Annotated in this window: 56 protein-coding genes (2 of these 56 cut by a window edge); 23 read left to right on the top strand and 33 right to left on the bottom strand. The window is 66.6% G+C overall.

The window, feature by feature from the left end:
- Positions 1 to 472 carry the 3' portion of a TM0106 family RecB-like putative nuclease gene (locus tag AB4Z42_RS12430; protein WP_442009451.1) on the top strand. 2,945 nt of this gene lie to the left of the window's left edge, so 472 of the gene's 3,417 nt are visible here — the last part of the coding sequence; its start codon lies beyond the left edge, outside the window; its stop codon occupies positions 470 to 472.
- 14 nt (positions 473 to 486) lie between these two features.
- On the top strand, positions 487 to 1,821 hold the full coding sequence (locus AB4Z42_RS12435) for an FAD-binding oxidoreductase (RefSeq protein ID WP_442009583.1): 1,335 nt from the start codon (positions 487 to 489) through the stop codon (positions 1,819 to 1,821).
- On the opposite strand, the gene AB4Z42_RS12440 is transcribed toward AB4Z42_RS12435, so the two are convergent.
- Entirely contained in the window at positions 1,818 to 3,656 is a 1,839-nt protein-coding gene (locus AB4Z42_RS12440; protein ID WP_442009584.1) for an MFS transporter, read from the bottom strand. The two genes, AB4Z42_RS12435 and AB4Z42_RS12440, sit on opposite strands and share 4 nt — an antisense overlap.
- 127 nt (positions 3,657 to 3,783) lie before the next feature.
- Positions 3,784 to 5,109, bottom strand: coding sequence for a multidrug effflux MFS transporter (locus AB4Z42_RS12445; RefSeq protein WP_442009452.1), 1,326 nt, complete (start codon positions 5,107 to 5,109; stop codon positions 3,784 to 3,786).
- A 145-nt stretch (positions 5,110 to 5,254) separates the two neighbouring features.
- Here AB4Z42_RS12445 and AB4Z42_RS12450 point away from each other — a divergent pair, with 145 nt between their 5' ends.
- Together AB4Z42_RS12450 and AB4Z42_RS12455 are read left to right on the top strand one after the other, a co-directional pair.
- The gene (locus tag AB4Z42_RS12450; protein ID WP_442009453.1) at positions 5,255 to 6,007 is read left to right on the top strand and encodes a hypothetical protein; all 753 of its coding nucleotides are present in this window, start codon (positions 5,255 to 5,257) and stop codon (positions 6,005 to 6,007) included.
- A 225-nt stretch (positions 6,008 to 6,232) separates the two neighbouring features.
- Complete coding sequence (locus AB4Z42_RS12455; RefSeq protein ID WP_442009585.1) at positions 6,233 to 9,961, top strand: multifunctional oxoglutarate decarboxylase/oxoglutarate dehydrogenase thiamine pyrophosphate-binding subunit/dihydrolipoyllysine-residue succinyltransferase subunit; 3,729 nt, start codon at positions 6,233 to 6,235, stop codon at positions 9,959 to 9,961.
- Here the strand turns inward: AB4Z42_RS12455 and AB4Z42_RS12460 are convergent.
- Together AB4Z42_RS12460 and AB4Z42_RS12465 are read right to left on the bottom strand one after the other, a co-directional pair.
- Positions 9,958 to 10,407 carry a DUF417 family protein gene (locus tag AB4Z42_RS12460; RefSeq protein ID WP_442009454.1) on the bottom strand — a complete coding sequence of 150 codons (450 nt, stop codon included), beginning with the start codon at positions 10,405 to 10,407 and terminating at the stop codon, positions 9,958 to 9,960. The two genes, AB4Z42_RS12455 and AB4Z42_RS12460, sit on opposite strands and share 4 nt — an antisense overlap.
- Before the next feature lie 90 nt (positions 10,408 to 10,497).
- Positions 10,498 to 10,968, bottom strand: a complete 471-nt coding sequence (locus AB4Z42_RS12465) for a ferritin (RefSeq protein WP_442009455.1) — start codon at positions 10,966 to 10,968, stop codon at positions 10,498 to 10,500.
- A 90-nt stretch (positions 10,969 to 11,058) separates the two neighbouring features.
- Here AB4Z42_RS12465 and AB4Z42_RS12470 point away from each other — a divergent pair, with 90 nt between their 5' ends.
- Complete coding sequence (locus tag AB4Z42_RS12470; protein WP_442009456.1) at positions 11,059 to 11,889, top strand: SDR family NAD(P)-dependent oxidoreductase; 831 nt, start codon at positions 11,059 to 11,061, stop codon at positions 11,887 to 11,889.
- A gap of 21 nt (positions 11,890 to 11,910) precedes the next feature.
- The gene (locus AB4Z42_RS12475; RefSeq protein WP_442009457.1) at positions 11,911 to 12,738 is read left to right on the top strand and encodes an SDR family NAD(P)-dependent oxidoreductase; all 828 of its coding nucleotides are present in this window, start codon (positions 11,911 to 11,913) and stop codon (positions 12,736 to 12,738) included.
- Positions 12,739 to 12,740: 2 nt separating this feature from the next.
- On the opposite strand, the gene AB4Z42_RS12480 is transcribed toward AB4Z42_RS12475, so the two are convergent.
- From AB4Z42_RS12480 to AB4Z42_RS12490, 3 genes are read right to left on the bottom strand one after another with little or no spacing between them, the layout of a single operon-like run.
- The gene (locus tag AB4Z42_RS12480) at positions 12,741 to 13,580 is read right to left on the bottom strand and encodes a glycine betaine ABC transporter substrate-binding protein (protein WP_442009458.1); all 840 of its coding nucleotides are present in this window, start codon (positions 13,578 to 13,580) and stop codon (positions 12,741 to 12,743) included.
- Positions 13,581 to 13,589: 9 nt separating this feature from the next.
- The gene (locus tag AB4Z42_RS12485; protein ID WP_442009459.1) at positions 13,590 to 14,774 is read right to left on the bottom strand and encodes an NAD(P)-dependent malic enzyme; all 1,185 of its coding nucleotides are present in this window, start codon (positions 14,772 to 14,774) and stop codon (positions 13,590 to 13,592) included.
- Between the two features lie 48 nt (positions 14,775 to 14,822).
- Positions 14,823 to 15,812, bottom strand: coding sequence for a malate dehydrogenase (locus tag AB4Z42_RS12490; protein ID WP_442009460.1), 990 nt, complete (start codon positions 15,810 to 15,812; stop codon positions 14,823 to 14,825).
- A 154-nt stretch (positions 15,813 to 15,966) separates the two neighbouring features.
- On the opposite strand from AB4Z42_RS12490, the gene corA reads away from it, so the two are divergent.
- Positions 15,967 to 17,070 (top strand): magnesium/cobalt transporter CorA, encoded by a 1,104-nt coding sequence (corA, locus tag AB4Z42_RS12495; RefSeq protein WP_442009461.1) that lies wholly within the window; start codon positions 15,967 to 15,969, stop codon positions 17,068 to 17,070.
- Here corA and AB4Z42_RS12500 read toward each other — a convergent pair.
- The 6 genes from AB4Z42_RS12500 to AB4Z42_RS12525 form a co-directional block, all read right to left on the bottom strand.
- Positions 17,067 to 17,672, bottom strand: a complete 606-nt coding sequence (locus tag AB4Z42_RS12500; RefSeq protein WP_442009462.1) for a suppressor of fused domain protein — start codon at positions 17,670 to 17,672, stop codon at positions 17,067 to 17,069. The genes corA and AB4Z42_RS12500 overlap by 4 nt on opposite strands.
- Positions 17,669 to 18,865, bottom strand: a complete 1,197-nt coding sequence (locus tag AB4Z42_RS12505; RefSeq protein WP_442009463.1) for an ABC transporter ATP-binding protein — start codon at positions 18,863 to 18,865, stop codon at positions 17,669 to 17,671. The genes AB4Z42_RS12500 and AB4Z42_RS12505 overlap by 4 nt, the downstream gene beginning before the upstream one ends.
- 4 nt (positions 18,866 to 18,869) lie before the next feature.
- Positions 18,870 to 19,706 (bottom strand): carbohydrate ABC transporter permease, encoded by an 837-nt coding sequence (locus AB4Z42_RS12510; protein WP_442009464.1) that lies wholly within the window; start codon positions 19,704 to 19,706, stop codon positions 18,870 to 18,872.
- Complete coding sequence (locus AB4Z42_RS12515; protein ID WP_442009465.1) at positions 19,706 to 20,614, bottom strand: carbohydrate ABC transporter permease; 909 nt, start codon at positions 20,612 to 20,614, stop codon at positions 19,706 to 19,708. The genes AB4Z42_RS12510 and AB4Z42_RS12515 overlap by 1 nt, the downstream gene beginning before the upstream one ends.
- A complete protein-coding gene (locus AB4Z42_RS12520) occupies positions 20,611 to 22,008 on the bottom strand; it encodes an ABC transporter substrate-binding protein (protein ID WP_442009586.1) in 1,398 nt (465 codons plus the stop codon). Before AB4Z42_RS12520 ends, AB4Z42_RS12515 begins: the two co-directional genes overlap by 4 nt.
- A 169-nt stretch (positions 22,009 to 22,177) precedes the next feature.
- Entirely contained in the window at positions 22,178 to 22,702 is a 525-nt protein-coding gene (locus AB4Z42_RS12525; RefSeq protein WP_442009466.1) for a general stress protein, read from the bottom strand.
- Positions 22,703 to 22,822: 120 nt separating this feature from the next.
- Here AB4Z42_RS12525 and AB4Z42_RS12530 point away from each other — a divergent pair, with 120 nt between their 5' ends.
- From AB4Z42_RS12530 to AB4Z42_RS12540, 3 genes are read left to right on the top strand one after another with little or no spacing between them, the layout of a single operon-like run.
- Entirely contained in the window at positions 22,823 to 23,563 is a 741-nt protein-coding gene (locus AB4Z42_RS12530) for a DUF4190 domain-containing protein (protein ID WP_442009467.1), read from the top strand.
- A gap of 15 nt (positions 23,564 to 23,578) precedes the next feature.
- A complete protein-coding gene (locus tag AB4Z42_RS12535; protein ID WP_442009468.1) occupies positions 23,579 to 23,962 on the top strand; it encodes a DUF4190 domain-containing protein in 384 nt (127 codons plus the stop codon).
- A gap of 60 nt (positions 23,963 to 24,022) precedes the next feature.
- Positions 24,023 to 24,349 carry a DUF4190 domain-containing protein gene (locus tag AB4Z42_RS12540; protein WP_442009469.1) on the top strand — a complete coding sequence of 109 codons (327 nt, stop codon included), beginning with the start codon at positions 24,023 to 24,025 and terminating at the stop codon, positions 24,347 to 24,349.
- A 35-nt stretch (positions 24,350 to 24,384) separates the two neighbouring features.
- On the opposite strand, the gene AB4Z42_RS12545 is transcribed toward AB4Z42_RS12540, so the two are convergent.
- The gene (locus tag AB4Z42_RS12545) at positions 24,385 to 25,341 is read right to left on the bottom strand and encodes an HpcH/HpaI aldolase/citrate lyase family protein (RefSeq protein ID WP_442009470.1); all 957 of its coding nucleotides are present in this window, start codon (positions 25,339 to 25,341) and stop codon (positions 24,385 to 24,387) included.
- Between the two features lie 25 nt (positions 25,342 to 25,366).
- On the opposite strand from AB4Z42_RS12545, the gene AB4Z42_RS12550 reads away from it, so the two are divergent.
- The 4 genes from AB4Z42_RS12550 (at position 25,367) to AB4Z42_RS12565 (ending at position 29,949) form a co-directional block, all read left to right on the top strand.
- Positions 25,367 to 26,662, top strand: a complete 1,296-nt coding sequence (locus AB4Z42_RS12550; protein ID WP_442009471.1) for a magnesium transporter MgtE N-terminal domain-containing protein — start codon at positions 25,367 to 25,369, stop codon at positions 26,660 to 26,662.
- A complete protein-coding gene (locus AB4Z42_RS12555) occupies positions 26,659 to 27,210 on the top strand; it encodes a DUF1003 domain-containing protein (RefSeq protein ID WP_442009472.1) in 552 nt (183 codons plus the stop codon). The genes AB4Z42_RS12550 and AB4Z42_RS12555 overlap by 4 nt, the downstream gene beginning before the upstream one ends.
- Positions 27,211 to 27,297: 87 nt before the next feature.
- Positions 27,298 to 28,773 carry a lytic transglycosylase domain-containing protein gene (locus tag AB4Z42_RS12560; RefSeq protein WP_442009473.1) on the top strand — a complete coding sequence of 492 codons (1,476 nt, stop codon included), beginning with the start codon at positions 27,298 to 27,300 and terminating at the stop codon, positions 28,771 to 28,773.
- A 33-nt stretch (positions 28,774 to 28,806) separates the two neighbouring features.
- Positions 28,807 to 29,949: an Mrp/NBP35 family ATP-binding protein gene (locus AB4Z42_RS12565; protein WP_442009474.1), complete on the top strand. Its 1,143-nt coding sequence runs from the start codon at positions 28,807 to 28,809 to the stop codon at positions 29,947 to 29,949.
- Here AB4Z42_RS12565 and tatB read toward each other — a convergent pair.
- The 4 genes from tatB to sigE all read right to left on the bottom strand — a co-directional run bounded on the left by tatB (position 29,946) and on the right by sigE (position 33,211).
- Complete coding sequence (gene tatB, locus AB4Z42_RS12570) at positions 29,946 to 30,365, bottom strand: Sec-independent protein translocase protein TatB (protein ID WP_442009475.1); 420 nt, start codon at positions 30,363 to 30,365, stop codon at positions 29,946 to 29,948. The two genes, AB4Z42_RS12565 and tatB, sit on opposite strands and share 4 nt — an antisense overlap.
- Before the next feature lie 3 nt (positions 30,366 to 30,368).
- Complete coding sequence (gene htrA, locus AB4Z42_RS12575) at positions 30,369 to 31,859, bottom strand: serine protease HtrA (protein WP_442009476.1); 1,491 nt, start codon at positions 31,857 to 31,859, stop codon at positions 30,369 to 30,371.
- Positions 31,860 to 31,929: 70 nt separating this feature from the next.
- A complete protein-coding gene (rseA, locus tag AB4Z42_RS12580; protein ID WP_442009477.1) occupies positions 31,930 to 32,343 on the bottom strand; it encodes an anti-sigma E factor RseA in 414 nt (137 codons plus the stop codon).
- An 88-nt stretch (positions 32,344 to 32,431) separates the two neighbouring features.
- Positions 32,432 to 33,211, bottom strand: a complete 780-nt coding sequence (gene sigE, locus AB4Z42_RS12585; RefSeq protein ID WP_442009478.1) for an RNA polymerase sigma factor SigE — start codon at positions 33,209 to 33,211, stop codon at positions 32,432 to 32,434.
- Positions 33,212 to 33,388: 177 nt separating this feature from the next.
- Between sigE and AB4Z42_RS12590 the strand changes: the two genes are divergently transcribed.
- From AB4Z42_RS12590 to AB4Z42_RS12610, 5 genes are all read left to right on the top strand, one after another.
- Positions 33,389 to 34,054 carry an O-methyltransferase gene (locus AB4Z42_RS12590; protein ID WP_442009479.1) on the top strand — a complete coding sequence of 222 codons (666 nt, stop codon included), beginning with the start codon at positions 33,389 to 33,391 and terminating at the stop codon, positions 34,052 to 34,054.
- Between the two features lie 76 nt (positions 34,055 to 34,130).
- Entirely contained in the window at positions 34,131 to 34,817 is a 687-nt protein-coding gene (locus tag AB4Z42_RS12595; protein WP_442009480.1) for a TetR family transcriptional regulator, read from the top strand.
- On the top strand, positions 34,789 to 35,724 hold the full coding sequence (locus AB4Z42_RS12600; protein ID WP_442009481.1) for an ATP-binding cassette domain-containing protein: 936 nt from the start codon (positions 34,789 to 34,791) through the stop codon (positions 35,722 to 35,724). Before AB4Z42_RS12595 ends, AB4Z42_RS12600 begins: the two co-directional genes overlap by 29 nt.
- On the top strand, positions 35,721 to 37,334 hold the full coding sequence (locus tag AB4Z42_RS12605) for an ABC transporter permease (protein ID WP_442009482.1): 1,614 nt from the start codon (positions 35,721 to 35,723) through the stop codon (positions 37,332 to 37,334). Before AB4Z42_RS12600 ends, AB4Z42_RS12605 begins: the two co-directional genes overlap by 4 nt.
- A gap of 19 nt (positions 37,335 to 37,353) precedes the next feature.
- Positions 37,354 to 38,028: a methyltransferase family protein gene (locus AB4Z42_RS12610; RefSeq protein ID WP_442009483.1), complete on the top strand. Its 675-nt coding sequence runs from the start codon at positions 37,354 to 37,356 to the stop codon at positions 38,026 to 38,028.
- Here AB4Z42_RS12610 and AB4Z42_RS12615 read toward each other — a convergent pair.
- Complete coding sequence (locus tag AB4Z42_RS12615; RefSeq protein ID WP_442009484.1) at positions 38,001 to 38,306, bottom strand: hypothetical protein; 306 nt, start codon at positions 38,304 to 38,306, stop codon at positions 38,001 to 38,003. The genes AB4Z42_RS12610 and AB4Z42_RS12615 overlap by 28 nt on opposite strands.
- A gap of 33 nt (positions 38,307 to 38,339) precedes the next feature.
- On the opposite strand from AB4Z42_RS12615, the gene AB4Z42_RS12620 reads away from it, so the two are divergent.
- The gene (locus AB4Z42_RS12620; RefSeq protein WP_442009485.1) at positions 38,340 to 39,191 is read left to right on the top strand and encodes a sigma-70 family RNA polymerase sigma factor; all 852 of its coding nucleotides are present in this window, start codon (positions 38,340 to 38,342) and stop codon (positions 39,189 to 39,191) included.
- A gap of 15 nt (positions 39,192 to 39,206) precedes the next feature.
- Here the strand turns inward: AB4Z42_RS12620 and AB4Z42_RS12625 are convergent, their stop codons facing one another.
- Both AB4Z42_RS12625 and AB4Z42_RS12630 read right to left on the bottom strand, forming a co-directional pair.
- Positions 39,207 to 40,487: a DUF222 domain-containing protein gene (locus tag AB4Z42_RS12625; RefSeq protein ID WP_442009486.1), complete on the bottom strand. Its 1,281-nt coding sequence runs from the start codon at positions 40,485 to 40,487 to the stop codon at positions 39,207 to 39,209.
- A gap of 47 nt (positions 40,488 to 40,534) precedes the next feature.
- A complete protein-coding gene (locus tag AB4Z42_RS12630; protein ID WP_442009487.1) occupies positions 40,535 to 41,218 on the bottom strand; it encodes a hypothetical protein in 684 nt (227 codons plus the stop codon).
- Positions 41,219 to 41,701: 483 nt separating this feature from the next.
- Here AB4Z42_RS12630 and AB4Z42_RS12635 point away from each other — a divergent pair, with 483 nt between their 5' ends.
- Entirely contained in the window at positions 41,702 to 42,280 is a 579-nt protein-coding gene (locus AB4Z42_RS12635; RefSeq protein ID WP_442009488.1) for a DUF4126 domain-containing protein, read from the top strand.
- Here the strand turns inward: AB4Z42_RS12635 and glgC are convergent.
- A complete protein-coding gene (gene glgC, locus AB4Z42_RS12640; protein ID WP_442009489.1) occupies positions 42,277 to 43,491 on the bottom strand; it encodes a glucose-1-phosphate adenylyltransferase in 1,215 nt (404 codons plus the stop codon). The genes AB4Z42_RS12635 and glgC overlap by 4 nt on opposite strands.
- A gap of 126 nt (positions 43,492 to 43,617) precedes the next feature.
- Between glgC and glgA the strand changes: the two genes are divergently transcribed.
- Complete coding sequence (gene glgA, locus AB4Z42_RS12645; RefSeq protein WP_442009490.1) at positions 43,618 to 44,781, top strand: glycogen synthase; 1,164 nt, start codon at positions 43,618 to 43,620, stop codon at positions 44,779 to 44,781.
- A gap of 28 nt (positions 44,782 to 44,809) precedes the next feature.
- On the opposite strand, the gene AB4Z42_RS12650 is transcribed toward glgA, so the two are convergent.
- The 8 genes from AB4Z42_RS12650 to AB4Z42_RS12685 all read right to left on the bottom strand — a co-directional run bounded on the left by AB4Z42_RS12650 (position 44,810) and on the right by AB4Z42_RS12685 (position 51,226).
- Positions 44,810 to 44,977 carry a DUF3117 domain-containing protein gene (locus tag AB4Z42_RS12650; RefSeq protein WP_003406247.1) on the bottom strand — a complete coding sequence of 56 codons (168 nt, stop codon included), beginning with the start codon at positions 44,975 to 44,977 and terminating at the stop codon, positions 44,810 to 44,812.
- Positions 44,978 to 45,107: 130 nt separating this feature from the next.
- Positions 45,108 to 45,938 (bottom strand): SAM-dependent methyltransferase, encoded by an 831-nt coding sequence (locus tag AB4Z42_RS12655; RefSeq protein ID WP_442009491.1) that lies wholly within the window; start codon positions 45,936 to 45,938, stop codon positions 45,108 to 45,110.
- Positions 45,935 to 46,522, bottom strand: a complete 588-nt coding sequence (locus AB4Z42_RS12660; RefSeq protein ID WP_442009492.1) for a DNA-3-methyladenine glycosylase I — start codon at positions 46,520 to 46,522, stop codon at positions 45,935 to 45,937. Before AB4Z42_RS12660 ends, AB4Z42_RS12655 begins: the two co-directional genes overlap by 4 nt.
- Positions 46,519 to 46,893: a DivIVA domain-containing protein gene (locus AB4Z42_RS12665; protein ID WP_442009493.1), complete on the bottom strand. Its 375-nt coding sequence runs from the start codon at positions 46,891 to 46,893 to the stop codon at positions 46,519 to 46,521. The genes AB4Z42_RS12660 and AB4Z42_RS12665 overlap by 4 nt, the downstream gene beginning before the upstream one ends.
- Positions 46,894 to 46,941: 48 nt before the next feature.
- The gene (locus AB4Z42_RS12670; protein ID WP_442009494.1) at positions 46,942 to 47,892 is read right to left on the bottom strand and encodes a glucosyl-3-phosphoglycerate synthase; all 951 of its coding nucleotides are present in this window, start codon (positions 47,890 to 47,892) and stop codon (positions 46,942 to 46,944) included.
- Positions 47,889 to 48,713, bottom strand: a complete 825-nt coding sequence (folP, locus tag AB4Z42_RS12675; protein WP_442009587.1) for a dihydropteroate synthase — start codon at positions 48,711 to 48,713, stop codon at positions 47,889 to 47,891. The genes AB4Z42_RS12670 and folP overlap by 4 nt, the downstream gene beginning before the upstream one ends.
- 82 nt (positions 48,714 to 48,795) lie before the next feature.
- Complete coding sequence (fadD6, locus tag AB4Z42_RS12680; protein ID WP_442009495.1) at positions 48,796 to 50,607, bottom strand: long-chain-acyl-CoA synthetase FadD6; 1,812 nt, start codon at positions 50,605 to 50,607, stop codon at positions 48,796 to 48,798.
- Between the two features lie 37 nt (positions 50,608 to 50,644).
- Complete coding sequence (locus AB4Z42_RS12685; protein WP_442009496.1) at positions 50,645 to 51,226, bottom strand: TIGR00730 family Rossman fold protein; 582 nt, start codon at positions 51,224 to 51,226, stop codon at positions 50,645 to 50,647.
- Positions 51,227 to 51,255: 29 nt separating this feature from the next.
- On the opposite strand from AB4Z42_RS12685, the gene AB4Z42_RS12690 reads away from it, so the two are divergent.
- Entirely contained in the window at positions 51,256 to 53,343 is a 2,088-nt protein-coding gene (locus AB4Z42_RS12690) for an AAA family ATPase (RefSeq protein ID WP_442009497.1), read from the top strand.
- Here the strand turns inward: AB4Z42_RS12690 and AB4Z42_RS12695 are convergent.
- The 3 genes from AB4Z42_RS12695 to AB4Z42_RS12705 form a co-directional block, all read right to left on the bottom strand.
- A complete protein-coding gene (locus AB4Z42_RS12695) occupies positions 53,338 to 54,063 on the bottom strand; it encodes a hypothetical protein (protein ID WP_442009498.1) in 726 nt (241 codons plus the stop codon). The two genes, AB4Z42_RS12690 and AB4Z42_RS12695, sit on opposite strands and share 6 nt — an antisense overlap.
- A 27-nt stretch (positions 54,064 to 54,090) precedes the next feature.
- Positions 54,091 to 55,221 (bottom strand): hypothetical protein, encoded by a 1,131-nt coding sequence (locus AB4Z42_RS12700; RefSeq protein WP_442009499.1) that lies wholly within the window; start codon positions 55,219 to 55,221, stop codon positions 54,091 to 54,093.
- Between the two features lie 76 nt (positions 55,222 to 55,297).
- Positions 55,298 to 55,921, bottom strand: partial view of an ABC-F family ATP-binding cassette domain-containing protein gene (locus AB4Z42_RS12705; protein WP_442009500.1) — the final stretch only. The gene runs 1,014 nt beyond the window's last position; the window shows 624 of its 1,638 coding nt (coding positions 1,015–1,638); its start codon lies off the right edge, out of view; its stop codon occupies positions 55,298 to 55,300.

Raw genomic sequence — 55,921 nt, forward strand, 5'->3', positions numbered from 1 at the left:
CGTCGAGCACAACGGCAACTCGACCGACAGCCCCGAGGAGGCCGATGCGATCGTCGCCGAGGCCCGCAGCCTGCTCGGTAAATCATGGACCGACGAGGACGGCACCGTTCCGCTGGCGCAGGAGCATGTGCTGGTCGTGACGCCCTACAACGCACAGGTCGTGATGTTGCGGCAACGCTTCGACAGCGTTGGTCTGACCGATGTCGAGGTGGGCACCGTTGACAAATTTCAGGGCAGGCAGGCGCCGGTGGTTTTCGTGTCGATGACCGCGTCGTCGGCCGACGACGTTCCCCGCGGAATCGCGTTCCTACTCAACCGGAATCGGCTCAACGTCGCGGTGAGCCGGGCCAAGTTCCTCAGCGTCATCGTGCAGTCGCCGCTGCTGACCGAGTACCTGCCGGGCACCCCCGATCGCCTCGTCGAGTTGGGCGCATACCTGTCTCTGCCCGGGTGTGATAGACCCACGGAGTGAGCTTCACCGAGCGGCTGGCGCAAATCGTCGGGCCTGCGCATGTCAGCACCGACGCTGATGTGCTCGAGGGCCGCAGCGTGGACCACACCGGGCGCTACCGCGGGCGGGCAGGCGTGCTCGTGCGGCCGGGTTCTGCGGACGAAGTCGCGGCGGTACTACGCGAGTGCCGCGACGCCGGCGCCTACGTCACAGTTCAGGGTGGACGAACCTCGCTGGTCGCCGGGACGGTGCCCGAGCACGACGACGTGCTGTTGTCGACCGAACGACTGCGGGACATCGGCGACGTCGACGTCCTGGAACGACGGATCCGCGTGGAAGCCGGTGTCACGCTGGCAGACGTGCAGCGGGCGGCATCGGCCGCCGGGCTGGTGTTCGGTGTCGATCTGGCCGCCCGCGATTCCGCGACCGTCGGGGGTATGGCGTCGACGAATGCCGGCGGGCTGCGCACGGTCCGGTACGGCAACATGGGCGAACAGGTCATCGGCCTCGACGTCGCGCTGCCGGACGGCACGGTGGTGCGCCGCCACAGCCAGGTGCGCATGGACAACACCGGGTACGACCTTGCCTCGCTGTTCATCGGCGCCGAGGGCACACTCGGTGTCATCACCGGCCTGGACCTGCGACTGCATCCCGCACCCAGAAGCCGGGTGACCGCGGTCTGCGGGTTCGCCGATCTGGAGACACTCATCGAGGCCGGTCGCGTCTTCCGCGAGATGGACGGCATTGCGGCGCTGGAACTGATCGATGCCCGCGCGAGCGCACTGACCGCCGAGCATTCCGGTGTCTCCGCACCCGTCGGCGGTGCGTGGCAGCTGCTGATCGAACTGGCAGGCGACACCGATCAGACCGAGCGCCTGGCCGATGCGCTCGATGGCGTGCGGTTGACCGGCGAACCGGCCGTCGGCGTCGACGCGACGGCGCAGCAGCGGCTCTGGCAGGTACGCGAAACAGTCGCCGAGGTGCTGGGCGTATACGGTCCGCCACTGAAATTTGATGTGTCGCTGCCTCTTTCAGTGATTCCGGCGTTCGAGAGCCAAGCCGTCGAGCTTGTCGGCGAGCACGCCCCCGACGCCATCCCGGTGCTGTTCGGCCACATCGGTGAAGGCAATCTGCATCTCAACCTGGTGCGGTGCGCACTGGACGCCGACCGGGAGCACGCGCTGTATTCGGCGATGATGGCGCTGATCGCGCGTCTCGGCGGCAACGTCAGTTCCGAACACGGTGTCGGCACCCGCAAACGCGACTACGTCGGAATGTCACGTAGCGACGCCGACATCGCGGCCATGCGAGCGGTGAAGGCGGCGTTCGATCCCACCGGTTATCTCAACCCCGCGGTCCTCTTCGGTTAGTCCCGCCAGGGCGTCGAATGCCTGCCGTGGTTCGGACTTTCGTCGGGGTCGTCGCGCGCATGCCTGCTGCTGGACTCGAACCAGAACGGCCGCGCTTCCGGTTCGTCTTCTCGCGATCGGTGACGCGAGGACCTCTCGTACGCACCACCGACGCGATGACGGCCGGCCGAGTCGTCGACATGAAACCCGTTGTGCGCGAACCCGATGGGCTCAGGCACCGGCTCGTCATGCCACACGTCTGCGGACGCGTGCAACAACTGCGGGGCACGCGACGAAATCGGCTCGGTGTCCGGATCGACATCGGCGGGCTTCACCGCCACCGGTGCCGCCTCATCCCAGGAGACCGTGTACTCGACGTACTCGTCGTGGTCGCTGGCGAATCCTTCATCGACGCCGTACCCCGCCGCGTCGTCACGATCGTCGGCGCCGTCGGGAGCCGTCGACCGCCCGGCACCGAAACCGAGGAAGAACAGCGCCGCGACGACCCCGAACAATGCGAAGAACGCCGGCAGCAGCAGGGTCTGCGACATGGCCGCGGAGAACGGTTCCTGGAGGAAGCCGGGCAACTGCGCCGCCGCGCTTCCACCGTCTTGGGACTGCCCCGCCCCTGGCAATTCATCGCTGATCCGCCACGTCATGAACGCCGCCAGGCCCGCGCTACCCAGCACGGAGCCGATCTGGCGGGTGGTGTTGTAGACACCCGAACCCGCGCCGGCCAATTGGGGCGGCAGATTGCGCGTCGCGGTCGCCGCCAGTGGCGACCAGATGAATGCCATTCCGACACCGGTGACCGTCAACGGCGTCACCAGCCGCCAGATCGGGGTGTCGGGCGCCATCTCGATGGACAGCCACGTGATCGAGATCGCCACCAGCGAGAACCCGAATCCGATCACCGGACGCGGATGCGACCGGTCGACGATCCTGCCGACGAACGGTGCGAGCACGCCTGTCACGATCGCCATCGGCGCGACCAGAAGCGCCGAACGCGTCGGGGAGAGACCGCACACCGCCTGTGCGTAGAACATGACCGGCACCATCATCGCCGTCACGACGAAACCGATGGTGGCGACGCCGATGTTGGACAGCGAGAAATCGCGGTCGCGGAAGATGTGCAGCGGGACGAGTGGGTCGTTCGGATTGATGTGCTGCCAGCACAGGAAGGCCGCCATGAAGCCGATGCCGCCGGCGATCATGCCCCACACCCACGGCGCCCAGTCGTGCGACTGGCCCTCCTGAAGGGCGAACACGATCATGAACATGCCGACGCCCGACAGCGCCATGCCCAGCAGATCGAATTGCTGTCTGTGGGTGTCCAGTACGGGGATCAGCCACACCGCCAGCGCCACACCGATGATGCCGACCGGCACGTTGACGAAGAAGATCCACTGCCAACCCAGCCCGTCGACCAACAGGCCGCCGGCCAGCGGTCCGACCAGGGTCGCCACCCCCGCCGTCGCGCCCCACAGGCTCATGGCCACGCCGCGGCGGTCGGCGGGAAAGATGCGGGTGATCGTCGACAACGTCTGCGGTGTGAGCAGCGCCGCCCCGAAGCCCTGCACGACGCGGGCGACGATCAGCATCCCGATGCTGTCGGCCAGCCCGCACCACAGCGAGGCGATGGTGAACACGGTCAGGCCGATGAGATACAGGTTCTTCGGTCCGAACCGGTCACCGAGGCGGCCCGCCACAAGCAGCGGAACCGCGTAGGCCAGGAGGTAGGCGCTGGTGACCCAGATGACCGCGTCATAGCTGGCGCCGAGCCCGTCCATGATGGACGGATTGGCGACCGACACGATGGTGGCGTCGACCAGAATCATGAAGAACCCGACCAGCATCGCCCACAACGCGTGCCACGGGTTCGCCGTGGCACGGTCGTCTTGCTGCGGGCTCAGGGTCTGATACCTCACATCGACTAGCTGGTTAGCGCTTGCGCCGACGCTGCGGGTGGTGCCAGTAGCGACGTCAGGCCGGCTCGGGGACGGCGTCGCCGATGACCCCGTCGTGTCTATTCTCTCGATTGTCCTTGGCTCCGGATACCCGTTTGCCAACCGGCTGGTTCCCGACGCGAAGCGTCAGGGCCAGAGCGAACAACGCGATCACCATACCGACCGTCATCACCAGCGCCAGCGCCAACTCGTCGTTACCCAGCACACCGACGAGCGGCGCGATGGCCGCACCGAGCCCGAACTGTGCGGCGCCTAGCGCCGCCGCCGCAGTACCCGCCGCATCGGGGTGTCTGGACAGCGCGACCGCCGGAGCGTTGGGAATGACCAGGCCCATCGCACCGAGGATCGCCCACACCGGCAGGACGAACCCGAGCAGCCCACCGACGTGGGCAAGAGACAGACCGACGAAGACGATGCCCGCGGTCGAGGCGGCGGCCAGCGCCCACAGCGCAATCACCTGCGGTGAGTACCGGCGCAGCAGCACGACGTTGAACTGTGTGGCGCCGATCAGCGCGACGGCGCCGGCCCCGAAAACCAGCGCGAAGGCCTGCTGGTCCAGTCCGTATGTGCCTTGCAGCACGAACGCCGCGCCCGCGACGTACGCGAACAGGCCCGACATGCCGAGCGCGCCGACGATGACGAGCACGACGAAGCGGACGTCGCGCAGCACCTCGACATAGGTGGCCGCGATGCTGCGCACCCTCAACGGCCTGCGATGCGACACCGGCAGGGTCTCGGGCAGGGCGAACGCGGCCACCAACATCAGCGCCCCGGCCAAGACCGCCAGCACGGCGAACACCCAGTGCCAGGACGCCTTCAACAGCACCGCTGCACCCAGCGACGGCGCGATGACCGGCGCGACGCCGAGCACCAACATCAACCTGGACATGACGGTGGCCGCGACCGATTCGGCGAACAGGTCTCCGACGACGGCGATCGCTACCACCATCGCTGCGGCGGCACCTATACCCTGCAGCCCCCGCGCCAGGCCCAGCACGACGATGTTCGGCGCGAACAGGCACACCAGCGACGCCACCATGTGTAGCGCGATCCCGGCCATCAACGGCCGGCGTCGGCCGAGCGAGTCTGACATCGGGCCGATGATCAGCTGGCCCAGCCCCAGGCCGGCGAGAGTTCCGGTGAGCGTGAGCTGCGCGACGGAGGACGAAACCCCGAGGTCGTGACCGATCTGAGGCAGCGCGGGCAGATAGATGTCGATGGTCAGCGGCCCGAGGGCGACCATGAGGCCAAGGATGACGATCATCCGGGTGCGGCTCGGCGACGGCGACACCTCGGAGGTCGTTTCAGCAGTCGTCCGATCCACGAGGGGAGATGTTGCCATGAAAATTGTTAGCGTCGCTTCTCAATAATTTCTTCCCCGTATCTCAGACAGTGAGCGCGATCACCTTCGGGCACTCGCCGCCCGTGGTCGTGCGTTCAGATAGGGCTAGCCTGAAAGGCCAGCCGTTCGGACAGGGAGGCCGCACATGAGTGCCCGGTCAAGCGCGAAGAACCAGTTGCCAGCTACCAGAGACGGCGCAGATGAAAATCCGAGTGCCGCGGCCAAGGTGCTCTCGGCGATCATCGAACGCGGGGCGCGCGTGCAGGCGCCCGCCGTCAAGGCCTACGTCGACCGCCTCCGCAAGCAGAGCCCCAATGCGACGCCGGCCGAGATCGTCACCCGCCTCGAGAAGCACTACCTCGCTGCGGTGATGGCCAGCGGCGCCGCCGTCGGCTCCGCGGCCGCCTTCCCCGGGATCGGCACACTGGCCGCCATGTCGGCCGTCGCAGGCGAGACGGTGGTCTTCCTGGAGGCGACGTCGGTCTATGTACTGGCCGTCGCCGAGGTGTACGGCATTCCCGCGGATCATCGGGAGCGCCGCCGCGCCCTCGTGCTAGCGGTTCTCGTCGGCGAGGACAGCAAGCACGCCGTGGCCGACCTGCTGGGGCCGGGCCGCACAAGCGGCTCGTGGCTCGCCGACGGGGCGGCGACGCTGCCGTTGCCCGCCGTGACACAACTGAACTCACGTCTGCTGAAGTACTTCGTCAAGCGCTACACGCTCAAGCGCGGGGCGATCGCCTTCGGCAAGTTGCTGCCGGTCGGCATCGGGGCCGTCGTCGGCGGTGTGGGCAACCGGCTGATGGGTAAGCGCATCGTGGCCAACGCGCGCAACGCGTTCGGCGCCCCCCCGCCGCGCTGGCCCGCGGCGATTCACGTATTGCCCCCGCCGCGAAACTAGCTGTCACCGCGTGCGCGTCCGACCACAACGACCATAAGGGCGTTGTCATGGTCTGGCTGTTGCATGAGGGATAGCCTTTAGGCGGCAGATAGCGGGTACCCGCTGAATGCAGGAGATCAAGAGCGGCGAGCGCACGCGCGCTTGCCTGAGGCGAAGGAATCGAGGCGAGTAGCTACCGTGAGCTCACCTTCACCATTCGGACAGAACGAGTGGTTGGTCGAGGAGATGTATCGCAAGTTCCGCGAGGATCCCTCGTCGGTAGACCCCAGTTGGCATGAGTTCCTTGTCGACTACTCCCCGGAGCCGACCACCGAGAGTCAAGCCGGCAATGGGTCGCGAGCGTCTGCGCCGGTGGCGCCGCCCGAACCCGCGCCGGCACCTCCGCCCAAACCGGCAGAGAGCAACGGCGAGAAGAAGGCCGAGAAGAAGCCGGAACCCAAGAGCGCCCCCGCGCCCGCGGCGAAGGCCGCCGAACCCAAGAGCGCCCCCGCGCCCGCGCCGAAGGCCGCCGAACCCAAGAGCGAGCCCGCGTCTAAGCCGAAGCCGTCATCGCCGCCACCCGCCGATGGCTCCGAGGTTCAGATACTGCGCGGTGCCGCCGCCGCCGTCGTGAAGAACATGTCGGCGTCGCTGGAGGTGCCGACCGCGACCAGCGTGCGCGCCATCCCGGCCAAGCTGATGATCGACAACCGGATCGTCGTCAACAACCACCTCAAGCGCACCCGCGGCGGCAAGATCTCGTTCACCCACTTGATCGGCTATGCGCTGGTGCAGGCGGTCAAGCAGTTCCCCAACATGAACCGCCACTTCGCCGAGGTGGACGGCAAGCCGAACGCGGTGACACCCGAACACGTCAACCTCGGGCTGGCGATCGACCTGCAGGGCAAGGACGGCAACCGCCAGCTCGTCGTGGCCGGTATCAAGAACTGCGAATCGATGCGATTCGGCCAGTTCCTCGCCGCCTACGAAGACATCGTGCGGAGGGCCCGCGACGGAAAGTTGACCGCCGAAGACTTTGGCGGTGTGACGATTTCGCTCACCAACCCGGGCACGATCGGCACGGTGCACTCGGTTCCGCGGCTGATGCGCGGGCAGGGCGCCATCATCGGCGTCGGCGCAATGGAGTATCCGGCCGAGTTCCAGGGTGCGAGCCAGGAACGCATCTCCGAGCTGGGCGTCGGCAAGCTGGTCACGTTCACGTCGACCTACGACCATCGCATCATCCAGGGTGCGGAGTCCGGTGACTTCCTGCGCACCGTGCACGAACTGCTGCTGTCCGATGGCTTCTTCGACGAGATCTTCCGTGAACTGGGCATCCCCTACGAGCCTGTGCGCTGGCGAACGGACAATCCCGACTCGATCGAAGACAAGAACGGCCGTGTCCTCGAATTGATTGCGGCGTACCGCAACCGCGGACATCTGATGGCCGACATCGATCCGTTGCGGCTCGATCAGACCCGCTTCCGCAGCCACCCAGACCTCGACGTCAACAGCCACGGGCTGACGCTGTGGGATCTGGACCGCGAGTTCAAGGTCAACGGCTTTGCCGGCGCCGAACACAAGAAGCTGCGCGACGTTCTCGGACTCCTGCGCGACGCGTACTGCCGTCATGTCGGTGTCGAGTACACCCACATTCTCGAGCCCGATCAGCAGAAGTGGCTGCAGGAACGCATCGAGGTCAAGCACGAGAAGCCGACCGTCGCCGAGCAGAAGTACATTCTGTCGAGGATGAACGCCGCCGAGGCGTTTGAGACCTTCCTGCAGACGAAATACGTTGGCCAGAAGCGGTTCTCACTCGAGGGTGCCGAAACCGTCATCCCGATGATGGACGCGGCGATCGACCAGGCCGCCGAGCACGCCCTCGACGAGGTCGTCATCGGCATGCCACACCGCGGCAGGCTCAACGTGCTCGCCAACATCGTCGGCAAGCCGTACTCGCAGATCTTCAGCGAGTTCGAGGGCAACCTGAACCCGTCGCAGGCCCACGGCTCGGGTGACGTGAAGTACCACCTCGGCGCGACCGGCAACTACATCCAGATGTTCGGCGACAACGACATCCAGGTGTCGCTGGTGGCCAACCCGTCTCACCTCGAGGCCGTCGACCCGGTGCTCGAAGGCCTGGTCCGCGCGAAGCAGGACCTGCTCGACAAGGGTGACGGACCCGACGGCTTCTCGATCGTGCCGATGATGCTGCACGGCGACGCCGCCTTCGCCGGTCAGGGTGTGGTGGCCGAGACGCTGAACCTGGCGCTGCTGCGGGGATACCGCACCGGCGGGACGATCCACATGATCGTCAACAACCAGATCGGCTTCACCACGTCGCCGACCGACTCCCGTTCGTCGGAGTACTGCACCGACGTCGCAAAGATGGTGGGGGCGCCGATCTTCCACGTCAACGGCGACGACCCCGAGGCATGCGTCTGGGTGGCACGCCTGGCCATGGACTTCCGTCAGCAGTTCAAGAAGGACGTCGTCATCGACATGCTGTGCTACCGCAGGCGCGGGCACAACGAGGGCGACGACCCGTCGATGACGCAGCCGTACATGTACGACGTCATCGACACCAAGCGCGGATCGCGAAAGACCTACACCGAAGCGCTGATCGGCCGCGGCGACATCTCGATGAAAGAGGCCGAGGACGCGCTGCGCGACTACCAGGGTCAGCTCGAGCGGGTGTTCAACGAGGTCCGCGAACTCGAGAAGCACGACGTCGGACCGAGTTCCTCGGTGGAGTCCGACCAGATGGTGCCCGCCGGCATGAACACCGCGGTGGAGAAGTCTCTGCTGGCCCGCATCGGCGACGCGCACCTGTCCTTCCCCGACGGCTTCAACGTGCATCCCCGCGTGAAGCCGGTCCTGGAGAAGCGGCGAGAGATGGCCTACGAGGGCAAGGTGGACTGGGCGTTCGCCGAGCTGCTCGCACTGGGATCGTTTCTGGCCGAAGGCAAGACGATCCGGCTGTCCGGGCAGGACACCCGTCGCGGCACGTTCACCCAGCGCCACTCGGTGATCATCGACCGCTCGACCGGCCAGGAGTTCACGCCGCTGCAGCTGCTCACCACGAACTCGGACGGCACCCCGACCGGCGGCAAGTTCATGGTCTACGACTCGGCCCTGTCCGAGTACGCCGCGGTGGGCTTCGAATACGGCTACTCGGTGGGCAACCCCGACGCACTTGTGTTGTGGGAGGCGCAGTTCGGCGACTTCGTCAACGGTGCGCAGTCGATCATCGACGAGTTCATCTCATCGGGTGAAGCCAAATGGGGCCAGTTGTCCGACGTGGTGCTGCTGCTGCCGCACGGCCACGAGGGCCAGGGTCCGGACCACACCTCCGGCCGCATCGAGCGGTTCCTGTTGCTGTGGGCGGAGGGGTCGATGACCATCGCGGTCCCGTCGACACCCGCGAACTACTTCCACCTGCTTCGCAGGCACGGCCTCGACGGAATCCAGCGGCCCCTGATCGTGTTCACGCCGAAGTCGATGCTGCGCAACAAGGCCGCCGTCAGCGATCTCAAAGAGTTCACCGAGATGAAGTTCCGGTCGGTGATCGAGGAGCCCACGTACGACGAGGGCACCGGTGACCGCAGCAAGGTCAAGCGAATCCTGTTGACCAGCGGCAAGATCTACTACGAGCTCGCGGCGCGCAAGAACAAGGAAGCGCGCGACGACGTGGCGATCGTGCGCATCGAACAGCTGGCCCCACTGCCGAAGCGGCGGCTCAGCGAGACGCTCGACCAGTACCCCAACGCCGAACAGTTCTTCTGGGTGCAAGAGGAGCCGGCCAACCAGGGCGCATGGCCGACGTTCGGGCTGACGCTGCCCGAGGTCTGCGCGGACCGGTTGTCGAATATCACGCGGATCTCGCGGCGCGCGATGTCGGCGCCGTCGTCGGGCAGCTCGAAGGTGCACGCCGTCGAACAGCAGGAGATCATCGACGAGGCCTTCGCGCCCTAGGCGCGGTGTCGCGCATCCAGCGCGTCGCCCAGCGTCCACACCGCCACACCGATGAGCACCAGGTCCTTCAAGAGGAACTGGCCGGGCATTCCGCCCAGCACCGGGACAGGACCCGCATGCGTGGTGATGACACCGGGTGTGGTGAACAGGAAGCTCAGCGTGCCGAGGAAGAGCAGGATCGCCAGCGCGCTGCCGATCGCGGACACCGTCGGCCACAGCGGCCGCAATGCAATCAGGACCGCGGCGGCGATCTCCATGGTGCCGAGCGCCGCAGCCACCGTTCCCACGCTCAGGATGTCGTAGATCCACGACATGGGCGGACTGTGCTCGATGAGTACGCGGCTCTCCATTTTCACGTACTTGCCGACGCCGATCCATGCGAGAACGACGACCAGACCGTAGCGGCTGATCAATTGGCCCCAACGAGTCACCGAGCCGGTTGCCATCAAGAGTGTCCCTTCGCTACACAGCCCCCACGTGTAGTGGTCAACGCGAGGGCAAGCGTTACGCGAGTGCGGACACTTTCCGAGACGGTGTCAGACGCCGCCGCCTGCGGCCTTGGGGGCCGTGGGATCGGGCTGGGCGGGGGTGTTCAACTCGCGCGCGACGTAGGCCTCGAGATCGAAAATGTTGCCGTCTGCCTTGTCGACGACATCCAGCAATGCGCTCATACTGGCGACTTCCTCGACCTGCTCCTGGAGGAACCACTGCGTGAACCGCTCGCCGAGGAAATCGCTGCTATCCCTGGCGGCACGAGTCAGGGCGGTGATCTGCCGAGTGACTTCCTGTTCCTGCGACAGCGCCAGCGCCACCGCATCGCGGATGGATCCGAACTCGGTGACCACCGGGTCGACGCCGCCGATGTTCACGTCGCGATCCCGGTCGAGGAGGTACTGCACCATCATCAGCGCGTGGCCGCGCTCTTCGGCGGCCTGTGTGTAGAAGCGGTTGGCAAGCTGCGGCAGCTTGTGAAAGGCAGCGTGCTCGTCTTCGGGAGTATTTGCCATTAGGTGAGCCTAACTTTACAGGGGCCGATGTAGGCGCTACCGCCGGTACCGACTAGCCTCGAGCACGGTCAAGCGAACGAGAGGGTTCCCATGGAGGGCTTCGCCGGAAAGGTCGCGGTGGTAACCGGGGCCGGATCGGGCATCGGGCAGGCGCTGGCGATCGAACTCGCCCGCTCAGGCGCGAGCGTGGCGATCAGCGACGTCGACGCGGAGGGCCTTGCGGTCACCGAAGCGCGCGTCAAGGCCATCGGCGCGCCGGTGAAGGCCGACCGGCTCGACGTCACCGAACGCGAGGCGTTCGAGCTGTACGCCGACTCGGTTGTCGAGCACTTCGGCAAGGTCAACCAGATCTACAACAACGCAGGCATCGCGTACGTCGGCGATGTCGAGGTCACGCCGTTCAAGGACATGGAACGCGTGATGGACGTCGACTACTGGGGCGTGGTCAACGGCACCAAGGCCTTCCTCCCCCATCTGATCGCCTCGGGTGACGGGCACGTCGTCAACGTGTCCAGCCTGTTCGGCATCTTTTCGGTGGCCGGTCAGGCGGCGTACAACTCGGCGAAGTTCGCGGTGCGCGGGTTCACCGAGGCGCTGAGGCAGGAGATGATCGCCGCGCGTCATCCCGTCGGGGTGACCACGGTGCATCCCGGTGGCATCAAGACGGCGATCATGCGCAACTCCACCGCCGCCGAGGGTGTCGACCGGGAGGGCCTGACGAAGACCTTCGACCAGAAGCTGACAAGGACGACACCGGAAAAGGCGGCGCAGATCATTCTCGAAGCTGTCCGCAAGAACCGGGCCCGCGTGCTTGTCGGTGCCGATGCGAAGGTACTCGACGTCATCGTGCGCATCACCGGATCGGGCTACCAGCGGCTGTTTTCGACCGTGATATCGCGGATTGTGCCGAACGCGCACTGATTTCACTGCGACACTGACGCGATGGGTACCGTCGCGGGGAAAGTCGCCGTCGTCACCGGCGCCGGGTCGGGTATCGGGCAGGCGCTCGCGGCCGAACTCGCACGCCGCGGCGCGAAGCTCGCGATCAGTGACGTCGATACCGACGGTCTGGCGCGCACGGAACGGCTGATCCAGGCGATGGGTGCGACGACGAAGGCCGACCGTCTCGACGTCACCGAACGCGAAGCGGTACTGGCGTACGCGGACGATGTCAGAGCTCACTTCGGCGCGGTGCATCAGATCTACAACAACGCAGGCATCGCATTCATGGGTGACATAGAAGTGACGGCGTTCAAGGATCACGAACGGGTGATGGAGGTCGACTTCTGGGGTGTCGTGAACGGCACCAAGGCCTTTCTGCCGCACCTGATCGCGTCGGGCGACGGTCATGTGGTCAACATCTCGAGCATGTATGGACTGTTCGCGGTGCAAGGGCAGGCGGCCTACAACTCGGCCAAGTTCGCGGTGCGCGGATTCACCGAAGCGCTCCGGCAGGAAATGGCGGCCGCGGGTCATCCGGTGAGGGTGACGTGTGTGCACCCCGGCTACATCAAGACTCCGCTCATCCACAATGCCACCACCGCAACGGATCTCGATAAGAACGCGCTTGCCACCGTCTTCGACAAGGTCGCCATCACCAGCCCCGAACGCACAGCCAAGATCATCCTGCGCGCGGTCGAAAGCAACAAGGCACGGGTGCTACCGGGTGCCGACGCCAAGCTGTTCGACGCGATCGTGCGGCTGACGGGTTCCGGCTATATGCGGCTGCTCGGACCGATGAACAGGCGGCTACTTCCCCCGACGCGCTAGGGTCAGTCGCCCAGTGGATGTTCGTCGAGGAACGCACCCGCGACGAGGCCCGGGTCGGTGCCGTCCTCGACCTGAGCGCGCATATCGGCCAGCGCGGCGGTGTCCAGTACACCGGCAACTTCGTTGAGCGCCAACACCTGCGCTTCGTTGAGCTCATTGCGCCGGTAGAGCGGCACCACGTTCTCGGCACGGATCAGCGACGTCCGGTCGGACAACATGAGCAGCTCGGTCGGGATGTTCGGGGCCGCGGTCGAGGTCCATGCGGCGTTCACGTCCCCGGCCTTCACGGCCGCGAACAACGTTGCGCGGTCGGGATATTCGCGCGGCTTGCGCAGCTTGCACGTACCGATGGCCTCGGGGCCGGACACATCGACGACCTGTCCGGCCTTGATCTTGTCGCAGTTACGAGTCGCCGCGGTCAGATCACGCCCACCCCACGCCTTGGCGGTCGCTTCGGTGACGGCCAGCGCGGGTTTGTCCTCTGCCGACGTCGTGTAATCGCCGGCCGCGACGCCCTCGGGCAGCGCGGACACCATCTCTCGGTACACCTGCGTCGCGGACCGCGCCGTCGAGTCGGGAAAGAATCTGTGCAACATGCGACCGGTGAATCCGGGCACGACGCGTGCGTCTCCGGAGTCCAGTTTCGTCAGGGGATCCGGTGACTCCGCCACGTGCGCCGGGCTGCCGTAGAACCGTAGCGCCGCGGCATAGATGTGGGCGATCAGCGCCGATTCGGGGTCCTGCGCCGACGCGACCGCCACGGAAGGAGTCTGCTCACCGCCGCCGCATCCGGCCGCGCTGAGCACGACGAGCGCGGCGAGCGCGCAGGTGAGCCGACGCACCGGGAAAGCCTAGACTCCCGACGCCGCGGCAACCGCCTGCGCCACCGCAGGCGCCACCCGCGGGTCCAGCACGCTCGGCACGATGCGATCGACTGCGAGATCGTCGCCCACCACGGCGAAGATCGCCTCGGCAGCCGCCACCTTCATGGCCTCGGTGATGCGGCGGGCCCCGGCGTCGAGCGCACCCCGGAACACACCCGGGAACGCGAGCACATTGTTGATCTGGTTCGGGAAGTCGCTGCGGCCGGTGGCGACGACGGCCGCATACTTCTTCGCCTCATCGGGATGGATCTCCGGGTCGGGATTGGACAGCGCGAACACAATCGCATCGGGAGCCATCGTCGCAACGATCTCCGGGGGCACGACACCGGCCGACAACCCGAGGAACACATCCGCGCCCCGCAACGCCTCGGCCATTCCACCCGTCAGGCCGGCCGGATTCGTCTGCTCGGCGATCTCCGTCTTGTACGCGTTGAGGTTTCCGCGGTCCTTGTGCAGGATGCCCTGGCTGTCCAGCAGCGTGATATCGCGGATTCCCCTGGCCAGCAAGATCTTTGCGCACGCGACACCGGCGGCACCGGCGCCGGAGACGACAACGCGCAACGAGGCGGTGTCGCGGTCGAGCACCTCGGCCGCGCCGAGGAGCGCCGCCAGCACGACGATCGCGGTGCCGTGCTGGTCGTCATGCATGACCGGACAGTCGAGCGCCTCGATCACGCGGCGTTCGATCTCGAAGCACCGCGGCGCCGAGATGTCCTCGAGGTTCACCGCACCGAACGACGGCCGCAACCGCACCAGGGTCTCGACGATCTCGTCGGGATCCTTGGTGTCCAGCACGATCGGGATCGAGTCGAGGTCGGCGAACGCCTTGAACAGTGCGCTCTTGCCTTCCATGACCGGCAGCGACGCGGCAGGCCCGATGTCGCCGAGGCCCAGGACAGCACTTCCGTCACTGACGACCGCGACCATTCGGTTGGCCCAGGTGTACCGCTGCGCCAAGGTGTGGTCGGCAGCGATCGCCCGGCTGACCTGAGCGACGCCGGGGGTGTAAGCGATCGACAGCGCGCGTTGCGTATCCAGCGGCGTGTTCAGCGATACGGACAGCTTTCCGCCCAGGTGCGCAGCGAAGATCTCGTCATCATGCAGGACGATGGGAGGCCTCTTGTCTGACAGATTTCTCACCGCTTGGGACACGGCGATCACGTTACTGACGAACTGGTAGGTAACCTAATCGACTCTGTCTCAGATAAGTCCCAGGTCAGTGACGGCTTTGCGCTCGTCGACCAGCTCGGCGGTGGTCTTGTCGATCCGTGCGCGCGAGAAGTCGTCGATCTCCAGACCCTGCACGATGGACCAGTTGCCGTCCTTCGTCGTCACCGGGAACGACGAGATGATGCCCTCGGGCACGCCGTAGCTGCCGTCGGAGAGAACCGCCATCGACACCCAGTCATCCTTCGCGGAGCCCAGCAGCCAGTCACGCGCGGCATCGGTGGTCGCCGAGGCGGCCGAGGCGGCCGATGAGGAGCCACGCGCGTCGATGATCGCCGCGCCGCGCTTGGCGACGGTGGGAATGAAGTCGTTCTCGATCCAGTCCTGGTCGTTGACGACCTCGGCGGCGTTCTTGCCGCCTACCTCGGCGTGGAAGATGTCGGGGTACTGAGTCGCCGAATGGTTGCCCCAGATGGTGATCTTCTTGATGTCGGTGACCTTGGCGCCGGTCTTGCGGGCCAGCTGCGAGATCGCCCGGTTGTGGTCGAGGCGGGTCAGCGCTGAGAACCGCTCGTTCGGGATGTCGGGGGCGTTGCTCAGCGCGATAAGCGCGTTCGTGTTGGCCGGGTTGCCGGTGACGCCGATGCGGACGTCGTCGGCGGCGACCTCGTTGAGGGCCTTGCCCTGTGCGGTGAAGATCGCGCCGTTGGCCTCCAACAGATCACCACGCTCCATGCCCGGACCCCGCGGACGCGCACCGACGAGCAGCGCAAGGTTCACGCCGTCGAAGATCTTGTTGGCGTCCGCGCCGATCTCGACCCCCGCGAGCAGCGGGAACGCACAGTCGTCGAGCTCCATGACCACACCCTCGAGCGCCTTCAGCGCGGGTTCGATCTCCAGCAGACGCAGCTCGATCGGGCGGTCGGGGCCGAGCAATGAGCCGCTCGCCAGACGAAACAGCAGGCTGTAGCCGATCTGGCCGGCGGCACCGGTGACCGCGACCTTGAGGGGAGATGTGCTCACGTCAGGTGCTCCTTGGACGGATAGGGATTGCCCGCGCCGCGGGCCTGTTGCCTTCGGGGACGAAACTAGCAGGGTCTGTATGCGGCGTGCCGCGTAGCATTCACCAAGGCTGATAAGACCGGCGCTGCTGGCCGTGACCTGGGGAGAGTGACCGATGCCATCGTTTCGCCAACTACCTCCGTCACTGCGCCCCGTCGTGCGGCCCAAGACCGCCCAACCCGATGCCGCCTCGATACATGTTCCCGTCGCGCGGGCGATGGTGGATTGCGCCGTCTACTGCGAGGGCACCCGCCTGCCCGGCAAGTACACCCACGCCGCGGCGCTGAGCAAGGTGCACGATCTCGAGGCGTCGGGAAAAGACGCCTTCGTCTGGGTCGGCCTGCACGGTCCCGACGAACACCAGATGCAGGCCGTCGCAGACGTGTTCGGCCTGCACAAGCTGGCCGTCGAGGACGCCGTCCACGCGCACCAGCGACCCAAGCTCGAGCGCTACGACAACACCTTGTTCCTGGTGCTCAAGACCGTCAACTACGTCGAGCACATATCCGTGGCACTGGCCCGCGAGATCGTCGAGACCGGCGAGATCATGATCTTCGTCGGCCCCGATTTCGTGGTCACGGTGCGTCACGGGGAACACGGTGGCCTCGCGGGCGTCCGCAAGTCATTCGACTCGTCGCCGGCCGCTCTGGCGCTCGGCCCCTACGCCGTCATGCATGCGATCGCCGACAATGTCGTTGACAGCTACCTCGACGTCACCGATCTGATCGAGACCGACATCGACGCGATGGAGGAGGACATCTTCTCCCCCACCGCCAAAACCAACATCGAGTGCATCTATCTGCTGAAGCGCGAGATCGTCGAACTCCGACGCGCGGTCGCGCCCCTGACACTGGGATTGCAGCGAATCGGCACCGACCACAACGACCTGATCTCGATCGAGGTCCGCCGGTACATGCGCGACGTTCTCGACCACAACATTCAGGCGTCCGACCGGATCACCAGTTACGACGAGATGCTCAGCTCGCTGGTGCAGGCCGCGGCCGGCAAGGTGGCCATGCAGCAGAACATCGACATGCGCAAGATCTCGGCGTACGTCGCGATCGCCGCGGTGCCGACCGCGATGGCTGGTATCTACGGCATGAACTTCGACAACATGCCCGAATTGCATTGGGAGTGGGGCTATCCGACGGTCCTGTTGACCATGGTAATCATCTGCGGTCTGTTGTTCCGGGCGTTCCGGCACAACCACTGGCTCTAACCCGGCTGCGCAGCTCTCCTGGCGGGGTTCAACACGTCGACGCCGTCCTGCTGCCACGCCTCGCGCATGGCGTCGGCACCCTTGAGACGCACCCACGCCGCCTCGGTGGCCGTGATCGGCGTTGCGGTCAGCACCGTCACCGGAGGCATCGGCGTGGTCAACGCGACGTCGCCGATATCGCTGCGGCCCAACAGGAATGCGGTGAACGGCGCCGACTCCCACAGCGGCGACTCCAGATCGATCAGGGCGTCGGGTTCGAGCATCAGGCCTTCGACCGCGGGGGCCGCCGCCAGCAGCGCCACCGAACGGTGCAGACCCGACGGAGACGGCCCGCGCAGGCCCACCGTCACTTCGGCACGCGGGCCGTGCAACGCGTCGGTCACCAGTTCGGTCGGATCGAACATCGGATGTCGCGAACACCCCAGCGACACATAGTGAAAGACACCTTCGAACTCGGGTCGCAGATCGGGGCCGAAGCGCAGCACGTCGATCTTCTCCGCACCGAGGAACGTGACGCTGGCCTCGTCGGGGTCGGCATTGATACCGACATCTGCGAAGTGCTCCCGCAGGTGCGCCCGGACCTTCGCGAGGACGTCGATCACTCGGCAGGCGGCGGTGCGGGTGCCGGATCGTCTGTGACGCTCAGGTTCCTCCCGGTACCGGCGTCGAAGATCGTCAGCTTCGACGTGTCGAACGCCAGCTGGATCGTATCGCCCTTCTTCGCCTGGGATTCGGTGGAAACCCGTGCCACGAACTCGTTTTCACCGACCCCCGACTCGCTTGCCAACTCGGCGAGCTGGGCGGCCCGTGCGCCCGCTCCCTCAATCTTGAAGTGCAAGTACTTGTCGGCGCCCAGCGACTCGACCATGTCGACCGTCACGTCGAACGTGAACGCACTGATCCGCGCATATCCGTCCAGCACCGAGGCGTCCTCGAGATGTTCGGGCCGGATGCCGACGATCAGGTTGTCGGGGCTCTGGTGCCTGGCGAGCCGGTCGTGCACTTCCTGTGTCAGCGTGACCTCGCCGAACGGCAGGCGCACGCCGACATCGGTGGTGCTGGCCGGGAAGAAGTTCATCGCCGGAGACCCGATGAAACCCGCGACGAACAGGTTGGCCGGGCGGCTGTAAAGCTCCTCCGGCGTTCCGATCTGCTGCACTTCCCCGGCGAGAAGGACGACCACGCGGTCGCCCAATGTCATGGCTTCGGTCTGGTCATGGGTGACATAGACCGTGGTGGTGCCCAGCTTGTTCTGCAAACGCGAGATCTCCGAACGCATCTGCACGCGAAGTTTGGCATCGAGGTTCGACAACGGTTCGTCCATCAGGAATGCCTTGGGGTTGCGCACGATCGCGCGCCCCATGGCCACCCGCTGCCGCTGCCCGCCGGAGAGCTGGGCGGGCTTGCGGTCCAGAAGCTCGGTCAGATCAAGGATTCTCGCGGCCTCGTCGACCTTCTGCGCGATCTCGGCCTTCGGCAACTTGGCCAACGTCAGCGGGAACGCAATGTTCTGCCGCACGGTCATGTGCGGGTACAGCGCATAGGACTGGAACACCATCGCGATGTCGCGATCCTTGGGCGCCTTCTCGTTGACCCGCTGGCCGCCGATGCTCAGCTCTCCCGAGGAGATGTCCTCGAGACCGGCGATCATGTTGAGCGTGGTCGACTTTCCGCATCCGGAGGGTCCGACCAGGATGATGAATTCGCCGTCGGCGATCGTGATCGAGAGGTCCTTCACGGCCGTCGCGCCGTTCGGGTAACTCTTGGTCACCCGGTCCAACACTATTTCGGCCATGGAACTACCCCTTCACCGCGCCGGACGTGAGGCCGGCGACGATCCGTCGCTGAAAGATGAGAACGAAGATAATGATCGGAATGGTGATCACCATGGCGCCCGCGGCGATCGACCCGGTCGGTTCCTCGAATTGTGAACTGCCCGTGAAGTTTGCGATCGCCACCGGTGCGGTGATCGCTCGCTGCGTCGCCGTCAGCGACAGCGCCAGCAGCAGGTCGTTCCACGCGAAGATGAACACCAGGATGGCCGCGGTGACGATACCCGGGGCGGCCAGCGGGGCTATCACCTTGCGGAAGGCCTGCGACGGCGTCGCGCCGTCCATCTTCGCCGCCTTTTCCAGATCCCAAGGGATCTCACGGAAGAACGCCGACAGGGTGTAGATCGCCAGCGGCAGCGCGAAGGTGATGTACGGGATGATCAGGCCCGGCCACGTGTCGAACAAACCGAGTCGGCGCTCGATGTTGAACAGCGGAGTGACCAGCGAGATCTGCGGGAACATCGCAATCAGCAGCGCCACGCCGACCAGCAGCCGCTTGCCGGGGAACGCCAGACGGGCCACCGCATAGGCCGCCATTCCGCCGATCACCACCGCGATCACCGTGGTGATCAGGCCGATCCCGATCGAGTTGATCAGCGCCGAGCTGAACGCGTCGCCGGTGAAGATTCCCTTGTAGTTGTCAAAGGTGACCTGCGCCGGAATCAGCTTGCCGTCCTTGACACTTGACGTCGGCTTGAGCGAAAGACTCAGGATCCACAACACCGGGAGCAACGCGTAGACGATGACGAGGATGTTGACGATGGTCCATCCCGTTACCCGGCCCGCGCCTGCCCGTTCGGCCATCAGCGCCTCTCCTCATCGGATCCGGGCGCCGACGCCCCGAAGAGCTTGATGTAGATGAATGCGATGACCGCTACGGACAGGAAGATCAGCACGCTGATCGCAGACCCCAGCCCGAGGTTGAACGCCTTGAACAAGTTGTCGTAGCCGAGGATCGACACCGAACCGGTGTCGTTGGCGCCGCCGGTGAGCACGTAGATGTTGTCGAAGATGCGGAACGCGTCAAGCGTGCGGAACAGCAGCGCGACCAGGATGGCGGGTTTGATCAGCGGCAGAATCACTTTGAACAGCCGTTTCCACGGCCCTGCCCCGTCGACCTGCGCGGCGTTGAGCAGATCCTGTGGCACCAGCGCCAATCCGGCGAGCAGCAGCAGCGCCATGAACGGCGTCGTCTTCCACACCTCGGCGAGCACCACGATGGCCAGCGACGGCAGCTGCTCGGTGAGCGGTGCGCTGCCCTCGGGCAACAGGTTGGCCAGATATCCGGTGCCGGGTGTCCACGCGTAGTACCAGCTGTAGGAAGCGGCGACGGTGACGATCCCGTACGGGACCAGGATCGCGGTGCGCACCACACCCTTACCGAAGATCGTCCGGTGCATCACCAGTGCGAGCGCCATGCCGAGCACGAACTCGATCGCGACCGACACCACGGTGATCGCCAGCGTCACGACGAAGGCCGTCCACCAGTACCGATCGGTGAGCACCGTGACGTAGTTCTCCAGGCCGACGAACGCGGTGTCGTCGGGTTGCGCGAGGTTGTACCGCTGCAGGCTGAGCCACACCGCGTATCCGATCGGGTACGCGGTGACCGCCAGCATCAGGATGACCGCAGGGGCGATCAGCCCAAACGCCAGCCGCCGTTCGGATTTCGTGTCGTCGGTGCCGCCCTTGACCGGCGTTGCGGCTGTCATGGAATCAGCCCCTTACCGTCGATGGCCTTCTGCACCTGCACGGTCAACTCGTCGGCGGTGGCCTGCGGATCGATGTCGGTGACGGGTGCCAGTGTCGCCGAGATCCTGGTCGACACCGCTTGGTACACGGGCGTCGCCGGCCGCACCGCAGCATTCGTCAACTGCTCGCGGATGATTTCGTACTGCGGATACTTGGCCTGAAAAGTCGGATCGTCGTACAGGGATGCGCGGACCGCGGGCAGACCACCTTCGACGGAGGTGTACCGCTGGTTCTCCGGGCTGCGCAAACACCTGATTGCCTCGAAGGCCTCCGCGCGGTGCTGCGTGGTCTTGGCGACCGCGAGGTTGAGGCCGCCCAGTGTCACCTTGGCGGGATCGCCGTCCGACACGCCCGGGTAGTTGGTGAACCCGAAGACCTTCTTGCTCGCGTCGTATGCGGCGGTGAACTGTTCGTCGGTCGGCGAGAACGTGCCGACGTCGTTGATGGCGCCGGCCAGCGCTGGATCGTTGTTCAGCGGCAGGAAGGACACCCCGCCCTTGACCGCGTTCTCGAGCATCGACGGCAGCACGAACGGCCAGTTCACCTCGAGCGCGGCGTTGCCCTGTTCGAGTGCCAGCCGCGCGGTGCCCTCATCGGTCTGCGTGATCGATGGATCGGCGCCCGGCGCCGTGGCAACGGCCTTCATGATCTCCAGCGCCTTGACCGTGGCCGCGCGGTGCTCGTCGGTGTCGGTCAGCGTGACGGTCTTGCCGTCATCGGAAAGAACTTGGCCGCCAGCGCTTTCCAGCAATGTGTTGAACCACACGACCAGACCTTCGTACTGCTTGGCCTGCAGGGCGATCCAGCTTGGTTTGCCCGCCGCGTGCAGCCGGGTCGCCTCGGCCACCATGCCGTCCCACGTGGTCGGCGGATTCTCCATGAGATCGGCTCGGTACCAGAGCAATTGGGTATTCGTCGTGATCGGCGCGGCGTAGAGCTTGTCCTGCCATCTGGCCGTCTCGAGCGGACCGGGCAGCGTGTCGGTGGTGGCGTCGGGTTCGGCCTGTCCCGACGGGTCGTCCGAAAGTGGCAACGCCCAACCAGCTTCGGCGAACTCCGCGGTCCACACCACGTCGAGTGCCATCAGGTCAAGGGTCTTGTCGTTGCCGGTGAGCCGTCGGGCAAGCTGCAGACGCTGATCGTCGGCGCCCTTCGGCAAGCTCACCTGCTGAATGGTGAAACGGCCGCCGAGTTCTTCACTGCACCGCTTGGCCACGGCCGTGAACGTCGCCATCTCGCTTGCCGGCGTGTAGTAGTTGATGACGATTCCGCCGCCGCCCGATCCGCACGCCGTAACCGTCGCCGCCGTCGTCAGCGCGGCCAACGCCGCAGCACCAAATCGCCGCGGGCCCACGCGCAAGCCGGGGACGCGCACCGCCGCCTCCCGTCCGCGTTCGATGTCGCCGCCGCAGCGGCGGGATGGAACACTCCTGCGCGGAAACCGTATTGCCAGTTACGCGGGATTTGCAACACTTCGGCGCGCGCGTCGCGCGCCGATGCCCAATTGCGAGTGCGGGTGGGGCCTAGATGTTCAAGCGGGCCAGCAGATCCCGGCCGCGTTCGGCGCTCAGCGGATCGCACAACACGTCGTAACGTCCGGCGACCAGTTGCATCGTCGAACTGAAATCTCTTGTGCCGCGCGCCATCGCATAGGGGATCGCCGAGGTGATGAGGCCGAAGAAGATGCCTGCGACCAGGCCGGTGATCAGCGAGCCCCACGGGCTGGGGCTGAAGAACCCGAGGATCAGGCCGATGAACAGACCCAGCCAGGCGCCGGTGAGCACGCCACCGCCGAGCACCTTCGGCCAGGTCAGCCGGCCGGTGACGCGTTCCACCTGCATCAGGTCGACACCGACGATCGTCACCTGCTCGACCGGAAATTGCTGGTCCGATAGGTAATCGACGACCTTCTGCGCTTCGGCATAGGTCGGATAGGACCCGATCGGCCAGCCTTTCGGGGGAGTGGGCAGGGCCGCCGGGCCCCGCCGCGCGGTCGGGGCGCCTGGCGTTCCGCCTGCGGACTGTCCCGGTTGAAACGGACTGGTCATGCTGCTCATTCTCCTCTTAACAGCGAGCGTGCTGTCGTCGCTGATTCCTCTGGTGATTTCACCAAGACCAACGTGCTCGGCCTCGCAAAGGTGCCCTGTCTTTGCGCTAGGTTGTTCAGCATGACAAATCCGGGTGAGGACGCTGGCAAATCGGCATCATCGGGTTCCGACGCAGGAGGAACCGAGCCGCCTTCGACCAGCTATGAGGCCCCGCCGATCGAGCAGACGCAGGATCCGGCCGGTCAGGCGCCGGACGACATCACTGCGGTCTACCGAACGCCGTCGATCGACCAGCCGGCCCCGACCTTTGAGCCGCCGTCGTACACACCTCCGCCCGCTTACGACCCGTCCGGCTATCAAGCGCCGCCGCCGCCGCCGTCGCACGAGCCGCCTCCAAGCTATCCGCAGGGCAGCTTCCCGCCGCCTCCAGACCAGCCCGGATTTGCATCCCCCGCGCCACCCAGCTATTCGCCGCCGCCGCAGTACGGCGATGCGGGCGGATTCGGCGCACCCGGGTATCCACCTCCCCCTCCGCCCTATGGAGCGCCGCCACCCGGATTCGGGCCGCCGCCACCCGGTTTCGGGCCGCCGCCCGGCTATCAGGCGCCGGGTTACGGCGCGTACGGCCAAGCCCCCACGCAGAAGACCAACACGATGGCGATCGGCTCGCTGGTCGCTTCGGTGGTCGGATTCTGTTGCGGTATCGGATCGATTGTCGGCATCGTGCTCGGCGTCCTCGCCATGAACCAGATCAAGAAGACCGGCGAGAACGGCAACAGCCTGGCGATCGCGGGCATCGCGGTCGGGGTGCTGTCTCTGCTCATCAACCTCGCCTGGACCATCGGCACTTTCGCCAGCTGACCGACCAGCTGACAGATGAGCACCGGCGACCAGGAGCGCCCGGCACAGGACTACCCAGCCGATCCTGGATTGCCCCCGCCGCCACCACCCGGATATCCGGGCGCGCCACGGTATTACCCGGTCTACGACCCGTATCGGCCGGTGCCGGCTCCCGGCACGAACGGCAAGGCGATCGCTTCGCTCGTCCTGTCCGTCACGGGGTGGTTGTGCTGCGCACCGCTGGCGCTCGTCGGGCTCATCCTCGGTGCCATCGCGTTGCGCGAGACCAAACGCACCGGACAGGACGGATACGGGATGGCACTGGCGGGCACGATCATCGGCGGTCTGTTCGTCGCGGCCGGGCTGATCGTCATGCTGTTCTACATCGCGCTGATGGTCAGCGGATGGCAGTGGACATAGCGCACTGGGCGCTCGATCGTTCTCCTACGAAGGCGCTGAGCAGGCGCTAGTTTATGCGGCATGACGAACCCCGGCGAGAATTACCCGCCGCCGCAATACGGCACGCCGCAGCCTGGCTACCCGGCCGGCCCATACCCGTCAGGGCCGCCGCCCGGCACCAATGGCAAGGCGACCGCTTCGCTCGTGTGTTCAATTCTCGGATGGGTGTGCCTCGCCCCGCTGGCGATCGTCGGACTCGTGCTCGGCGTGATGGCGCTGCGCGAGATCAACCGCACCGGGCAGGCCGGACACGGGATGGCGCTCGCGGGCACGATCATCGGCGGCCTGTTCGTCGCGGCCGGGGTCATCCTCATACCGCTGTACCTGATCGTCGCCGCATCGAACTGACGGCGCAGACTGACAGGGCGAACTGACGTAGTGCGCTAGGCCGGCGGGCGGAACTTCTCGCCCGTGCGCTCCATCCCGGCGGCGCGCCCCTTGCCGGCGATCACCAACGCCATCTTGCGGCTGGCCTCATCGATCATCTCGTCGCCGAGCATCACCGCGCCTCGCGCACCGCCGGCCTGCGAGGTGTGCCATTCATAGGCCTCCAGAATCAACTCGGCGTGGTCGTACGCCTCCTGGCGCGGGCTGAAGATCTCGTTGCCCGCCGCGATCTGGTCGGGATGCAGCACCCACTTGCCGTCGTAGCCGAGCGCGGCGGATCGCCCGGCGATCCTCCGGAAGCCGTCGACGTCGCGAACTTTCAGGTACGGACCGTCGATCGCAAGGATGCCGCGGGCACGGGCGGCGACGAGGATCCGCATCAGCACGTGGTGATGGGCATCGCCGATGTCGTATCCCTGCGGTTGTTCGCCGACCTCGAGCGTGCGCATGTTGAGGCTGGCCGCCATGTCCGCGGGACCGAGCACCAGCGCCTGCAGGCGTGGGGCCGCGGCGATCGCGTCGATGTTGGTCAGGCCTTCGGCGTTCTCGATCTGAGCTTCAATTCCGATCCGCCCCAACGGAAATCCGTGCGTCGCCTCCAGTTGGGTAAGGAGTAGGTCCAGCGCGTGGATGTGCGAGACGTCCGACACCTTCGGCAAGACCACGATGTCCAGTGAGTCCCCCGCGGCCGCCACCACGTCGATGACGTCGGCGTGGGTCCACGGCGTGGTCCAGTCGTTGACCCGAACGCCGCGTAATTGCCCGGCCCAGCCGGGCTCGGCCAGAGCGGCGGCCACCCGTGCGCGGGCCTCGGCCTTCGCCTCCGGTGCGACCGCATCTTCCAGATCGAGGAATACCTCATCGGCGGGCAGACTCTTTGCCTTCTCGATCATCTTCGCGCTGCTGCCGGGAACCGAAAGTATCGTTCGGCGGGGGCGATAACGGTTTTCCACAACCACACTCTCTACCCTTCTAGGCATGGCGGCGGTGAACAGGGTCTATGCGGCCCGACTCGCGGGGATGGTGGTCCTGGGGCCCGACGGGGAATCCCTCGGCCGCGTTCGCGACGTGGCGATCAGCATCAGCATTGTGCGTCGACAGCCGCGCGTGCTCGGACTCGTCGTCGAATTGCTCACGCGCCGAAGAATTTTCGTGCCGATTCTGCGGGTTACGGCCATCGACCCCGGTGCCGTGACGTTGGCGACCGGCAGTGTGTCGCTGCGCAAGTTCACCCAGCGCCCTGGTGAGGTGCTCGTGCTCGGCCAGGTGGTCGAAACCGTGGTGCGGGTCGACGATCCCGACCAGCCGCAATTGAGTGGGATCGACGTGTACGTCGTCGATCTGGGCATCGAACAAACCCGAACTCGTGACTGGGTGGTGACCAAGGTTGCGGTGCGGCCGGCACGTCGGTTGGGCCGTCGCAGCAATGTGTCCATCGCCGACTGGCAGCACGTGCAGGGGCTGACGCCGTCCGGACTGGCGATGCCCGACCAGGGTGTGGCACAGCTGCTGGAACAGTTCGTCGGGCAGCGTGCGGTCGAGGTGGCCGAGGCGATCCGCGAGCTGCCGGAGAAGCGCCGGTATGAGGTGGTCAACGCGCTCGACGACGAGCGGCTGGCCGACGTGCTGCAGGAGCTGCCCGAAGACCAGCAGGCGAACATGCTCAGACAGCTGCCTGCCGAGCGCGCCGCCGATGTGCTCGAGGCCATGGACCCCGACGACGCCGCCGACCTGTTGGGCACCATGACGCCAATCGACGCCGAGCAGTTCCTGCGCCGAATGGACCCCGAGGACTCCGAGGATGTCCGCCGGCTGCTGGCCCACTCGCCCGACACCGCGGGCGGTCTCATGACGTCCGAACCGGTGGTGCTGGCCCCCGACACCACGGTCGCCGAGGCGCTGGCCCGCGTGCGCGACCCCGACCTGACGCCCGCGCTGGCGTCTCTGGTGTTCGTGAGCCGCGCCCCGACGGCCACCCCCACCGGTCAGTACCTTGGCTGCGTGCACCTGCAGCGGCTCCTGCGTGAACCACCCGCGGACCTGGTCAGCGGCATCATGGACACCGACCTGCCGAATCTGGCTCCGGAGGATTCGCTCTCGGCGGTGACGCGGTATTTCGCCGCATACAACCTGGTGTGCGGGCCTGTCGTCGACGAAGAGAACCACCTGCTCGGAGCCGTATCGGTCGACGATGTGCTCGACCATCTTCTGCCCCACGACTGGCGTGAGCGCGAAGAGCCCGAGCTGTTCACCGCCACCGGCGACGCGTCATGAGTGACCTGACGGCGCGCCAGCGTCTGGACACTCCCCGCGTCTCCCGGCGCCGGTTCACGCTCAATGTCGACGCCGACAGCGTCGGCCAGTTCTCGGAGTCGATCGCACGCTTCCTCGGCACCGGCCGCTACCTCGCCTGGCAGACGATCCTCGTGATCGTCTGGATCATCCTGAATCTGTTTGCCGTGAAATTGCGGTGGGATCCGTATCCGTTCATCCTCCTCAATCTCGCGTTCTCCACCCAGGCGGCGTATGCGGCACCGTTGATTCTGCTGGCTCAGAATCGGCAGGAGAACCGCGACCGGGTGTCGCTGGACGAAGACCGACGGCGGGCCGAACAGACCAAGGCAGACACCGAGTATCTGGCCCGTGAGCTGGCCGCATTGCGGCTGGCGGTCGGTGAGGTCGCCACCCGCGACTACCTGCGGCGCGAACTCGAGGAAATCCATGAACTGCTGAGTCGACTGCAGCCGCAAACGGGGTCCGACAAGCGGGACAGCGGCGGCAAATCGGAGCAGAATGAGCGCCGCTCGAAAAAGCCCGGCTGAATCACGTAACACGATTGCTGTAACACGCGACTAATCGACTGGGTATGGTGACCTGGTTCACAACCACGACAGACCAAGGACGGTTGAGTGCGCATAGGGGCAGGGGCCGCCCTCGGGGCAACGCGACGCCTTTTCGGGCGAGTCGCGCGCGGCGTCATCGGTGCTGTCTCGCACGTGCGCGCAGCCGATATCCGCGGCGCCCTCACACCGTCTCGGGTAAGCGGTGCCGTGACCCCTGGCCGCGCCCGCGTCGCCTCGGGGATGGCGATCATCGCCCCGATCATTCTGGTCGGAGCCGTCGGGGCGTCCGTCCAACCGAACGCGCCGATCCGCGACTCCGCGGTGACTCCCCTCGCCGCTGTCGAGTCGTCGTCTCCCGACCGCTCCGGGCCGAGCGTGGTTGCGGTCACCAAGAGCCCGGCCGAGTTTCACATCGCGGCCTCCTCGGCCTCCTCCCCGCAACCCGCAGCGGTGGTGAATGCGCCTGGCGGCACGCTTCGAATTCCGGCGATGGCCCTGGCGGCGTACCGCAACGCCGAACGAATGATGGCGGTGGCGGCCCCCGGCTGCGGTATCAGTTGGAACCTGCTGGCCGGTATCGGCCGTATCGAATCGATGCACGCCTACGGCGGCGCCACTGACTCCCGCGGTACCGCCGTGCGGCCGATCTACGGACCCGCGCTGGACGGTTCGCTGCCCGGCAACGAAGTGATCGTGCAGAGCAGCTCGGCCGACCGCGTCACGTATGCCCGGGCGATGGGTCCGATGCAGTTCCTGCCCGGCACCTGGGCACGCTATGCCTCCGATGGCGACGGCGATGGCAAGGCCGAGGTGCAGAACCTGTTCGACTCCGCCCTGGCCACCGCACGCTATCTGTGCAGCGGCGGAATGAATCTGCGCGACCAGTCCCACGTGATGTCGGCGATCCTGCGGTACAACAACTCGGTGGCCTACGCCCGCAATGTGCTCGGGTGGGCCGCCGCGTACGCCACCGGCGTGGTGCCCGTCGACCTGCCGCCGATCACCGGGTCGGTTCCCGTGCTCGGCGACAGCGGCGACACGCACCTCGACGGCTACCAGGGCCTCGGCCCCGGCCTGCCGCTCAACGCGCTCGGACTGCCCGCGACCGATCCGCTCGCGCTGATGCCGATGCTTTCGCGCAGCGACGTCGCAAGCCAGCTCCCCGGATTCGTGCCCGGCCAGCGGCTCGGCCCGCTGCCCGGACCTGCGCCCGGCCCGCTGGCGCCCCCGCCGACGCAGCAGCCGCAGCCACCGCAGTGGGTGCCGCCGTGGATGCAACCGCCTCCGACGCGGGCGCCGGAATGCGCGGTGTTCTGCATCCAGGATCAACCGGCACCGTTGCAGTCTGCGCAGTTGACGCCGCCTGCCGCACAGCCGATGGTGCCGCCGGGCCCGCTCGCGCCTCCCCCGGCTCCTGCACCGCAGGCGCCGCTCCCCGGTCCGCTCGCACCTCCGCCCGCACCGGTGGGTGCACCACCCGGACCGCCGCCCGCGCCTGCGCAGGCACCGCTGCCCGGTCCGCCGCCCGCACCGGCCGGTTAGGACGCGCGTCGAGTCGGCCTAGACTCGACGGTGATGTCCTCCACTTCTCCTGACCTCGAGTCCGCGGTCCGCGCCGGGTTGACGAAGGTGATCGACCCCGAATTGCGGAAGCCGATCACCGAGCTCGGCATGGTCAAGAACGTCACCATCGAGCCCGACGGCGGTGTTCACGTCGAGGTGTACCTCACCACTTCGGCATGCCCGAAGAAGACCGAGATCTCCGAGCGCGTGAGCCAGGCGGTCGCCGACGTCCCCGGTACCGGCGCCGTCAAGGTCACCCTCGACGTGATGAACGACGAGCAACGCGCCGAACTCCGCAAGCAGTTGCGCGGCGATTCCCGCGAGCCCGTCATTCCGTTCGCCCAGCCCGGCTCGCTGACCCGGGTGTACGCCGTGGCGTCAGGCAAGGGCGGCGTCGGCAAGTCCAGCGTCACCGTCAACCTGGCCGCGGCGATGGCTGCGCGCGGGCTGTCGGTCGGTGTGCTCGACGCCGACATCTACGGCCATTCGGTACCGCGGATGATGGGCACCACCGATCGACCCACTCAGGTCGAGTCGATGATCCTGCCGCCCGTCGCCCACGATGTCCGCGTCATCTCGATCTCGATGTTCACCCAGGGCAACACCCCCGTCGTCTGGCGCGGACCGATGCTGCACCGTGCGCTGCAGCAGTTCCTCGCCGATGTCTACTGGGGGGATCTGGACATCCTGCTGCTGGACCTACCGCCGGGCACCGGAGACATTGCCATCTCGGTGGCCCAGCTGATCCCGGGCGCGGAAATCCTGGTGGTGACAACGCCTCAGCTGGCGGCCGCCGAGGTGGCCGAGCGAGCGGGCGCGATCGCGCTGCAGACCAAACAGCGCATCGCAGGCGTGGTGGAGAACATGTCCGGGCTGCTGATGCCCGACGGGACGACCATGAACCTGTTCGGAGAAGGCGGCGGCAGGCAGGTGGCCGAAAGCCTTTCGCGCTCGATCGGCGCCGATGTGCCGCTGCTCGGCCAGGTTCCGCTTGACCCCGCATTGGTGGCCGCAGGCGACTCCGGCGTCCCGCTGGTGCTGTCGGCACCGGATTCGGTGGCGGGCAAGGAGTTACGCAATATCGCCGACGCATTGTCGAGTCGTAAGCGCGGACTCGCGGGTATGTCGCTGGGCCTCGACCCCGCCGGACGCTAGGTTGCGTCGCTGTCGAACGGCGTCGCGGCGGGCTTGGGCGGCGTCTCGGGTTGATCCGGCGGCGGTGTCGCAGGTGTCGGCGCCCCGTCGCTGACCGGCTTCTCGGTGTTCGTTGCGGGGGTGTCGAACTTGCCCGAGAAGATGGAGTCGTCGCCGTCGAGCAGATGTTTGGTGAGGGCGGCTCGCGGCGTCATTCCCCGTAGCTTGTTCAGCTGACTCAAGGGTTCACGAAGGTCCTCGAACTCCGGCCCGAGATCGTCGCGCAGCTGGGTGGTGGCGCCGCTGATGTAGTCACGAGCCTGCCGCAGCGTGCTCGACGTCCATCGGATTGCGCCCGGCAACCGCTCCGGTCCGAGGATCACCAGACCGGCGATCACCAGGACCAGCATCTCGCCCCAGCCGATGTTCGAGAACATCGTCTAGGTGCTGTTGTCGGGGCCGGGGTTGACGGTCAACACGACGGGCCTGCCGTCGCGCATGACCTCGATGGGCGCATCCTGCCCGATCTTGAGTTGGCGCACGGCAACGACGAATTCGTCGGCGTCGGCGACCGTACGGTCGCCCACCTTGACGACGACGTCGTTCTCGAGGATGCCCGCCTTCTCCGCGGGACTGCCCGCCTTCACGTTGGCCACCTGAGCGCCCGACGCGAGATCGTTGCTCACCGAGCGGGCGGTCAGGCCCAGCGTCGGATGCGCGATCTTGCCGTCGCGGATCAGCGACTCGATGACCGACTTGACCTCGTTCACCGGAATCGCGAAGCCGAGGCCGCTGGCGCTGTCGGACAGCGATTTGCCCGCGGTGTTGATGCCGATCACGTCGCCGTTCATGTTGATCAGCGGGCCGCCGGAGTTGCCGTGGTTGATCGACGCGTCGGTCTGCACGCCGTCGATGACGGTGTCGGTGTCCGACCCGTCGCCCGACAGCGGCACCGGGCGGTGCAGTGCGCTGATGATGCCCGCCGTCACGGTGCTGCGAAGACCCAGCGGGGCACCTGCCGCGATCACCTCTTGGCCGACGTAGAGCTTGTCGGAGTCACCAAGCCTGGCGACCGTCAGATTGTCGACGTTGTCGACCTTCAACACGGCGAGGTCGGTCTTGGGGTCGCGGCCGACCAGGTTCGCGGGTACTTCCTTACCGTCGTTGAAGACCACGGTCATCTTGTACTTGCTCGCGTTGACCGCGGCCTCGGAGATCACGTGGTTGTTGGTGACGATGTAGCCGCGGCCATCGACGACGACGCCGGAGCCCTGCGAACCCTCCTCGTCACTCTTCGCCTCGATCGTTACCACCGAATCAGCCACTGCCGCAGCCACTTTGGCAAAGCGGCCCTCGGGGGCGTCGCCGGGCTCGCTGGTTTCGAGGGTCACCTTGGAGGTGGTGAATGCCTCGACCACCTGGGCCGTGGTGCGCCCCACCCAGCCGCCGGCGAAACCGATGACGAGGGCCACGATGCCCAGCACGGCCAGCGCGACGTAGGAAACCCTGCCGCCGAAGAGCACATCTCGCACGCCGAGCTTGCCCGTGTCGACGTTCGACGGTGCGCGCGGCGGCTCGGTCATGGCCGGGGTACCCAACGCCGCTGCGGCGCTGGGATCGCGCCACGGATCGGCGGGTTCGTCGGCACCCTGCCCGCCACGTTCGGCCTCTAACGCACCTGCGTCGGCCGGATGGCGCTGCAGCGAATCACCGGCGGCATAAGGCCGGCCGAAAGCCTCGGCCAGCACCGGATCCGCAGGCTGGTCCTTCGGCGTGAAGGCGCCTTGATCGCGATACTGGTCCGCGCCCTGGAAGGAACCGTCCACGCCGTCTGGCCTGCCGAACGCCTGCCGCGACGCCGGGTCGACCGGAGGCCGCGACACTGGCCGCGGCTCAAGACGTTCACGACCGGTCTCGTCCAGATTGCTCACCCGTTCATCCACCCTCTATCGGAGCACCAGCAATGGCCGGCGCACGCCGTCATTCGACTTTGCATCAACCCTACCGGCGCTTACGGCGCGAACCCCGCGCGCCGTCAGCTAACTGCGAATCCTGTATCGGCGCAGCATGTTCGGCGCCCGTGTCCGGGGTGCCGCTGCTGTGCAGCGGAATCTGCGACAGCTGGCCAAGCAGCGAGCTCGGTATGTTGATCGGACGCGATTCACGCAGTGCACTGCGCGCCTGACGCTGAGCCTCGACCTCCGCCGCGCACTGCGGACACAACGACAGATGACTGGCGGCACGCAGATGCGGGGTCAGGCGCAACTCATTGTCGACGAACGCCGCGACGGCCTCGGTCGACAGGTGCTCAGTCGAGCCGAACTGCCGCGGCCCGACGGGCGCGTCGCTCTGTGACGCGAACTGGGAGGGCAGCCAGGAGAACGCCCGGCGGAACACGTGTCCCGGGTCGACCATCACCCAGCTCCTCTCGGCGTACTCGCGTCGCGTCAACGTTACTTACTCGAATGTAGCGCGGCGCGCTGCGCCAAACACCTGCGAACACTCAGGCTGACTTGGCCGTGTCCCGGTACTGGGTCGATTCTGCGTCACCATGGCGTGCCAGGTAGTCCCGCAGGGCCTGCCTACCGCGGTGGATGCGGCTGCGGACGGTGCCGAGTTTCACGCCCAGCGTGGCGCCGATCTCCTCGTACGACAGTCCCTCGACGTCACACAGCACGACCGCGGCACGGAACTCCGGCGGCAGCGAGTCCAGGGCGGCCTGCAGGTCAGGGCCCAGTCGGGAGTCGTGATAAATCTGCTCTGGGTTCGGTTCGTCGGCGGGCACCCTGTCGTAGTCCTCGGGCAGCGCCTCCATCCGGATGCGGCCGCGCCTGCGGACCATGTCGAGGAACAGATTCGTCGTGATGCGGTGCAGCCAGCCCTCGAACGTGCCGGGCTGGTAGTTCTGCACCGAGCGGAAGACGCGGATAAAGGTCTCCTGCGTGAGGTCCTCGGCATCGTGCTGGTTGCCCGACAGGCGGTAGGCCAGGCGGTACACGCGGTCCGCGTGCTGGCGGACCAGCTCGTCCCAGGACGGCATCGTGTTGTGGTCGCCGGTCGCGTCGAAGACGGCGGTCCCGGTCAGTTCATCGGAAGGCTCAACCCATTCCCCGTCGGTGAACTGCTCGAGATGAGCCATCGACGAGGGTGCAGCTGGGGCGTTTGAAATCTTCGTCAGATCCTCCTGGTCACAGCCGTCATCTTGTGTCGACGGCCCGATGCTCGCGGAAACATGAAACTCCGTGTCCTTATTCCCTGAATGCCAGCGTCCGCCTTGATCCATGGGACATACCGTCTCCGACCCTGGTGTGCTTGGCATATGAGCACACTGAACATTTCCTGAGAAAGATTTTCTACCCATTTTCGACCTGCGGAAACCGTGCGATCACCAGCGAAATCCGCAGTTCGGGGACGGGCGTGTCGCGGGCTTGCCCTCCTGGGTTGGTTCTACGCTGCGGGCATGGCAGGCATCGACGACGTCATCGGAGGCGGACCGCAGAGCCGCGCCGAGTCGATCGTCAACCACGCCGAACAGTCGATCTCCGAGGATGCGATCGTCGCCGCGGCACGGGAACGGGCCATCGACATCGGCGCGGGCGCGGTGACCCCCGCTGTCGGTGCGCTGCTGTGCGTCCTGGCCAAGGTGACGAGAGCTAAGGCGGTCGTCGAGGTGGGCACCGGCGCCGGGGTGAGCGGGCTCTGGCTGCTGTCGGGCATGCGCGACGACGGCGTGCTCACCACCATCGACGTCGAGCCCGAACATCAGCGCATCGCCAAGCAGGCGTTCACCGAGGCGGGTGTCGGCCCCGGTCGGAGCAGGCTGATCAGCGGCAGGGCGCAGGAAGTGCTCACCCGCCTCGCCGACGACTCCTATGACCTGGTGTTCATCGACGCCGATCCGGCCGACCAGCCGCAATTCGTCGTCGAGGGTGTGCGCCTGCTGCGTTCCGGCGGGGCCATCGTCGTGCACCGCGCCGCGCTGGGCGGCCGCGCAGGCGACGCGAACGCCAAGGACGCCGAGGTGGCGGCGGTACGCGAAGCTGCGCGACTGATCGCCGAGGACGAGCGACTCACCCCCGTGCTGATCCCCCTCGGCGACGGCCTGCTCGCCGCCGCCCGCGACTGACGGGTTCCAATTTTTACGGCCTCTTGACGGGCTAAACGCTTGACTGTCGGCTGAACGCGCGTTTAGCGTACTAAACATGCGTTCAGCCCCTGACGATCGAACGGCCATCGCCCGGATCCGCGATGCCGCGATCGACGAGTGGGGCCGCAACGGGTTCAATGTCGGCCTCCGGACCATCGCCGAGGCTGCAGGCGTGTCCGCGGCGCTGGTGATCCACCATTTCGGCTCCAAGGACGGCCTTCGCAAGGTGTGCGACGACCACATCACCGATTTGGTGCGCGAGTCCAAGACCGAGTCCATGCGCACCGCGGACCCGGCCAACTGGCTCGCACAGGTCGCCGAGATCGAGGCCTACGCCCCGATGATGGCGTATCTGGTGCGCAGCATGCAGTCGGGCAGCGACCTCGCAAAGTCGTTCTGGCAGCGCATGATCGACAACGCCGAGCAGTACATCGAAGAGGGTGTTCAGACCGGCATTCTCAAGCCCAGCCGCGATCCGAAGGCCAGGGCGAGGTACCTCAGCATGATCAACGGCGGAGGTTTCCTGCTCTTCCTGCAAATGCACGACAACCCCACCGACCTTCGCGCCGTACTGCGCGATTACGGCGAAGAGATGATGCTGCCCGCGCTGGAGATGTTCACCAACGGCCTCATGACCGACTCGACGATGTACGACGCGTTCATGGCCCAGCACGACAAAGGCATCCCGTTCACATCTGGAGAAGGAGATCCCAATGACGGCACCGTCCCTACAGCAGGCTGACGCCGGCGGCCGATCGCAGTTGGCGGTCGACATCAGGGGATTGTCGAAATCGTTCGGGCGGACCAAGGCGCTCGACGGCCTCGACCTGACTGTCGCGCCGGGAGACATCACCGGATTCCTCGGGCCGAACGGAGCGGGCAAGTCCACCACGATCCGCGTGCTGCTCGGCCTGTTGCGGGCCGACGGCGGAACGGTGCGGCTGCTCGGCGGCGATCCGTGGCGCGACGCGGTCGATTTGCACCGCCGAATCGCTTACGTCCCTGGTGATGTGACGCTGTGGCCCAACCTCACCGGCCTGCAGGCCATCGACTTCCTGGCCCGGCTGCGCGGCAACGGAGTCGACGCCCGCAGGCGCGACCAGCTGATCGAGCGGTTCGAACTCGACCCGCACAAGAAGGCGCGCACCTACTCCAAGGGCAACCGGCAGAAGGTGGCGATCGTCGCCGCGTTCGCCACCAACGCCGAGCTCTACATTCTCGACGAGCCGACTTCGGGACTGGACCCGTTGATGGAGAAGGCATTTCAGCAGTGTGTCGAGGAGGTGGCCGGCCACGGGGCCGCGGTGCTTCTGTCCAGTCACATCCTGGCCGAGGTCGAAAAGCTCTGCGACAACGTCACGATCATCCGTGCCGGGAAAGCGGTGCGCTCCGGGTCCCTCGACGAGCTGCGGCACCTGATGCGCACGACCGTGACAGTCCGCACCCGAGCCGACGGGCAGGCACTGCAGCGCAATCCGTCGGTGCACGACTTCGCGATAGCCGACGGCCACTACACCTTCTCGATCGACCGCAACGAACTCGACCGCGCCATGGCCCAGCTCACCGAGCTCGGAATCCTCGACCTCACTGTCACACCGGCATCACTCGAGGACCTGTTCCTGCGCGAGTACCAGGGGGCGACGCGATGAGCACCGCAATGGCACCGCAAAGCGAACAGCCAACTGCCACAACGGCACTATGGACAGGCACGCGGAGCCTGCTCCGCCTGGCGTTGCGCCGTGACCGTATCCGGCTGTCGGTATGGGTTGCGATCCTGACACTGATGATGGTGTACGCCCCGAACGCGATCAGGCTGGCCTATCCCGAAGAGGCGCAGCGCCAGGCCCGGGTGAACATCATGAAGACGCCCGCGGCGACCATCATGGGCGGACCGATGTTCGGCGGAAATGAAACCGACCTCGGCGCGATGATGGCCAACGAGCTGATGCTCACGATGATCATCGCGACATCGATCCTGTCGATTCTCACCGTCATCCGGCACACCCGCGCCGAGGAGGAAAGTGGCACAGCCGAATTGGTGCTGTCCTCGGTCGTCGGCCGCTATGCGCGAACCTATGCGGCGCTGATCCTCGTCGGCGCGGTGAACGCGGTGCTGGCTGTGACGATGACGCTGGCGATGGCGTCGACGGGTTTCAGCTTCGTGAACGCCGCGGCGATGTGCCTTGGGATCACAGGGGCGGCGATGGTGTTCGGTGCGGTCGCCGCGGTCACCGCGCAGCTATGGCGTCAGTCGCGCACCGCGACCGGCGCCGCGATGGCCGTGCTGGCGCTGGCCGCCTTCGTCCGTGGGATCGGCGACGTCATCAACAATTCGGGCAGCGCACTGAGCTGGTTCTCACCGATCGCATGGGCCCAGCAGATGCGCCCCTTCGTCGATCTGCGGTGGTGGCCGTTCGCACTCTTGGTCGTGCTCGCGCTCGCGCTGATGGCCGCGGCGGCCGCGTTGGAGAGCAGGCGTCAGTACGACGACGGCAATCTGCCGTCCACCGGCGAACGTCCCAACGCGCACGCGATCACATCGGTGCTCGGCCTGCACCTGACACTGCAACGCGGCCAGACGGTCGGATGGGCGGTCGGGTTGTTCCTCGGCGGGTTGGCATTCGGATCGATGACGAAATCGCTGCTGGACGCGGCCAAGGACAACGAGCTGATCCAGCGGGTGCTGGTGGCACAGGGCACCGACAGTGTGTACACGACGATGACCCAGTTCCTCGCCGCCGCGGCCACCGCCTACGTCGTTTCGGCGGTGCTGCGACTGCTCGGCGACGAAGAGAAGGGCCTCGGCGAGGCGGTACTGGCGGGTGCGGTGTCACGCTGGCGATGGCTGTTGACCGCGATCGCGTCCGCCCTCGTCGGCTCTGCGGTGCTGATGTTCTTCGCGGGCTTGGGCAATGGCCTCGGCGCGGGCATCACGCTCGGTGAACCTGCGACGATCGCACGGCTGACGCTGGCCGGCCTGGCGTATGTGCCCGCCATGGCGGTGATGGCCGGCGTCGCGGCGCTCGGGGTCGCGGTGCGCCGAGCCTGGATCGGTTGGCTCGCCGTGACATTCGTCGTCGTCGCGCTGTATCTCGGAGCGCTGCTACGACTCCCCGAATGGCTCATCGACCTGTCCCCCGTCGGCCAGACCACCGCACCGTCGAGCTATCCGGTTCTCGCGCTCACGGTGATGGTCGTCGTCGCGGCACTGCTGACCCTGCTCGCCGGGGCGATCTACCGTCACCGCGACGCCGCGTAAACCCGTCGAAGGAAGAGTCATGAAGCTAATTCTGCAATCGCTGGCCTCGGTGGTCTTCGGCCTCGTCTTCTTCGGCCTCGCGCTGTTCTGGCCCGCCGGCACGTTCCACTATTGGCAGGCTTGGGTTTTCATCTTCGTGTTCATGTTCGCCACCATGGGCCCAAGCCTCTATCTGGCGGTGAAGATGCCGGATGCTCTGCAGCGACGCATGAAGGCAGGTCCGTTCGCGGAGACGCGACCTCTGCAGAAGCTCATCATCGTCGGCACCGTCGTTTCGGTGGCGGCGGTCTTGGTGGTCAGCGCGTTCGACCATCGGTTCGGATGGTCGAGGGTGCCGACACCCGTCGTCGTCATCGGCAACGTTCTGGTCTTCCTCGGGCTCACCATCGCTCAGTTCGTCGTCATCCAGAACAACTACGCCGGGGCCACCATCACCGTCGAAGCCGGCCAAAAGGTGGTCTCCACCGGCCTGTACGGCATTGTCCGCCATCCGATGTATTCCGGAACTCTCGTCATGATGCTCGGCACCCCGCTGGCGCTCGACTCGTACTGGGGACTCGTCGTCATCGCACCGGCCCTGCCGATCCTCGCGGCCCGGGTCATCGACGAGGAGAAGATGCTGCGCGAGGAACTCGACGGGTACCGGGATTACACGCAGAAGGTGCGCTACCGGTTGGTGCCCGGAGTTTGGTGAGCGCGCGCAAAGCGCCACACCGCGACGAGCACCACGACCACGGTGAACCGCAGGATCGTGTTGGCGACCATCGTTGCGTCGACCCGGGTCATGCCCATGTAGACGAGATCGAGGATGCCGCTTGTCAGGTGCAGCACCACCAGCGTCGTGACGACGAGGCCGAGCGCCTGTAGATCGGTGAGCCGCGCAGCGCCGAAGGACAGCACCGCCACCGCCAGTTCCGCGGCCCCCACCAGGTACACCAGCAGATAATCGCCGCGCTCCAGCGAGATGCCCACCGCCGAAGGGATGGCGGATGGGACGGGTGAACCATGACAGCAACACAGGCCTTCGACGAACACCGGGCGCATCTGCAGGCGGTGGCCTATCGAATGCTGGGCTCGCTGTCGGACGCCGACGACGCTGTTCAGGAAGCATGGCTGCGGATGGATCGGACCGCCGTCGACGATGTCCGGAATATGCGGGGCTGGTTGACGACGGTCGTCGCGCGGATCTGTCTGGATATGCTGCGCGCCCGCTCTGCCCATCCGGAGCAGTCCCTCGACGAGGCTGCCCACGAACTCACCGACTCCGTCGACCCCGAAGCCGAGGCGGTGCTTGCGGATTCGATCGGCGTGGCGCTGCTCGTCATATTGCAGACCCTGTCGCCTGCCGAGCGGCTCGCGTTCGTCCTCCATGACATGTTCGACCTGCCGTACTCGGAGATCGCACCCATGGTTGGACGGTCGGAGAACTCCGCGGCGCAGTTGGCCGCGCGGGCCCGGCGGCGGGTGCGCGGTAAAGCGGCCGATGCCACAACCGATCTCGGACGTCAGCGGCGACTGGTCGACGCGTTCCTTGCCGCCGCACGCGACGGAGACTTCGACGCATTGCTGGCGGTGCTCGACAGCGATGTGGCGCTCGATGTCGATGCCGCCGCGGCGGGGACACCGACCACGTTCCGCGGGGCGGCCACCGTGGCGACCAATGCGCGCATGTTCGCGGCCAACGCGCGGTTCGCCGAGCCCGCTCTGGTCGACGACTCGGTCGGCATCGTCGTCGCGCCGAACGGACGCTTGGCGATCGTGCTGCGCTTCACGGTGCACGGAGAGAAGATCACGCACATACGTATCGACGCCGACCCGAAGCGGCTTCAGAATTTCAGCTTCGGCGTCCTCGACTGACTTAAGGCGTGCGAATCAGGCGGCAGTGAGCCCGGCGAGATGATGGGCCACCAGCGATTCCACCGCACTCGGCGTGAACACCACGACGTCGTTGAGCAGGGGCGGCGCATGTGATTCGTGGCGCGCCCCGGTTGGGGTGACATATTCAGCCGTGTGGCGCTGCCCCTCGTCGTTGAACGAATGGACTCGCCAGCCGGGTGCTTCCTTGGCGTAGTTGCATGCCTCGCACGAGCCGAGTCCGTTGGCCGCACTGGTGGGGCCTCCGCGAGTATGCGGCGTCGCGTGATCGGTATGCCTGATCGGTGCATCGCAATACGGAGTCCGGCAGTTGTCATCCCTGAACGCGATGAACTGCGCCAGACCCTTTGGGAACAGACGTGATCGGGATTCCATGGCAACCAGTGCTCCGGACTCGGGATGGCGATAGAGCCGGCGCAAAGTCGCTTTGGAGTGCTCGTCGGCGATGGCGTCACCCGCCAGCCGGCACGCGATCGCCGCGGGCACCGGACCATATCCGGCGACCCGTCCGGGCGTGGTACCGCTGCCGAGCAAGGTCTCATCGGTCAGGACGAGGTTGACTGCGATGGGAACCGGGACATCGGCGCGATGACCGGTGACACGCTCGAAGAGGGTGTCGGCCATGACCTGGCCACGACTGCGGTCGTCGAAGTTGGTGTCGGCGGCGCGTTTTAGCGCGGCGTAGACGGATACGCCCTGGGTCATCGGTAGAAGTGCCGTCACGTACGCCATCGTGTCGGGGGCGGGCCGGACGGTGACGGTGCGTTCGGACTGAGCGCGGACCGCCTTGTCCACGACAGCCTGTGGGTCCAATTCGTAGGCGATGGCTTTGGCATCGGCCTCGATCCGCTTGTCGCCGAGGCCCTCCAAAGCCGACTGGTCGGCGCACAACCTGACGTCGAGTGTTCGACGGTCCTCGACGGCAAGGCACGCCGACTCACGGACAATGAGAGTGGCGCGCCATTCGGAGAGCGCCCCGGATTCCAGTGCCGCGAGGGTGTGCGGCATTTCGTGCACGAGTGCGCGCGCGAAACCCAGGTGACGTCCGCCCCGGTTGGGCGAATCATGGCGGGCCAGCGCGATTTCGGCTGCAAGACCGCGGCCGCGCTTCGCGGCGGGAACGCCCTCGGCCGCCTCGCGAGCGCGACGTGCTGTGTCCAGATCGGCGGTGAGTCTGGCCTGCTCGGCGGCTGCGGCTGACTTGCTTAGTTCCAATTCCGCGATTCGTTCGATCATCGACGCCTCATAGGCGACGGGGTCAGACAAAGATTCGAACATACATTCGACTCTACTGTAGGCCTCTGACAAGTGTGGTGGAACGGATCTCAGACAGCTTCACCAAACAACTCGGGGTCCTGGTCGTCGGCCCGCTTGTATCGAAGCTTCCTGAACCAGTTGTTTTCCCACGCCTCGATCGTCTTGAGCACCTCGTCGGTGAGGTCCGAGCGGATGCCAACCTCATCGTGCGTGAACCGAATGAATGCGCGCAGCGCGACAGGGGCGACCTCTACTCCGTCGAAGAATTGGTAGCAGTCGGTGTCGTCCAATAGGTGGTCGAACAACCAACGTTCGGCCCGGCGTTCGTTCCAGCGCAGAGGGTCTCCGGCACCGTCTTCCGTACCGAACTCGACCAAAGACGCCAACAGCTCCGCTTGCCTTCGCCCAAACGGCGCGCCTCCGGGGGACGTGGAAAACCTTGCGATGAGCGCGGCGACATCGTCCGCGCTCCACTCCGGCCGCGGGAGCGCTGAGCCGCCGACCGGCAGATCTCGAATCAGCCATTCGACCAGCGCGCCATACTCCGGCCACCCTGAAGCCGCACGTGGCGAAATCACGACTTCGAACTCGATGGCAGCCTTCAGACGAGCACGGACATCAGCCAGATCGACTTCCTCGCAGCGCATGTCAGTCGCCGGTTCGTCAACCCTGTTGAGAACCGTCTCCAGGCGCCCTCGGAAGATGTCGACCCGGCGCATCAAATCGGCGTGGTCGAGATCGAAGTCGACCACACACGTGAATTCGCCAATGCTCGGCACCCGAAACTGGAGGAGAACGATGTCGTTCGGGTCGAGGACGTGACTCAGTCGCATAGCCCGGTGGATGCGAGTCTGGCCGAGCTGAGCAAGCCACCTCGGCGTATACGGCCTCCGGGCGGTGAGCTCCACACGGATTCGGTTCACCAGTTCGTCGTCGTCATCACCCAGGAACTCCGCGAAAACGGCGAGTATCACCGAGTCCGCCGCAGAGGAGTCCTTGATCATGCTGGCAACCGCGCGTGCCCGATCCGGCGGCGCCGGGGCCCCGAACCGACCCGTTCGCCGTGGATCCGATTGGTACATCAGCATGCTCACGATTAGCAGCAGGCTGAATGGATCTCTGCCAGCCTTCCGAACGCTCTGTTTGCTTCGATTCCGTTTCGACCCCATGCGGTCAAGGTACGAACGTGCACCGACAAGTCCCGGCGCGTCCCCCGTCCACCCCATACTGAGTACGTGGAGCTGCTGACGGGATTCGGGCTGGCCACCGCCGCGGGGCTCAACGCCTACATCCCGCTACTGGCACTCGGTGTGCTGTCGCGGTTCACCAACCTGGTCACGTTGCCTGCCGGGTGGACCTGGCTCGAGAACGGCTGGGTGATGGCGATCGTCGCGGCATTGCTGCTTGTCGAGATCGTCGCCGACAAGGTGCCCGCGCTGGACAGCGTCAACGACGTCGTCCAAACCGTCGTCCGTCCGACGGCCGGCGGGATCGTGTTCGGGTCGGGCACCGCGGCGCAGACCAACGCCGTCGCCGATCCCGGCGCGTTCGCGCAGTCGGGCCAGTGGATCCCGGTGGTGGTCGGTGTCGTTGTCGCACTGGGGGTGTCGTTGACGAAATCCGCGGTGCGGCCTGCCGCCAATGTGGCCACCGCCGGCTTCGCGGCACCGGTGCTGAGCACTGTCGAGGACGGCATCAGCATCGGCCTCGTGTTCGTCGCGATCCTGGTGCCCGCGTTGGTGCTGGTTGTACTGGTCCTACTGGTCTGGGCGGTGGTGCGGCTCTGGCGCCGCAGACGCCGCAAACCCGCCTAGATCCAGACGCCCTTGCCGACCGCGACGACGCCGCCTGCGCTGATCGCGAAGCGTTCGCGGTCCCTCTCCAGGTCCACGCCCACCATCTCGCCTGGGCCGACCACGACGTTCTTGTCCAAGATCGCGTGGCGCACGACGGCACCGCGCCCGATTCGGGTGCCCGGCATGATGACGCTGCCCTCCACGATCGCACCGTCGTCGACGACGACGTTGGACGACAGCACCGAATTGCGAACCGACGCAGCCGAAATGATGCTGCCCGCACCGACAACCGATTCCTGCGCCGAGCCGCCGTTGACGAACTTCGCCGGCGCCAGATTCGCCGACTCGCCGAGGATCGGCCAGCGCCGGTTGTACAGGTTGAACACCGGGTGCACCGACACGAGGTCCATGTGGGCGTCGTAGAACGCGTCCAGCGTTCCGACATCGCGCCAGTAGCCGTGATCGCGCTCGGTGGAACCCGGTACCTCGTTGTCGTTGAAGTCGTACACCGCGGCCATGCCGTCGTTAACGAGCCGCGGGATGATGTCGCCGCCCATGTCGTGATCGGAGTGGTCCTCGTCGGCGTCGGCGCGAATCGCGTCCACGAGCACCTTGGTGGTGAAGATGTAGTTGCCCATCGAGGCGAACGTCTGCTCGGGATCGTCGGGCGTGCCGGGCGGGTCGGAGGGCTTCTCGATGAACGCGTGGATGCGTCCCGACTCGTCGGAGTCGATCACACCGAACGCACTCGCTTCGGAGCGCGGCACCCGGATACCCGCGACCGTCACACCCGCGCCGCTCTCGATGTGGAACTGGAGCATCTGCTCCGGATCCATTCGGTAGATGTGGTCTGCACCGAACACGACGACGTAATCCGGGTCCTCGTCGTAGACGAGGTTCAGGGACTGCAGGATCGCGTCCGCGGAACCGGTGTACCACCGCGGGCCGAGGCGCTGCTGCGCCGGCACGGGCGTGATGTACTCACCGGCAAGCCCCGAAAGCCTCCAGTTCTGCGAGATGTGCCGGTCCAGCGAATGCGATTTGTATTGAGTGAGAACGCAGATCTTCAAATACCGCGCATTGACCAGATTCGACAGCACGAAGTCGATCAGCCGGTAGGCGCCGCCGAAGGGGACGGCAGGCTTGGCCCGATCGGCGGTCAATGGGTAAAGCCGCTTGCCCTCGCCGCCAGCCAGGACGATACCCAGCACGTGTGGCAGTTCCCGCATGTTTCAAACCTATCCGCCCCCGCTGGCCGCGGCTAGGCATTCGCACCTGTCTATCAAGGTTATTGACGCCTATTCGCATCCGAAACAAGGCTGCGGTCGCGAGATGTGCCTACTACGGTCGTGAGCATGCGGGTGGCGATGATGACTCGGGAGTACCCACCCGAGGTTTACGGCGGGGCAGGCGTACACGTCACCGAGCTCGTCGCGCAGCTGCGACATCTGTGCGAGGTCGATGTGCACTGCATGGGTGCGCCTCGCGCGGGCGCGATCGTCGCCCAGCCCGATCCGGCGCTACTGGGCGCCAACCCCGCATTGTCGACCCTGTCGGCCGACCTCGACATGGTCAACACCTCCGGGCAGGCATCGGTGGTGCACTCGCACACGTGGTACGCCGGGCTGGCAGGTCACCTCGCCGCGCTGTTGTACGGCATCCCCCATGTGCTGACCGCACACTCACTGGAGCCGATGCGGCCGTGGAAGGCCGAACAGCTGGGCGGCGGATACCGGGTGTCGTCCTGGGTGGAGAAGACCGCCGTGGAAGCAGCCGACGCGGTGATCGCGGTGAGCTCGGGCATGCGCGACGACGTGCTGAGGACCTATCCGTCGCTGGATCCGAACCGGGTGCATGTGGTGCGCAACGGGATCGACACGGAAGTCTGGCATCCGGCCCCCGCGCACCCCGACGAGTCGGTGCTCGCCGAACTCGGCGTCGACCCGACCCGCCCGATCGCGGCGTTCGTCGGACGGATCACCCGCCAGAAAGGCGTCCCGCACCTGATCGCCGCGGCACACCGGTTCGCACCGGATATCCAGCTGGTGCTCTGCGCCGGCGCGCCGGACACCCCCGAAATCGCGGCGGAGGTGACGGAGGCCGTTCAGGACCTGGCCCGCAGCCGCACGGGCGTGTTCTGGGTGCGCGAAATGCTGCCGATCTCCAAAATCCGCGAAATACTCTCAGCTGCAACAGTTTTCGTATGTCCATCGGTTTACGAACCCCTCGGAATCGTCAACCTGGAGGCGATGGCCTGTGCGACGGCAGTGGTGGCGTCCGACGTCGGCGGCATTCCCGAGGTGGTCTCCGACGGTCACACCGGCACGCTGGTGCACTACGACGCCGAGGACCGGACGGGATTCGAGTCCCGGCTGGCCGATGCGGTCAACGCCGTCGTGGCCGACCCCGAGAAAGCCCGCCAGTACGGTCTGGCAGGGCGGCAGCGCTGTATCGAGGAGTTCTCGTGGGCGCACATCGCCGAGCAGACCCTCGAGATCTATCGGAAGGTCACTTCCTAGGCGTATATCCTCGCGGACACGCGTGGCACTAGCTGGTGACGCCCTTGAGTTCGTCGCCGAGCGCGGCCGCTTCATCGGGGGTCAGTTCGACGACCAAACGTCCGCCGCCCTCCAGCGGTACTCGCATCACGATGCCTCGCCCCTCCTTTGTTGCTTCCAGGGGACCGTCGCCAGTCCGGGGCTTCATCGCCGCCATCGAGTGCTCCCTCCACATGAGCCAGCCCGCACGGTGGGCCTAACGAATTCACTCTATTGTTCCCTATCCGCGGCATGGAGTGTGCAAAGACCCGGGTAAGACCGCCCGAGAGCAGCCGAGATCGGCGTCCTCAGCGAGTTTTGGTCGCCTCGACGAAGTACCCCCGGGGAGCATCGGGGACGTCGGCAGGGATGGCAGGCGTGGGCCATCGGCCCCACCGGTGACCGGGGTCGGCCACGTCGGTGACGTCGGCCGACCAGCCGAGGCGTTCGGCGAGTTCACCCGGCGCATCGGTGGCGAACAGCCACGGCGACCCCTGCTCGGCCATGGACTTCAGGAGTCCGGCCATGAAGGGAGCGTTCAGCAGCGCCGCACCGACAATGTCGTACAGCAGCACCGAGCCGGGCGCAGAGAGGTCGTCGATGCGCGCGAACAGCGTTCGCACCGCGGTCTCGTCCAGATACTGCAGCAGACCCTCGATCAACCAGGCCGACGGCGCCTCCGGATCCAGGCCGGCGGACCGCAGCGCGCCGGTCCAGTCGTCGGCCAGGTCGACGCCGAGCGCCACCCGCCGGCACCGAGCCTCGACGTCGGCCATCCGCTCGCCCTTGGCGGCGATCACCTGCTGCTGGTCCAGCTCGAACACCGCGGTTCCTGCCGGCCACGGCAACCGGAAGGCCCGCGCGTCCAGGCCTGCGGCGACGATCACGACCTGATTCACGGAGTCGGTCGCGCGCAGCAGGGCCTCGTCCCAGAAGCGAGTGCGGACGACGATCTGCGTCGCCGACTGATCGCCGACCTCGGCGACCATGCGCGCCAGCATCTCCATACCGGCCTCGCCGGCAAGCCGCCGCGCGAACGGGTCGGTGAACAGGCGGTCGTCCCGCGCCGATTCGCGTGCCCTCATGGCTGCGACCAGAACGCCCGTATCGGCCACCGCCCTCATGCTTTTCTCGGTCATGGCGTCGTCCTCGGCACCCAGCAGTCCGCGGTGTGGTCGTCGACCATGCCGGTCGCCTGCATCAGGGCGTACGCGGTTGTCGGCCCGACGAACCGGAAGCCACGGCGTTTCAGTTCTTTGGCCATCGCGGTCGACTCCGGGGTGACCGCCGGGACGTCGGACATGGCCGCCGGGCGCGGCTTCGACGGCGGTGCGAACGACCACAGCAGCTCGGCCAGATCCACATCCAGATCAGCGACCGCGTGGGCGTTGGCGATGGTCGCCTCGATCTTCGCGCGGTTGCGCACGATGCCGGCGTCGTCCATCAACCTCGCGATATCGCGTTCGCCGTAGCGCGCGACACGCTCGACGTCGAACTCGTGGAACGCACGGCGGAAGTTATCCCGCTTGCGCAGGATGATCAGCCACGACAGCCCACTCTGGAACGCCTCGAGCGTGACCCGCTCGAACAACGCCTTCGAGTCCCGCAGGGGCTGCCCCCACTCGGTGTCGTGATAGTCGCGGTACATCACGAAATCATCGGCAGACAACCGTGATTCGTCGATCCAGGCACATCGGACGCGATCATCGCCCGCCGCGGTCATCCTTCGCCCTCGGCCTCCGGCGACGCCAGCGCGTGTGCGCCGCCCTCGATGCGATGCTCTGCCTCGTCGTCGTCGCTGATTCCGTGCGCCGCGCGCACCGCGGCGAGTTGGCCGCGCACCAGATCCAGCTCTTGGCCCAACCGGTCGAGCACCCAGTCCACCTCGCTCGTCTTGTAGCCGCGCAGCGTCTGGCTGAACTTGACTGCGTCGACGTCGGCGCCGGTGACTCCGGACGCCGGCAACACGGTGGCGGTCGTATCGCGCGGCAGCGGCGGCAGTGTCTCGCCGCGTCCGAAGAGCACGCTGCCCAACGCGAACAGCACGACGGCGATCAGGATCAGCACCACCAGATACAGCAGAACCAGGGTCACGCCCTCGATACTGCCCGATGGCTCAGACAAGCACGCGCGGTGAGGCCGCTATTTGAGCGGACGCAGGCTGTTCATCGGCGGACGGTCGACCAGCGACACCTCCGATGTGCGCGGCGTGAAATCGTCGCCGTCGGCGAAGAACTGCGTCAGGCCCACGCCCGAGTCCGGTACTCCGCACCGTGAGAACAGGGTCGCGATGACCTGTCTGCTCATCGCGGCGAGTTCGGTCAGCGGCCGGTTGCGGTGCTCCCGCACACCGAGATTCACTTGGGCGATCGCATCCAGCCCCAGGCGGTCGTAGGTGTCCACGAGCAGGCCGATCTCCACGCCGTACCCCGGTGCGAACGGCACCGAGGTGAGCAGTTCGCGGGTGCCCGCGTATTCGCCGCCAAGGGGCTGCAGCAGGCAGGTCAGCTCGGGACGCAGCGCGGCGAGCAGCGGCCTGGCCACCAGCTCGGTGACGCGGCCGCCGCCGTTGGCGTCTTCGCTTCCGCTCACCTTCAGCGGCCGCCGGTAGAAGCCCTTGACCAGGTGCACACCGTCCGCGGTGAGCAGCGGACCCACCAATTTGGGCACGAACATCGGGTCCGGATCGATGAGGTCGGAGTCGACGAAGACGATGATGTCGCCGGTCGCGACGGCCAACGACCGCCACAGCACTTCGCCCTTACCCGGCTGCGGTGTGACCTCGGGCAGCGCGACCTCGCGGCTGATCACCCTGGCGCCCGCGGCGAGCGCACGGATCTCGGTGTCGTCGGTCGAGCCGGAGTCAAGCACGATCAGCTCGTCGACCAGACCGCCGACCAGGGGCGAGATGGTCTCGATGACGCTTGCGACCGTCTCCTCCTCGTTGAGGGCGGGCAGCACGACCGAGATGGTGCGCCCGGCTTTGGCCGCCTCGAGTTCGGCGATGGTCCACATAGGCCGGCTCCAGCTGTTGTCGGCCAGCCAGGGGTGTTCCGCGATATCGGCGGCGGCCAGCTCCGGTAGCAGTGTCATGCCAGTCCCCTCACTGTGCGCGTCGGTGGACGCGTTCCCTGGATCGACGCAACCATTTCCAGTACGCGTCGAGTGGGCCCCACCTCGTGCACTCGGAACATGGCGGCACCATCGGCAGCGGCCAGGGCGGTCGCGGCCAAAGTGCCTTCCAAGCGTTCGGTCAGGTCCACACCCAAAGTTTCCCCGACAAAATCTTTGTTGCTCAGCGCCATCAGGACCGGCCATCCAGTTTTTACAAGGTCTTTCACGTGGCGCAACAAACTAAGACCGTGATAAGTGTTTTTGCCGAAATCGTGGGTCGGATCGATCAACACCGCGTTTCGCGAAACGCCCGCCGCGACCGCGCGCTGAGCGGCTGCCGTCACCTCGGCGATCACATCGTCGACGACGCCGCGTTCCGTCGTGCCGTAGTTGATCCGGAAGGGGCGTGTGCGCGGTACGGCGCCGCCCGTGTGTGAGCAGACCAGGCCTGCGCCGAACTCCGCAGCGACCTCCGGCAGGCCGGGGTCGTGGCCGCCCCAGGTGTCGTTGATCAGATCCGCGCCGGCCGCACAGGCCTGTTTGGCCACCGTGGCGCGCCAGGTGTCGACACTGATCAGCAGGTCGGGATAGGTGTCGCGGAGCCATTCGATGAACGGGACGACGCGGGCGATCTCCTCGTCGACATCGACCGAGCTTCCAGGCCCCGCCTTGACGCCGCCCACGTCGACGACGTCGGCACCGTCTTCGATCACGCGGTGGGCGGCCGTTTTGGCGGCCTCATCGGTGAAGGTGGCGCCGCGGTCGTAGAACGAATCCGGGGTGCGGTTGACGATCGCCATGATCAGCGCGCGATCGGCGGCCACGGGACGGCCCAAGAACGTCGACTGCACGCCACCAGGCTACGGGGGCCTGCGATTTCGCCTAGTTCTTGGGCTTCTTGCCCGCGGCGACCTCTTCCGGGTATTCGTCGTAGAACTCGACGTAGCCCTCATCGCGACCGGCGAGGACGTAGATCGGGTCCTCGATCTTGTCGGCCTCCTCGTCGCCTTCACCCGAGGTGCCGCCGTAACCCTCCTTGCGCAGGTCGCCTTTCTGGCTCTTGAACGTCGACGTGTGCGCCAGTTCTTTCACCACCCGGACGAACAGCGGCACCGCGTAGCCGGGCAGCCGCTCGTACGCGGCCTTCGCCAGGGCCTTTCCGTCGAACTCCTCGCCGTCCTTGAGCTGGATCGCCACCATGCCTGCGCGACCGCCCGCGCCTTCGACCTCGACGCCGAACACGGTGGCCTCCTCGACCTGCGAATCCCGCGACACCGCCGCCTCGACCTCGGTGGTCGCGACGTTCTCGCCCTTCCACCGGAACGTGTCGCCGAGCCGGTCGGTGAACGCGGCGTGCCCGAACCCCTGCGAGCGCATCAGGTCGCCGGTGTTGAACCAGGTGTCGCCTTCCTTGAACGCGTCGCGGACAAGCTTCTTCTCGCTGGCCTTCTTGTCGGTGTAGCCGTCGAAGGGCTGGAAGTTGCTCACCTTCGACAGCAGCAGACCCGGTTCGCCGGTCTTGACCTTGCGCACCCGCCCGTTCTTGTCGCGCACCGGCTCTCCGGTCTCGCCGTCGTACTCCACGAACGCCACCGGCGTCGGGCAGATCCCTGTCGACTTGTCGATGTTGAGCACGTTGACGAATGCGGTGTTGCCCTCGCTGGCGCCGTAGAACTCGCAGACCCGCGGGATGCCGAACCTCTTGGTGAAATCGTCCCAGATGGCGGGCCGCAGCCCGTTACCGATGATCACCCGCACCCTGTGCTTGCGGTCGGTGTCTTTGGGCTCCTGGTTGAGCAGATAGGCGCAGACCTCGCCGATGTAGATGAACGCCGTCGCCTTGTAGCGGATCACGTCGTCCCAGAACTTCGACGCGGAGAACGACTTGCCCAACGCCAGGGTCGCACCGGCGTTGATCGTCGATCCGAGCGCGACCGTCAGCGCGTTGTTGTGATAGAGCGGCAGGCAGCAGTACAGGACGTCGTCACTGTGCAGCCGCAGGCCCAGCCCGCCGAAGCCGGCGAGTGCGCGCAGCCAGCGGTAGTGGGTCATGACGCTGGCCTTGGGCATTCCGGTGGTGCCCGAGGTGAAGATGTAGAACGCCTTGTCCTTGGCCAGCACCGCGGCCGTCGCCGCGGGGTCCTGGGTGGGGGCGGTGGCGGCGAGGCGGTCCAGCTCCTCGAGTGTCATCAGACCCTCGGTGTCGGCGCCGCTGTCGGTGATCTCCTCGATCAGGTCGGTCTCCGCGATGGTCGCCTTGGCGTCCAGCAGTCCGATGCTGTGGGCCAGCACATCGCCGCGCTGGTGATAGTTGAGCATTCCCGCGATGGCGCCGCACTTGACCACAGCCAGCATGAGCACCACTGTCTGCGGCGAGTTCTTCAGCATGATCCCGACGACATCGCCATGGCCAACGCCCCGCGCGGCCAGCACCGCGGCGTAGCGGTTGGCGGCCTCGTTCGCCTGGCGGTAGTTCAGCTCCTGATCCTCGAACCGGACGAACACCCGATCGCCGTAGCGCGCCGCGCGGTCCTGGAAGACCTTGCCGATCGATGTCTTGGCGGTCGGGCGCGCCATGAATCCGGTCAGCGCGCCGCGCACCATCACCGGTGCGTCCATCAACAAGCGCGGCAATCGGGTGGCGATGTCGAGCAGTCCGACACTGCTCCTGACGCCGGACTTCTGATCGGTCATCCGCTGATCCCCCTCCGATGTTCTCGTGCAGAACACCCTATCGGCGCGGGTCAACGCGTTCAGCGCCCGGTTCGCAGGCGGCCAGCGCGGTGTCGACGTCGTCGACGACCACCAACCGATCCAGCGCACCTTGGGCGACATAACCGCTGTCGACCAGCCCATGCAGCCATGTGAGCAGGCCGGTGTAATGCCCGATCGGATCGAGCACGACCACCGGCTTGGCGTGCATACCCAGGTATCCGGCGGTCCACGCCTCGAAGAATTCCTCCAGCGTGCCGATGCCGCCGGGCAGGGCGATGAACGCATCGGCGCGGTCCTCCATCACCTGCTTGCGTTCGCGCATGGTGTCGGTGACGACGAGCTCGTCGGCGTCGACGTCGGCGACCTCGCGATGCACCAGCGCCTTGGGAATCACTCCGACGGTATGACCGCCGCGCTGCCTGGCCGCGCTGGCCAACGCGCCCATCGCCGACACGTTCCCGCCGCCGGACACCAGCGTCCAGCCGCGCTCCGCGATCGCCGAGCCGACGCGCTCGGCGAGCGTCAGCAGCTCGGGATGCGCCGGTCCCGACGCGCAGTAGACACACACCGCCCATTCGCGGTCGGGTTCTGGGGACACACGCTAAAACCTAGCCATAGACTCGCGCGGTGCCGATTGAGTGGGTGACCGTGCCGCTTGAACCGGCGCTGGAAACTCTCGAAGCCGGGTGGGGCACTCGGGCCGGGACGGTGATCATCGGCCCGGCGGGAGTTGGCAAGACCACGCTGGCGCGAGCCGCCGTCGCGCGTTTGGGCGCCCAGTTCGACCGCGTCGACTGGGTCACGGCGACGGCGCCGACCGCCACAATTCCGTTCGCCGCGTTCAGCCACCTCATCGAGGTACCGGATACCGGTAAGACCGCGGAGGTGCTGCGGAACGCCCGCGAGTCACTCGGCGATGGCCGGCTGCTGGTGGTGGACGACGCTCACCTATTGGACAAGTTGTCGGCGGCGCTGGTCCATCAACTGGCCGTCAGTGGGACAACGAAGCTCATAGTGGCGGTCGCGCCCAACGGACCTGTGGCTGAGGAGATTTCGGCGCTTTGGGAGGACGACCTACTTGAGCGCCTCGAGCTGCAACCCGCGGGTCATGAAGACAGCAGAGTGGCCACTATGGTCGAACAATTCGTCGCGGCGCTACCGGCCACTGCTCATCGTGTGTTGGAGTACCTGGCCGTCGACGATCCGCTCCCCCTCGCCCAGCTCTCCGAGCTGGTGAGCCGCGAGGCCGTCGCCGAGGCGGAGTCCGCCGGCGCGGTCGTTGTCGACGACGACCAAGTGCGACCGGCCCATCCGTTGTTCGTCGACGCCGTGCGCGACGCGATGGGAGGCCCGGAACTGCGCCGACTGCGCACCGAGCTCGTCGAGCGACTCGGCGCCGCGCCCCCTCGCGACGTGGTGGGCCTGTTACGGCTCGCCGTTCTGGCACTGGACGCCGACAGACCGCAGCCGACCGCAGAATTGGTCAAGGCCGCCGGGGAGGCCCTGCGGCTCGGCGACCTGGTGCTGTCCGAACGCCTCGGCCGCGCCGCGCTGCAACGCGCGCCCGACCTGTCCGCGCGGCTCACGCTGGCCTACGCTCTGGCCTGGCAGGGCCGGGGCCGCGACGCGGATTCTGTTCTGTCCCAAGTGGATCCGTCGAAGCTCTCAGAACCCGAGCTGATGGCGTGGACGTTACCCGTTGCAGCCAACCAATTCTGGATGCTGTCCGAGCCCGAGCGGGCCACCGCGTTCCTGAAGGCGACGCGGAACAAGGTGTCCTCGCCCGCCGCCCAAATCACGCTCGACGCGTTGTCGGCGACGTTCGCGATGAACGCAGGCGGACCGGCGCGCGCACTCGAGGTCGCCAACGAGGTCCTGGCGTCACCGTCGGCCGATGACACCGCGGTCGGCTGGGCGGCCGCTGCGGCGGCGTTGAGTTCGGCACGGATGGGCCACTTCTCCGAGGTCGACGGATTCGCAGAACGGGCGATCGCCGCGGGACATCCTGGGCTGCTGCGGTTCACCAGCGGCTTCGGCCAGACGACCGCGCTCGTGATGGCAGGCGAACTGGACCGGGCGCAGGAACTGGCTCAGCAGCTCACCGATTTCGCGCAGCTACAGCAGCCTGGACGCGCCATCGGTGAAGTGCTGATCGCCGATGTGCTGATCGCGAAGGGCGAACTCGAGTCGGCGACGCGGTTGTTGCGCAGGGCAGCCTCGGCGTTGGCGCCGACCGGCTACTCGTGGAGCCCGCTGGCATGGATGCTGCTTGCCCAGGCGCTCGGCCAGCAAGGCGCGACCGTTGAAGCGGGAAAGGCGTTGGCCCGGGCTGAATCTCGACATGGTTTGAAGTCGATGCTGTTCGCGCCGGAACTCGCGTTGGCGCGCGCATGGACGATGTCCGCTCGGGGCGACAAGCACGGGGCGATCGCCGCGGCACGTGACGCGGCACGCGCCGCCGAACGTGGTGGACAGTCGGCGGTCGTGTTGCGGGTCTTGTTCGATGCGGTGCGGCTCGGCGACAATCGGGCGGCCGACGGTATCGCGCGGGCGAGTCAGGACATCGACTGTGTGGTGGGCCAGGTGGCACAGGCACATGCGCGCGCCCTCGCCGGCGGCGATGCTTCCGAATTGCGCGACGTGGCAAAGAGATTGGCCGCCATCGGTATGGACCGGGCCGCCGAAGACGCGACAGCGCAGGCCGCCGAGCTATAGCCTGCGGCCGACGTCGTCCTCGCCCGCTTGCCGCGGCTCCGGCGGTGCGACAGGTGCCGGGCCCGCACCAGCGCTGCCGTTCTGGGGTCCGGAGGCCAGGTCACCTTCGTCGGCGCGCAGCAACGGCTCGCGCTGCGGCGGTGTCTGTTGTTCGTTCGGGCGATCGTGTTCGTCGGCGCGCTGTTCGAGACGCTCCACCCGCTGCTCGAGCGGATCTCGCCCTGGCGGAGCCCCCGGCGCCCCAGGTGCCGCCCCGCCCGGCGCGACCACAGGTGCTCCCCCTGCCGGTGCACCTCCGGCCGGTTGGCCACCTTCGCCACCACCGCCCTGGGCAGCCTTCATCACCTGCTCGATCAGCGACCCGAACATGCCGGATCCTCCTTGGGCCGCCTGCGCGGGCGCGCCCGCCATCTGACCCATCTGGCCGGCTTGTTCGCCGAGCTTGCCGAGCATGCCGACCACCTGACCGACCGACTGCGATCCGGAGTCGTCGGAATTCGTGTACGCCGCTTGGGCGGCGCCCAACTTCCCGGAGTAGGTGTGCTCCTTCGCCTGCAGCGCAGCAACGTTCGCGGTCAATTCCGCGGCCAGCGTCGGAAGCACGGCCGAGATCGTCGCACTCATCGCGTCCGGACCGGGCGGAAGCATTGGTATCTCCGGCAATTCGACCGATGCCGCGTTCCAGCTGATGCCCTCGGGCTTTTTCAGCGGGCTACCCATCGCAGTCCTCCCCTGTTCGTGACACCGTCACCAGTCATCGTCGACGTCGTCCTCGTCGAGGTCGTGATCGAGCGGTGCGGGTACGGCCAGTCCGGCCGTCGTGCCGCCACTCTCGCCGCGCGCACCCCCCATCATCGGACCCATTCCCCCCATGCCGCCCATGCCGCCGCCCGCAGCCATCGGCGCCACGCCTCCGACCGCGGTGCTGCCGGCAAGTGCGCCGTCGGCGGGAGCGGTGGACACGGGCTTGCTGTTGCCCACGAGATTCGCCATCAACGGCGTCTGCGAGGGCACACCTCCGGAGCCGGGCAGTGACGCTGCGCGCACCATGCCGGAGCCGCCGCCCGCACCGCCTCCGCCCGCCAGCGGGTGATTGGAGAAGGCCGAGAACGGCATACCCGCCGCGCCCATCGAATCCGCCTTGCCGCCCTGGCCGAACAGTGAGGTCAGCTGCTGCAGCGGTTGCGACAACTGCTGCAACGGCTGGGTCATCTGCTGGGGTACCTGCATCAGCATCTGGGGGAGTTGTCCGGCCATCGACCCGAGTTGGCTGAGCATCTGCATCGCCTGGTCGGAGCCCTGACCGGCTTGTTTCGTGGCCTCTTCGCTCGACTTCTCGGCCTCTTTGGCGCCGGGCACCGACGGGGCCCCGGGCAGCGGGAGGCTCGGCGGCACACCAAGCGTATTCGCGAGCTCGGTCGTATTGGAGGTCACGTTGGCCATGTTCTGCGACAGGCCCATCATGGCCCGGCTTCTGGCCAGCTCAGCGGCGTTGGGGAAGGGCATCGCGGCGATCCCCTCGCACTCGGCCTGTGTCTCCTGCGCGATTGTGTTGGCCAGCAGTTTCGTCTTCACGACCGACGCCTCCATGGCGCGCAGCTTGACCGCGATCGCGGTGGCGTGCGCGGCGTTGGCCTCATGGCCGCCGATGATCGTGGTCGCCTCGCCCGCGGCGGCCATCGACCCCGTGCCCTCCCATACGTCGGTGAGCTTCATCAGCTGTCCCTGCTGCTGAGGGACGACAGTGCCGCTGATTTTGGCCGCGAGCGCCTCGTACGTGGCGGCCGCCGCTGCCAGCGCCTCCTCGTCGACGTTCGGCCAGCCCGGGCCGGTCACTGTCTGACCCCCGTACGGACTGGTGTCGGGCTCGATCGCCATAGAGACCAAATTTACCGTGCCCGCGGTAGCTGCCGGACCGCAAATTCGACCAGTCAAGATCGACGATCAGCGCCGACTAGACCGGATCCAGCCGCCCTGCCGATAGCCGCAGGGTGCGTTGGACGCCGATCTCCGCGAGGAACCGTTCGTCGTGGCTGACGACGATGAATGCGCCCTCATAGGCGTTCAGCGCGGCCTGGAGCTGGCCGACACTGTTCAGATCGAGGTTGTTGGTCGGCTCGTCGAGCAGCAGCAGTTGCGGCGCTGGTTCGGCATAGAGCACGCACGCCAGCGTCGCGCGCAACCGCTCGCCACCGGACAGTGCCGCCACCGGCAGGTGTATGCGGTCGCCGCGAAACAGGAACCGGGCCAGCAGATGCATACGCCGCGTTTCCGACAGGTTCGGCGCCGACGCCGCGAGGCTTTCCGCGACCGTGGATTCGGGGTGCAGCAGGTCGAGACGCTGGGACAGATACGCCACGCGGCCGTCGGCACGCTCGACGGTTCCCTCGTCGGGCGCCAGCTCGCCGCCGATGATCCGCAGCAGGGTCGACTTGCCCGCGCCGTTCGGCCCGGTGAGCGCGATGCGTTCGGGGCCACGCAGCGTCAGCTCCACGTCGGTGAACAGTGACCGGCCGCCGCGGCCGGCCCCCACCCCTTCGGCCCGTACCACCGTGCGTCCGGCGGGCACGTTCGTATC

Origin of the sequence: Mycobacterium sp. 2YAF39 (genome assembly GCF_052114565.1) — a bacterium.
In the GTDB taxonomy this organism is placed as follows: Bacteria; Actinomycetota; Actinomycetes; order Mycobacteriales; family Mycobacteriaceae; genus Mycobacterium.

Excerpts from the sequence above, each read along its gene's own strand:
- AB4Z42_RS12440 (WP_442009584.1), bottom strand. The coding sequence starts at position 3,656 with ATGCTGGTCGGGTTCTTCATGATTCTGGTCGACGCCACCATCGTGTCG.
- AB4Z42_RS12445 (WP_442009452.1), bottom strand. The coding sequence starts at position 5,109 with ATGGCAACATCTCCCCTCGTGGATCGGACGACTGCTGAAACGACCTCC.
- AB4Z42_RS12450 (WP_442009453.1), top strand. The coding sequence starts at position 5,255 with ATGAGTGCCCGGTCAAGCGCGAAGAACCAGTTGCCAGCTACCAGAGAC.
- AB4Z42_RS12455 (WP_442009585.1), top strand. The coding sequence starts at position 6,233 with ATGTATCGCAAGTTCCGCGAGGATCCCTCGTCGGTAGACCCCAGTTGG.
- AB4Z42_RS12460 (WP_442009454.1), bottom strand. The coding sequence starts at position 10,407 with ATGGCAACCGGCTCGGTGACTCGTTGGGGCCAATTGATCAGCCGCTAC.
- AB4Z42_RS12465 (WP_442009455.1), bottom strand. The coding sequence starts at position 10,968 with ATGGCAAATACTCCCGAAGACGAGCACGCTGCCTTTCACAAGCTGCCG.
- AB4Z42_RS12470 (WP_442009456.1), top strand. The coding sequence starts at position 11,059 with ATGGAGGGCTTCGCCGGAAAGGTCGCGGTGGTAACCGGGGCCGGATCG.
- AB4Z42_RS12475 (WP_442009457.1), top strand. The coding sequence starts at position 11,911 with ATGGGTACCGTCGCGGGGAAAGTCGCCGTCGTCACCGGCGCCGGGTCG.
- corA (WP_442009461.1), top strand. The coding sequence starts at position 15,967 with ATGCCATCGTTTCGCCAACTACCTCCGTCACTGCGCCCCGTCGTGCGG.
- AB4Z42_RS12505 (WP_442009463.1), bottom strand. The coding sequence starts at position 18,865 with ATGGCCGAAATAGTGTTGGACCGGGTGACCAAGAGTTACCCGAACGGC.
- AB4Z42_RS12510 (WP_442009464.1), bottom strand. The coding sequence starts at position 19,706 with ATGGCCGAACGGGCAGGCGCGGGCCGGGTAACGGGATGGACCATCGTC.
- AB4Z42_RS12515 (WP_442009465.1), bottom strand. The coding sequence starts at position 20,614 with ATGACAGCCGCAACGCCGGTCAAGGGCGGCACCGACGACACGAAATCC.
- AB4Z42_RS12525 (WP_442009466.1), bottom strand. The coding sequence starts at position 22,702 with ATGACCAGTCCGTTTCAACCGGGACAGTCCGCAGGCGGAACGCCAGGC.
- AB4Z42_RS12530 (WP_442009467.1), top strand. The coding sequence starts at position 22,823 with ATGACAAATCCGGGTGAGGACGCTGGCAAATCGGCATCATCGGGTTCC.
- AB4Z42_RS12535 (WP_442009468.1), top strand. The coding sequence starts at position 23,579 with ATGAGCACCGGCGACCAGGAGCGCCCGGCACAGGACTACCCAGCCGAT.
- AB4Z42_RS12540 (WP_442009469.1), top strand. The coding sequence starts at position 24,023 with ATGACGAACCCCGGCGAGAATTACCCGCCGCCGCAATACGGCACGCCG.
- AB4Z42_RS12550 (WP_442009471.1), top strand. The coding sequence starts at position 25,367 with ATGGCGGCGGTGAACAGGGTCTATGCGGCCCGACTCGCGGGGATGGTG.
- AB4Z42_RS12555 (WP_442009472.1), top strand. The coding sequence starts at position 26,659 with ATGAGTGACCTGACGGCGCGCCAGCGTCTGGACACTCCCCGCGTCTCC.
- AB4Z42_RS12565 (WP_442009474.1), top strand. The coding sequence starts at position 28,807 with ATGTCCTCCACTTCTCCTGACCTCGAGTCCGCGGTCCGCGCCGGGTTG.
- tatB (WP_442009475.1), bottom strand. The coding sequence starts at position 30,365 with ATGTTCTCGAACATCGGCTGGGGCGAGATGCTGGTCCTGGTGATCGCC.
- rseA (WP_442009477.1), bottom strand. The coding sequence starts at position 32,343 with ATGGTCGACCCGGGACACGTGTTCCGCCGGGCGTTCTCCTGGCTGCCC.
- sigE (WP_442009478.1), bottom strand. The coding sequence starts at position 33,211 with ATGGATCAAGGCGGACGCTGGCATTCAGGGAATAAGGACACGGAGTTT.
- AB4Z42_RS12590 (WP_442009479.1), top strand. The coding sequence starts at position 33,389 with ATGGCAGGCATCGACGACGTCATCGGAGGCGGACCGCAGAGCCGCGCC.
- AB4Z42_RS12595 (WP_442009480.1), top strand. The coding sequence starts at position 34,131 with ATGCGTTCAGCCCCTGACGATCGAACGGCCATCGCCCGGATCCGCGAT.
- AB4Z42_RS12600 (WP_442009481.1), top strand. The coding sequence starts at position 34,789 with ATGACGGCACCGTCCCTACAGCAGGCTGACGCCGGCGGCCGATCGCAG.
- AB4Z42_RS12605 (WP_442009482.1), top strand. The coding sequence starts at position 35,721 with ATGAGCACCGCAATGGCACCGCAAAGCGAACAGCCAACTGCCACAACG.
- AB4Z42_RS12610 (WP_442009483.1), top strand. The coding sequence starts at position 37,354 with ATGAAGCTAATTCTGCAATCGCTGGCCTCGGTGGTCTTCGGCCTCGTC.
- AB4Z42_RS12620 (WP_442009485.1), top strand. The coding sequence starts at position 38,340 with ATGACAGCAACACAGGCCTTCGACGAACACCGGGCGCATCTGCAGGCG.
- AB4Z42_RS12625 (WP_442009486.1), bottom strand. The coding sequence starts at position 40,487 with ATGTTCGAATCTTTGTCTGACCCCGTCGCCTATGAGGCGTCGATGATC.
- glgC (WP_442009489.1), bottom strand. The coding sequence starts at position 43,491 with ATGCGGGAACTGCCACACGTGCTGGGTATCGTCCTGGCTGGCGGCGAG.
- glgA (WP_442009490.1), top strand. The coding sequence starts at position 43,618 with ATGCGGGTGGCGATGATGACTCGGGAGTACCCACCCGAGGTTTACGGC.
- AB4Z42_RS12650 (WP_003406247.1), bottom strand. The coding sequence starts at position 44,977 with ATGGCGGCGATGAAGCCCCGGACTGGCGACGGTCCCCTGGAAGCAACA.
- AB4Z42_RS12655 (WP_442009491.1), bottom strand. The coding sequence starts at position 45,938 with ATGACCGAGAAAAGCATGAGGGCGGTGGCCGATACGGGCGTTCTGGTC.
- AB4Z42_RS12660 (WP_442009492.1), bottom strand. The coding sequence starts at position 46,522 with ATGACCGCGGCGGGCGATGATCGCGTCCGATGTGCCTGGATCGACGAA.
- AB4Z42_RS12670 (WP_442009494.1), bottom strand. The coding sequence starts at position 47,892 with ATGACACTGCTACCGGAGCTGGCCGCCGCCGATATCGCGGAACACCCC.
- folP (WP_442009587.1), bottom strand. The coding sequence starts at position 48,713 with ATGGCGATCGTCAACCGCACCCCGGATTCGTTCTACGACCGCGGCGCC.
- fadD6 (WP_442009495.1), bottom strand. The coding sequence starts at position 50,607 with ATGACCGATCAGAAGTCCGGCGTCAGGAGCAGTGTCGGACTGCTCGAC.
- AB4Z42_RS12695 (WP_442009498.1), bottom strand. The coding sequence starts at position 54,063 with ATGGGTAGCCCGCTGAAAAAGCCCGAGGGCATCAGCTGGAACGCGGCA.
- AB4Z42_RS12700 (WP_442009499.1), bottom strand. The coding sequence starts at position 55,221 with ATGGCGATCGAGCCCGACACCAGTCCGTACGGGGGTCAGACAGTGACC.